The following is a 56,304-nucleotide window of genomic DNA, read 5'->3' as shown; positions in this document are numbered from 1 at the left end:
GGCGTGTCCGTCCGTGGCAGAATAGGCGTTTGTGCCCTGACAGACTCTGCCTCAGGGGAGTCCGCCGCATCCGCGGCCTCGGGCACGCCTCACCTTTTCCCCTTTATCGTGCGATCGACCTGTGGCGGTCGCAGGAAGTGATGATCATGCAGATCCTCGACTCCGTCGACGCGGCTTCGCTGCGCTCCGACATCCCCGTCTTCGGCCCCGGCGACACCGTCAAGGTGCACGTCAACATCACCGAGGGCAACCGCTCGCGTATCCAGGTCTTCCAGGGCGTCGTCATCGGCCGCTCGGGCGACGGCGTGCGCGAGACCTTCTGCGTCCGCAAGGTCAGCTTCCAGGTCGGTGTCGAGCGCACCTTCCCCGTGCACAGCCCCGTGATCGACCACATCGAGGTCGTCACCCGTGGTGACGTGCGCCGCGCGAAGCTCTACTACCTGCGCAACCTGCGTGGCAAGAAGGCCAAGATCAAGGAGAAGCGCGACCGCTGAGTCCGCCTCTTCGAACGCCCCGCGATCCGTCGCGGGGCGTTCGCCGTTTCCGCGGCGGTGTCGGCACCCGGATGCCGCGGCGGTCGCGCATTCATACCGGTTCGTTGCCGTGTGCCGTTCGGCGGGGGCGACGTAATGTGCGAGGCTTGTCGGGCGGTCTTCCGGTGTGCGGTGAGCCCGGCGAAGGATCAACATGAGCGACGAGACCGCATCCCCTCCGGCCCCGGCCACGACCGCGCGTCGACGCCGCGGGGCGCTGACGTTCCTGCGCGACGTCGTGGTGATCCTGCTGATCGCGCTGGTGGTCTCCTTCCTCGTGAAGACGTTCGTCGTGAGGTCGTTCTTCATCCCGTCCGCGTCGATGAACGACACGCTGCTCGTGAACGACCGGATCCTCGTCGACGAGCTGACGCCCCGCTTCGGCGACTACGCCCGCGGCGACGTCGTGGTGTTCCGCGACCCGGGCGGGTGGCTGCCGGCGACGATCAAGGAGCAACGTCCGCCCCTCGTCGAGGCCACGGACTGGGTGCTGTCGCTCGTCGGCCTGTCGGCACCCGACAGCGACGACCACCTGATCAAGCGCGTCATCGGAACCCCCGGCGATCACGTGGTGTGCTGCAACGCCCTCGGGCAGACCGAGGTCAACGGCGTGCCGCTGGTCGAGCCCTACGTCAAGCTCGCGCCGGGCGCGGCGGCCCCGTCGCCGGTTCCCTACGACATCACCGTGCCCGCGGGCTCGCTGTGGGTGCTCGGTGACAACCGCAACAGCTCGAAGGACTCCCGCTTCAACCAGGACCAGCCCGGGAAGGGCTTCGTGCCGATCGACAACGTGGTGGGCCGCGCGTTCCTCATCACCTGGCCGTTCAACCGGTTCGGCGCGATCGACTTCCACCACGACGTGTTCGCGGGGGTGCCGGCGCCGGAGTCCGCGCCGTGATCGAGCCCACTCTCACCCTCGAGCGGCGCCTGCTCAAGGAGCACGCGCTGATCATCGCGTGCGACGAGGTCGGTCGCGGTGCCCTCGCGGGTCCGGTCGCGGTGGGGGCGGCGGTCATCGATCCTTCGCGGTCTCGGAAGCGCGTCCCCGCGGGGCTCCGCGACTCCAAGCTGGTTCCCGAGGCGCGCCGTCCCGATGTGGCCGCCCGCGCGGCCGCGTTCGTTCAGCACAGCGCGGTCGGCTGGGCCAGCTCCGAAGAGATTGACGAGATCGGCATCATCCGTGCCCTCGGTCTCGCGGCGGTGCGGGCGATCGCCGATCTCCGCGCGCACGGTGTCATCCCCGAGGATGCGCTGGTGATCCTCGACGGCAACCACGACTACATCACTCCGGCGGGGGAGAGCGGCCTCCGGGTGAAGCCGATCATCAAGGCCGACCGGGACTGCGCGAGTGCTGCGGCGGCATCCGTCATCGCGAAGGTCGCGCGCGACTCCGTGATGGTCGGCCTGCACGACGAACTGCCGGCGTACGGGTGGGCGCGCAACAAGGGCTACGCGAGCCTGGACCATCGCGAGGCGATCGGCCTGCACGGCATGAGCGTGCACCACCGGCGTTCATGGGCGATCGCCCCGGCGCCGACGTTGTTCTGACACGCGCGGGCGGTGGTCGCCCGGTCGGCGCCGGCGTGCAACGCGCCTAGGATGGGAGGACCATGGATGACGACGTCTTCGAGGACTACGACCGCGAACTCGAACTGGCCCTGTACCGCGAGTACCGCGATGTGGTCGCGCAGTTCCAGTACGTGATCGAGACCGAACGCCGGTTCTATCTCGCCAACGACGTGAATGTCGTCCGCCGCGACACCGAGCACGATTTCTACTTCGAGATCTCGATGACCGACGTGTGGGTGTGGGACATCTACCGCGCCGACCGCTTCGTGAAGTCGGTGCGCGTGCTGACGTTCAAGGACGTCAACGTCGAGGAGCTCTCGCGCCGCGACTTCCAGTTGCCCGAAGAGCTCTCGCTCGACAGCTGACGGTTCCTCCCCAGGAGCCCGATTCGCCGGGCTGTCCCCGGATCCCGGTTCCGGCCCGTCGGGACATGAACCCTGGATGCCACGCTCTCGGGCATGGCAGCGAAAGACGACTTCGGGCGAGCCGGTGAAGAACGGGCCGCCCGCCACCTGACCGCGAACGGTTTCCGCATCCTCGACCGCAATTGGCGGTGCCCGCAGGGCGAGATCGACATCGTCGCCGAGACCGCGGGAACGCTCGTCGTGGTCGAGGTGAAGAGCCGGACGAGTGAAGCGTTCGGACACCCGTTCGAGGCGATCGACAAGCGCAAGGCCGAGCGTCTGTGGCGCCTGGCCATGGCGTGGATCGCCGTGCATCCGGAGGAGGCCCGGCGACGGAGTCTGCGCATCGACGCGATCGCCCTGATCGGCGCCGACCCGCGAACCGCGCGACTCGAGCACCTCGAGGACGCGCTGTGACCGTCGCGCGCACGTGGGCGGTGGCATTGACCGGGGTGCGGGGAGACCTCGTCGAGGTCGAGGCCGACCTGTCGCACCAGACACCTGAGTTCGCCATCATCGGGCTGCCCGACAAGGCGCTCGGCGAGGCGGTCCGGAGAGTGCGGAACGCCTGCACCAACCGGGGTCTGGAACTCCCCAAGCGTCGATTGACGGTCAACCTCTCGCCCGCGAGCCTTCCGAAGCGCGGGTCGGCGTTCGACGTCGCGATCGCGGTGTCCGCTCTGGCGACGACGGGGATGATGGATGCCGCCCGCGTCGCCGACACCGTGCACATCGGCGAGCTCGGTCTGGATGGACGTCTGCGGCCCGTCCCGGGGGTGCTGCCGGCGGTCCTCGCGGCGCACCGTGCCGGGCGATCGCGCGTGGTCGTGCCCGCGGCGAATGCCGCCGAGGCGCAGCTCGTCGAGGGCATCGAGGTGCGCGCCGCGACCTGCCTGGCGGAGGTCGTGCGCTGGCACGGCGGTCTCAGCGAGGCGCCCGATCTGCTTCCGGTGCTCGCGGAGGAGCCTCCCGTCGACCGCGGAGAATCCCTCGACCTGGCCGACATCCTCGGACAACCGGATGCCGTGGACGCCCTGGTCGTCGCCGCGGCCGGCGGCCACCACCTCTTGATGAGCGGGCCTCCCGGCGCCGGGAAGACCATGCTCGCGCGTCGTCTTCCCGGCATCCTGCCCGATCTCGACGACGAGGCGGCGCTGTCGGTCGCGTCCGTGCGTTCCCTCTCGGGGGAGGTCGTGACGCGTCTGAGTCGGACACCGCCGTTCGAGAGCCCGCATCACGGTGCCAGCGCGGCGGCGCTGATCGGAGGGGGCTCGGGGGTCGTGCGGCCCGGCGTCATCGCCCGGGCCAGCGAGGGTGTGCTCTTCCTCGACGAAGGCGGCGAGTTCCCGGCTTCCGTGCTGGACGCTCTGCGTCAGCCGCTCGAGAGCGGGGTGATCCAGCTGCACCGTTCCGGGGTGTCGGCGACGTTCCCCGCGCGGTTTCAACTAGTCGTCGCAACGAACCCGTGCCCGTGCGGGCAGCACGGCGTGCCGGGAGGAGTGTGCGAGTGCGCACCGCAGGCGATCCGTCGGTACACGCGACGGCTCTCCGGGCCGCTGCTGGACCGCATCGACCTCGACCTGCGTCTACAGCGCGTGTCGGACGCGCGCCGGTCGGATGCGGCGCCGGCCGTGACCACGCGAGACGCCCGCGCGATCGTGGGGTCTGCGCGCGAACGCGCCGCGCACCGGTGGGCCGCGACTCCCTGGCGTCGCAACGCCGACGTCCCGGGAACATGGCTGCGGGGTGCGGCCGCGCCCGATGCGGCGGTGCTGCGTCCACTCGACACGGCCCTCCGCCGCGGCTCCCTCACCCTGCGCGGGTACGACCGTCTCCTGCGCGTGGCATGGACCGTCGCCGACATCGCGGGGCACGACCGGCTCCGGGCAGAGGACGTGGGGCGCGCGCTCTTCCTCCGGCAGGGGAGCGTCGCGTGAACGGCGTCGACATGGGACGGGCCGCGGCGGATGCCGCGATGGCCGGGCTGGGCCTGGCGAGTGCCGTCGACAGGGCGGAGGCGTACGCGCGGGCGTGCTGGACGGTCCTGGCCGAACCCGGCGACGGGGTGGCGGGGGACCTCATCGCGAGGTTCGGCGCGGAGGCCGCTCTCCGGATCGCGCACGCCGACGACGACGACGAGTGGAGTGCGGCCCGAGCGCGATGGCGTCCGCGGGCCGACCGCGCTGCCGTTCGCGGTGCATTGGACGCGGGGCGCCGAACGGGCGCCACGTTCCTCGTTCCGTCGGACCCCCGCTGGCCCCGACGGTTCGACGACCTCGGCGTCCATGCGCCGCACGGCCTGTGGGTCAAAGGCGACCCCGGGCGGCTCATCGACGCCTCGACGGTGGCGATCGTCGGTGCGCGCGCGGCGACTCCGTACGGGGAGGTCGTGGCGGCCGATCTGGCCGCCGATCTCGCCGCAACGGGAGTGGCCATCATTTCCGGGGCCGCCTACGGTATCGACGGGGCGGCGCATCGCGCAGCTCTGTCGACTGACGGGACGACGATCGCGTTCCTTGCGGGCGGTGTCGACCGGTCGTATCCGCGGGGACACGAGGGTCTGCTCTCGCGTATCGCTGCAACGGGCTGCGTCGTGAGTGAGACGCCCTGCGGCGCGGCTCCGACCAAATGGCGCTTCCTCTCCCGGAACCGGTTGATCGCCGCGTCGGCCGATGCGGTGGTCGTGGTGGAGGCGGGCCATCGGAGCGGCTCCCTCAACACGGCGGCGCATGCCGCCCAGCTCGGGCGCGCGCTCGGTGCCGTGCCCGGTCCCGTGACCAGCGCGGCCTCGGCCGGCAGCCATCGCGTCCTGCGCGAGTTCGGCGGCGTCTGCGTCACCTCCGCCGAGGATGTGCGGGAGATGCTCGGCGCGGCCGTCCCACCTCGTCAGAACGCCGAAAGCCGCACCGACGAGAGCAGCCGATTGCTCGACGCGCTGTCGCCGCGCACTGGCCGCAGCGTCGAGGAGATCGCCCGGCGCGCGGGATTCTCGGAGTCGGATACTCGAGGCCTGCTCGGACTCGCGGACCTCGACGGGCGCGCCGCGCGGTCGGAGGACGGCCTGTGGCGATCGTCGCGGCCGAGCCGGTGAGAACCGAGCTCGGCGGAGGCCGCCCGCCGCCGGGGCGGGCAGGTCGGTGGCGGCGCGCGCGTCCTGCGCACCGCCCGTCGGCGTCGGGGGCAGTCTTGACGCATGCGGATCTCGGAAGCGGTCGAGGGGTACCTCTCCCACCTCGGCAGCGTGCGGCGGCTCTCACCGGCAACGGTGCGCGCCTACCGCTCCGATCTCGCGGACCTCACGCGCGCCTCGGGCGATCCCGAGATGCGCGACATCGACGTCGAGACGCTCCGCGAGTGGCAGTGGGATGCCACCACCTCGGGCCTCAGCAAGGCCACGGCCGCGCGGAGGACCTCAACGGTGAAAGGGTTCCTGGCGTGGGCGCGCGAGGAAGGCGTCATCGACGCAGATCCCGCCCAACGTCTCGTGGCTCCCAAACGCGGGCGCACACTCCCGACCGTCGCGACCGCGCCCGCGCTGGAGGGACTGCTCTCGCGAATGGAGGCGGCCGCGCAGACGGGCGACCCGGTGGCCCTGCGCGATCACGCGCTCCTGGAGTTGCTGTACGGCACCGGCGCGCGCGTATCGGAGATCTGCGGGCTCGACATTGACGACGTCGATCACGAGCGGCGCACACTGCGCCTGCGGGGCAAGGGAGACAAGGAGCGCGTCGTCCCGTACGGCGCCCCGGCCGCACGGGCCCTCGACGCCTACCTCGTTCGGGGCCGGCCCGCCCTCCGGGCGCGCGCGGAGGATGCCGACGCGGCCGTGTTCGTCGGCGCCAGAGGCAGCCGTCTCGGACCCCGCACCGTTCATGCCCTGGTCTCCCGTGTCGTCGCGCCGGCGGTGGGGGCGGAATCCCTCGGCCCGCACGCGCTCCGTCACTCGGCCGCGACGCATCTGCTCGACGGCGGGGCCGATCTGAGATCGGTGCAGGAGATCCTCGGGCACGCCAGCCTCGGCACCACCCAGATCTACACCCACGTCTCCGCCGAGCGACTCCGCGAGGCCTACCGGCTCGCACACCCCCGTGCCTGACATGTCGCACACGCCGCACGCCGTCGTGGCGCGCGACGGGCGGCGGTCGTAGCGTAGAGCCGTGGCGCATCGTGCTCGACTCGTCTGGGCGACGGGAGGGGTCCTCCTCTCCCTGACGCTGCTCGCCGCCTGCGGTCTCGCGCCCCAACCGGTCGTGACCCGCCTCCCGCCGGCGGCATCCGGAACCTCCGCCGCCCCGAGCGCGAACCCGACTCCAAGCGGCACGCCCGCCGACGAGACGCCCACGACTCCTACCCCCGGGACGACCGCATCCGTCGCACCGGGGGACGCGTCGGTCACCGCGTGCGGCGACGGGGGCACCGCGACGGTGACCGGATCCGAGCGGTCGGTCCGCGTCGACGGCACCTGCACCCGACTCACCGTGTCGGGCTCTGCGATCACCGTCGATGCGAGCGCCGCCACGATCGCCACGCTGACGATGTCGGGGGATCGCCTCCGCGTCACGGCCTCTGCGGTCGATGACGCCACCGTGCAGGGCAACGACACATCGCTCACCGTGAGCGGGACACTCGGCCGCCTCGATCTCAGCGGTGACCGCGCGACGATCTCGACCGGGGGAGCGCTCGGCACCCTCGTCCTCCGAGGGCAGGACAGCGTCGTCACGGCCGGCGGTGGGATCGGCACCAGCACGGTCGAGGGGCGCGGCAACAGCGTCGGCTGATCCCATCCGCCGCGGATCACGGCAGGGACCGACGTTCAGCAGCACGCCAGCAGCACGGCGCGGGGCACCCCGCCCAGCAACCGCAGCGGGTTGACGTACTCGCCGTTCCACCGCACACCGAAGTGCACCGCACCACCCGCGACGTGGCCGCCCGCCGCCACCTCGCCGATCGGGTCGCCGCGCGCGACGGGATCTCCCACGCCGAGCACCGTCGTGACGGGCTCGAACGTCGTCACGAGGCCGTCGCCGTGGTCGATCGTGACGACGGGGCGCCCGGCCACCTCTCCCGCGAACGCCACCCGTCCGGGAGCGGGGGAGCGGACGCGCTCGACGTCGCCGAGGTCCACGCCGCGATGGCCCGCGGCGTACGGGCCCGGGGGCGCCTCGAACGGACGCACCACCCGCACCACCGCGACCGGCCACGCCCAGCCCCGGTCCGCGAGCGGGTCGCGCTCGGCGGCATCCGCCGCGGTGGTGCCCAGGGCGAGCAGCAGGACCGCGATGGATGCCGACATCCGCGACAGCCGACCGGTGAAACGAGTCCTCATGAGTGCAGCGTGCCCGGCGCGACGACGAGCCGGTACGCGGCATCCCCCGTTCGGTGGGCGGGGCACGGATCGGACCTCGTGGGGAGGAGGTGTCCTGTATGCTGGAGGACGCATCTCGTACATCGGGATGACTCCGCGTGCCCACAGCGCACCGCGCTGGCCTTCGGGTCAGCGCACCGCGCGGCATCCACACCCCACGGTCCTCCGCTCCGGCGGAAGGCGGGTGTGCGCCGGGCACCAGGCTCGCCGGTCCCTCGATCGGCGCGAAACAACCGCAACCACGGCGCGAGAGCGCCTCAGAACAGGAGTACGACCATGGCCGTCGTCACCATCCGCCAGCTGCTCGACAGCGGCGTTCACTTCGGACACCAGACCCGTCGGTGGAACCCGAAGGTCAAGCGCTTCATCCTGACCGAGCGCTCCGGCATCCACATCATCGACCTCCAGCAGTCGCTGTCGTACATCGACAAGGCCTACGAGTTCGTCAAGGAGACCGTCGCGCACGGCGGCACCATCCTCTTCGTCGGCACCAAGAAGCAGGCGCAGGAAGTCCTCGCCGAGCAGGCGACCCGCGTGGGCCAGCCCTACGTGAACCAGCGCTGGCTCGGTGGCCTCCTCACCAACTTCTCGACCGTCTCCAAGCGCCTCGCTCGCATGAAGGAGCTCGAGGAGCTCGACTACGAGAACCCGGCCGAGAGCGGCTTCACCAAGAAGGAGCTCCTGCTCAAGAAGCGCGAGCTCGACAAGCTGCACAAGTCGCTCGGTGGTATCCGCAACCTGCAGAAGACCCCTTCGGCGATCTGGGTCGTCGACGCCAAGCGCGAGCACCTCGCCATCGACGAGGCCAAGAAGCTCGGCATCCCCGTGATCGGCATCCTCGACACCAACGCCGACCCCGACGAGTTCCAGTACCCGATCCCCGGCAACGACGACGCGATCCGCTCGGTGAGCCTGCTCACGCGCATCATCGCCGACGCCGCCGCCGAGGGCCTCATCCAGCGCCACCAGCCCGCCGGTGAGGACGAGGCCGCCGAGCCCCTCGCCGAGTGGGAGCGCGAGCTGCTCGAGACCCCCGCCGAGACCGGTGCAGAGGCCGTCGAGGCCGCGACCGAGTCCGCTGACGACGCCGCCGGCGCCGAGGCGCACGACGAGGCCGTCGCCGCCGAGTCCGGCGAGGAGACCGCCGAGGTCGCCGACGCCGAGGCCGCCGACGCCGAGGCCACCGACGCCGAGGCCACCGACAGCAAGTAAGCGCGCCGCCGCGACACCGCGGCGTCACCCGCACAGGCTACGATCCGGCGGGGTCGTACGCGCCCCCAGGGGTGCGCGCGGCCCCGCCGAGCTCACATCAGAACCACCAACGACTTAGGAGACGCCACACCATGGCAAACTTCACGATCGCCGACATCAAGGCCCTGCGCGAGCAGCTCGGCACCGGCATGGTCGACACCAAGAAGGCGCTCGAAGAGGCCGACGGCGACGTCGAGAAGGCCGTCGAGATCCTGCGCCTCAAGGGCGCGAAGGGTAACGCCAAGCGCGCCGACCGCTCCACGAGCGAGGGTCTCGTCACCGCCCGCGAGACCGAGGGTGCCGTGACGCTGCTCGAGCTCGCCTGCGAGACCGACTTCGTCGCGAAGAACGACCGCTTCATCGCGCTGGCCGACAAGGTCGTCGCCGCGGCCGCCGCCGCCGGTGCCGACTCGGTCGAGGCCGCCCTCGCCGCCGACGCCGACGGCCAGACCGTCGAGCAGCTCATCTCGGACGAGGCCGCGATCATCGGCGAGAAGGTCGACCTCCGTCGCGTCCGCACCATCCGCGGCGACAAGTTCGAGGTCTACCTGCACAAGACCAGCAAGGACCTCCCGCCGCAGGTCGGCGTCGTCCTCGCCTACACCGGCGACGACGCGGAGACGGCTCGCTCCATCGCGCAGCACATCTCCTTCGCCAACCCCTCGTTCCTCACCCGTGACGACGTGCCCGAGGCCGACGTCGAGAAGGAGCGCGAGATCGTCACCGAGATCTCCCGCAACGAGGGCAAGCCCGAGGCCGCGCTCCCGAAGATCGTCGAGGGCCGCGTGAACGCGTTCTTCAAGCAGGTCGCCCTGCTCGACCAGGACTACGCGAAGGACAACAAGCTGTCCGTCGCGAAGGTCGCGTCCGACGCCGGTCTCACCCTGACCGACTTCGCCCGCTTCAAGGTCGGCGCGTAAGCACCGATGACAAGGCCCGGGATGCCATGGCATCCCGGGCCTTTTCCCTGCGCGCGTGGCGTATCGGTCGCGTCGGCGGGGGAGATAGTTTGAACCCGACGAGAGGACATGACACGTGATCGATGAAGCGACCCGGCGCCGCCGCGTTCTGCTCAAACTGTCCGGTGAGGCTTTCGGTGGGGGACAGCTCGGGGTCAACCCCGACGTCGTCAGCCAGATCGCCCGGGAGATCGCCGAGGCGGTGGATCGCGTGGAGATCGCGATCGTCGTGGGCGGTGGCAACTTCTTCCGCGGCGCCGAACTCAGCCAGCGCGGCATGGACCGCGGCCGTGCCGACTACATGGGCATGCTCGGCACCGTGATGAACGCCCTCGCCCTGCAGGACTTCCTCGAGCAGGCGGGGGCCGCCACGCGCGTGCAGTCCGCGATCTCGATGACCCAGGTCGCCGAGCCCTACATCCCCCGCCGTGCGCAGCGGCACATGGAGAAGGGTCGCGTCGTGATCTTCGGCGCCGGTGCCGGCCTGCCGTACTTCTCGACCGACACCGTTGCCGCGCAGCGTGCGCTCGAGATCGGTGCGTCCGAGGTGCTCGTGGCCAAGAACGGCGTCGACGGCGTTTACACGGCCGACCCGCGCGTGGACCCGTCCGCGACGAAGCTCGACCACCTCACCTACGGCGACGCGCTGCAGAAGGGTCTGAAGGTCGTGGACTCGACCGCGTTCAGCCTCTGCATGGACAACGGGATGGACATGCGGGTGTTCGGCATGGAGCCCGCCGGCAACGTCACCCGCGCCCTGCTCGGCGAGACCATCGGTACGCTCGTCACTTCGTGACGCGCGGCGCGGGCCCGGGTTCCGGGCCCGCGCGCGACTAGACTGGGACCTCAGTTTCAACGAATGGAGTCACCGTGATCGCCGATGTCCTCGCCGATGCCGGAGCGCGCATGGATCGCGCCGTGGAGGCCGCCAAGGAGGACTTCGCGACCGTCCGCACCGGGCGCGCGAACCCCCAGATGTTCCAGAAGGTCCTGGTCGACTACTACGGCTCTCCGACGCCCCTCGCTCAGCTCGCCTCCCTCAACAACCCCGAGGCCCGCACGCTCGTGGTGAACCCCTACGACAAGTCGGCGCTCAAGGCCATCGAGCAGGCCATCCGCGACATGCCGAACCTCGGCGTCAACCCCACGAACGACGGCAACATCGTCCGCGTGACGATGCCCGAGCTGACGGAGGACCGTCGCAAGGAGTACGTCAAGATCGTGCGCGGCAAGGGCGAGGACGCGAAGGTGCAGGTGCGCAACCTCCGCCGCAAAGCGAAGGACGACCTCGATGCGCTCAAGAGCGACGTCGGAGAAGACGAGCTGGTGCGCGCCGAGAAGGAGCTCGACGGTGTGACCCGTGCGCACGTCGACGCCATCGACGAGGCGCTCAAGCGCAAAGAGGCCGAGCTGCTCGAGGTCTGACCCATGCCCCAGGCCCCCGACGACGATGTGACCGCGCCCGCCGAGTCGCCCTCCGGACGGAGGAGCGACGCTGCGCGGCGCACGCCTCCCACCGGTGAGACCGTGACCGCGATCGAGTCGCAGTTGCGCGCCATGCGGACGGATGCCGAGCAGCACATCGCTCACGCGCGCGCGGAGTTCGACCAGGCCAACGAGCGCATCAAGCAGCGCACGGGCCGCGACCTGATCGTGGCCAGCCTGATCGGCGTCGCGATCGGCGTCGTCGTCATCGCCTCGCTCATCTTCGTCAAGTGGCTGTTCGCCTTCTTCGCGCTCGGCGCGATGGTGCTGGCCGTCCTCGAGTTCTCGCGCGCACTCCAGGTGTCGGGACGCCGGGTCGACGTGGTTCCCCAGCTGACGGCGGGCGTGCTCCTGCTGGCGAGTGGCTTCCTCGCGGGCCTGTGGCTGCACTGGGTGGCCGTGTTCGTCGCGGTCGCCTTCGTCATCGTGTGGCGCCTCACCGCCCAACTGCACGCGAATGACGGCAGAGCGCGCACCGAGGTGCTCGCCGACGTTCTCGTCGCGGCGTTCGTGCAGCTCTACGTCCCGTTCCTGACGAGCATGGCGCTGGTCCTGCTCGCGCAGGACGGCGGTGAATGGTGGGTCCTGGCGTTCCTGGTGCTCGCGGTCGTGGCCGACACGGGCGCGTACGTCTCGGGCCTCACGTTCGGTCGGGGCGGGCGGCATCCGATGGCCCCGCGGATCAGCCCGAAGAAGACGTGGGAGGGCTTCGCCGGCGCGTGCGTCGCCGCACTCGCGGCGGGCGTGCTCCTCGCCGTGTTCATGCTGCAGGTGCCGTGGTGGACCGGACTCATCTTCGGTGCGGTCGTGCTCGCCACCGCCACGGTGGGCGACCTCGGCGAGTCGATGCTCAAGCGCGACCTCGGCATCAAGGACATGAGTTCGTGGCTGCCGGGGCATGGCGGCGTCCTCGACCGCCTGGACTCGATCCTCCCGTCCGCGACGGCAGCGCTGGCGATGTACTACCTCCTCTCGCCCCTGGGAGCGTCATGACAGATACCCGCACCGACCGCTCGACGCCCTTCCCCGACGCCCCCGGACGCAAGAAGGGCTACGAGAAGCGGGCCGTCGACACCTTCCTCGAGAAGGCGCGCGACGCATTCGAGGCCGATGAGCCCGGCGCCCTCCGCTCGACCGAGGTGCGCTCGGCATCCTTCCCGCTCGTGCGGGGCGGCTACGCGATCGGACCAGTGGATGCCGCGCTCGGACGGGTCGAGGACGCCTTCGCCGCCCGCGAGCGCGAGTACGCCCTCTCACGGCTCGGTGCGCGCGCCTGGGTCGCCGAGACCCGCGACACCGCGCAGGTCGTACTCGACCGCCTCTCCCGCCCGCGCGGGGGCCGGTTCGACCGCGTCGGCGTGTTCCGCTACGGCTACAGCGTCCGCGAGGTCGACATCGTGTCCGACCGCATCGCGCGCTATCTCGCCACGGGCGACGCCATCACGGCCGAGCAGGTCCGTTCCGTCGCGTTCCGTGTGCAGCGCGGAGGCTACCGCGAGACGCAGGTCGACGCCGTGCTGGACGCCGTCGTCGAGGTCATGCTCGCGGTGGGCTGACCCTCGCGTAGCCTGCAGCCGAACCGATCGGTAGACTCGAGCGCACTGTGACTTCCGGATCCGATCTCACGCGTGCCTCTTCGCGGCGTGTGGCCCGTCGTGGCCACGCCGTGGCAGACGTCGTGCACCCGGCCCCGTCCGGGCGTCGCGGACCGCACTGGTCGCGTCGCCGCGGCGTCGTGGCGGTCTTCGCCGCGTGCGCGGCGCTCGCGTTCACCGGCGCCTACGTGGGCCCGATGGGCGGCGCGATCCTGCGCGCCCAGGCCGACGAGCCGAAGACCGTCACCCTCTACGCCGAGGGGCTCGACGACGCGCAGCAGGTCTCCACGGGGGGCGAGAAGCAGGCGCCGACGCTCGACCGGTCGAGCTACAACGTGTACGTGAAGCCGAAGCCCACGCCCACTCCGACGCCGACGGCCACGAAGTCGTCGACGGGATCGGACGCTTCGAGCGGGGGGAGCAGCGGCCCCCTCTACTACACGGGTGGAGGTGCGCCCGCGGAATGGATGGCGGCCGCCGGGATCTCCGACGCCGACATGGGCTACGTCGACTACATCGTCAGCCGCGAGAGCGGCTGGAACCCCAACGCCACGAATCGCTCGTCCGGGGCCTGCGGGCTGGTCCAGGCCCTCCCGTGCAGCAAGGTCCCCGGCAACGGGTACGACCCCGTCGACAACCTGCGGTGGGCCACCGGCTACGCCACCGGCCGGTACGGGAGCTGGGCGAGCGCGTACGCGTTCTGGACCAGCAACCACTGGTGGTGACGGGCGCGTGCCCCGCTCCCGGAAGCGTCGGCCCTCGAGCGACCGATCCGACGCGTCACTCGACCGGCTGATCGCCGGCTGGAAGCGCACCGAGGTCAAGCGCGGCGCCGAATGGACGATCCAGCCGCTGTCGGCGGCGCAGGCGCAGAAGCCGTACATCTGCCCGGGATGCGGGCGGACCGTCGAAGTCGGTGTGGCTCACGTCGTCGTGTGGCGCGCGGATGGAGTCCTGGGCGACTCGGCGGATCTCGCCGCTCGCCGCCATTGGCACAACCCCTGTTGGAGGATCGCCTGATGGAGATACGCGGACCCGTGCTGCTTCCCGCCCGCCGGGAGGACATCGAGCTCACCACCGTCGATGACCTGACCCTGGTCGGCGAGCTGGCTCTTCCCGAAGCCCGTGAGCCCGTCGCCACCCTCGTGACGCTGCATCCGCTGCCGACGGCCGGTGGGTTCATGGACTCGCACATCCTGCGCAAGGCGGCGGGCCGCCTCCCGGCCCTCGCCGACCTCGCCGTGCTCCGTTTCAACACCCGCGGCACGACCTCGCCGAGGGGCACGAGCGAGGGCACGTTCGACGGCGGCGCGTCCGAGGTCTTCGACGTCGCGGCGGCGATGGACTTCGTCCGCGAGCGCGGCCTGCCCCGGCCGTGGCTCCTGGGATGGTCGTTCGGGACGGAGCTCGCGCTGAAGTACGGTCGCGACCACGACATCGAGGGCGTCATCCTGCTCTCCCCGCCCCTGCACCGGGCGACGGCCGACGAGGTGGCCGCGTGGGCGGGCGACGAGCGCCGCATGGTGGTCCTCGTGCCCGAGTTCGACGATTACCTCCGGCCCGCCGAGGCGCGCGAGCGGTTCGCCTCGGTTCCGCACGCCGACCTCATCGCCGTCGACGGCGGCAAGCACCTCTGGGTCGGGGAGACGCAGACGCGTCGCGTCCTGACGGAGATCGTCGCCGCGGTGAATCCCGACGCGCTCCCGCTTCCGGTGGAGTGGGACGGTCCGGTCGGCGACTGAGTCTCAGCGCTCGTTCTGCCGCGGGATGATGACCTCGCGGTAGATGATGAGGATGCTCGCCGCCACGGGGATGGCGATCAGCGCACCCAGGAGGTTCAGCAGCGCGCCTCCCGCCAGCGCGGAGATGACGACGACCGAGCCGGGCACCGACACCGCGCGGTTCATGATGCGCGGCGAGATCACGTACGCCTCGATCTGCATGTAGACGAGGTAGTAGATCGCGGCCACGATGGCCGTCGTCGGAGACCCGAGCCCCGGGATCAGGCACGTCAGGACGATGATCGTCGAGCCGGTGAGAGTCCCGACGAGGGGGATCAACGAGAAGAAGAACGCGATCACCGCGAGCACCGCGGGGAAGGGCGCCTGGATGATGCTCAGGAAGATCGCGCTCAGGATGCCGTTGATCACACCCAGGCTGACCTGGCCCATCACGTAGTAGCCGACCGAGTCGGTGATCTTCTCGGAGAGTTCGATGAAGCGCGCGCGCTTGGATGCCGGGACCAGCTGATACACGGCCGACTTCAGCGACGGCGTGGAAGCGGTGAAGTAGATCGTCAGGATGAGGACGATGAAGGCCCCGCCCAGTCCCGCGGCGACGGCGCCGCCGATCGTCAGGAGGCTGTTGCCGATCATCGTGGAGATGGACCCGACGTCGAGCGTCGAGAACCAGTGCTGCACCCCGGCCCACACCTCGTCGATCCGCAACCAGGGGAAGTTGGCCGTCACCCACTCCTGGACTCCGGTGACGATCTCGTTCCACTTGCCGGGCTGCAGCAGACCCTCGATCTGCGTGATCAGCTGCGTGATCTGGCTCACGATGATCGGGACGACCATGAAGATGATGCCGGCGAAGACGCCGAGGACCCCGAGGATCGTGAGCAGCACCGCCGCCCAGCGCGGCAGTCCGCGCCGCTCGAGGAACGACACCACCGGGTCGAGTCCCAGCGAGAGGAAGAGTGCGGTCCCCACGTACAGGAGGATCGTGGAGAGGTTCTGGATGCTCACGATCACCAGGAGCCCGACTCCGACACCGAGGGTCGCGAGGATCGCGACTCGGAAAGGATTGTGGATCTTCATCCGCAGCGACTCCTGCCTCCGGCGGGCGAGCGTGCCCGTCTCGAAAGGATACTGAGCGGGGCGTCGTCCCGGCACCGTCAGGCCTCGCCGCGAACTTTCAGCCGGGCTCGGCTAGTCTGAAACGTCGATTCTTCGGTGGCCGCCCGAGTCGCCGGTGGGGATGGTGTGTAGCGTGAGATTCGTCTGGGCCGTGGTGGCGTTCGTCATCGCCGCCGTCTTGATCGGCGCGGGCATCGCCCAGCGCACCGTCTTCCAAGGTCCGTCGGAGGCGACGGAGTCGATCCAGACCGACGGCTCGACGGCCTACACCTTGATCGACGGTGCCGTCCTCGGCAGCCTCCCGGGCGCGCAGTCGCTCCGGGTCGCGGGCGAGGGGGAGGTCTTCGTCTCGTACGGCCGCACATCCGACATGCAGGCCTGGCTCGCCGACGTCCCCTACACCGCGGTCACCCTCGGGCAGGAGAACGCCGTCCAGACCGCGCTCGTCCCGGCTTCGGTGACTCCGCCGGCATCGGACGCGACGACCACCGCTCGCACGCCCGCGGGATCCGACCTCTGGCTCGACGAGTACCAGCAGACCGGGTCGCTGAGCACGACGCTGCAGCTCCCGTCCGACATGAGCGTTCTCGTCGCGAGCGACGGCACGGCTCCGGCGCCGACCGATGTCTCCGTGACCTGGCCCATCGACAACTCCACTCCCTGGGCGGGACCGTTGATCGCCGGGGGAGCGATCGCCCTGCTGGCGGGCATCGTGCTATATCTCCTGGGGATCCGCCACGTGCGCCGCTCCCGACGGCCTCGGCGCAAGGGCCTGCCGCTGCCGGTCACCGAGCCCATATCGATCGCCGATGCCGATGCGGCGGACAAGGGCGTCATCAACTCGTCGCCGTCGCGCCGCAGCCGCGGCGCCCTCGGCCCGGGGCGCCGTGCGCTGATCGCCGTTCCCGCGCTCGGGCTCTCCGCCGCGCTGTTCGCGGGCTGCTCCGCCGACGCGTGGCCGCAGCTCGCGGCGAGCGAGAGCCCCAGTCCGACGCCCACGGTCATCGTCCCCGAGGGGCAGTTCCCCCCGGCCGTCACCGAGAACCAGGCCGCGAAGATCGTCTCGCGGATCGCCACGACCGTGGCTCAGGCGGACGCCGCCCTCGACGCGACCGCCGCCGAGACCCGGCTGACGGGCCCGGCACTGGCTGAGCGCAAGACCAACTACACGCTGCGCGCGGCGCTGCCCGATCGCCCCGCGCTCCCGGCGATCCCCGCCGAGCCGGTGCAGATCACCCTCCCGCAGACGACGGGCACGTGGCCGCGCACGGTGATGACGGTGGTCGAGTCGGCGGATGCCACCTCGCCGTCGACGTCGATCATGATGATGACGCAGGACGACCCGTGGTCGGAGTACCGGGTGTCCTACATCGGCAACCTCGAGGCATCCACGAACCTCCCGGAGCTCGCTGCTCCATACGTGGGCGCGACGCAGGTGCCGCCGGACTCCTCGTTCCTGGTCATGCAGCCCGACCAGGTCGCGGCCGCGTACGCCGATCTCATCAACAACGGCCAGAACAGCGCGTCGTGGGCCGCGTTCGACACCGCCAACGACCTTCTGCTCCCCGCGATCGAGGAGAACAAGAAGAACCGCACGGACGAGCTCAACCAGACCGGTCAGGGCACGGCGGAGATCAGCTTCTCCGCATCCGCGGGCCCGGCGGCGCCCATCGCCCTCGCCACGCTCGACACGGGCGCGATCGTCGCGGTCAACGTCTACGAGAGCGACACAGCGAAACCGACCAACGCGGATGCCGTGATCAAGCTCGACAACAACCCCGCGGTGAAGGCCCTCACCGGCGTCGACCAGTCGGCGACCGGCTTCACCACGACGTACACCGATCAGATCTTCTTCTACGTGCCCAGCCAGGGGTCCAGCGACCAGATCCGACTCCTGGGCTACCGTTCCAGCCTCCTCGAAGCGAAGGTGTCACCGTGAGCACTCCCACCCCCGGTTCCGTCCTCCGCGGCGCCGTCGACCTGTCGTCGCTGCGCAACCGTCCTCAGTCCCCCGCGGCGCCCGCCGACGGGTCCGCCCCGACCGCGGCCGGCGGGGCGCCGGCGCCGTCGTTGGTGTTCGACGTCACAGACGCGTCGTTCGGTCAGGTCCTCGAACTGTCGCGCAGCGTGCCGGTGGTCGTCGACCTCTGGGCCGAGTGGTGCGGCCCGTGCAAGCAGCTCAGCCCGATCCTCGAGAAGGTCGTGGCCGAGCTCGCCGGCAAGGTCGTGCTCGCGAAGGTCGATGTCGACGCGAATCCACAGCTCGCCCAGGGATTCCGCGCGCAGTCGATCCCGATGGTCGTGGCCCTCGTCGCGGGTCAGCCCGTGCCCCTGTTCACCGGCGCCGTGCCCGAGCAGCAGGTCCGGGAAGTGTTCGCGCAGCTCCTCCAGCTCGCGGCGCAGCACGGCGTGACCGGCACCGTTCCCGTCGACGGCGCCGAAGCCGGGTCCGAGGAGCCGGTGGAGCAGCCGTTGCCTCCGCTGCACGCGGAGGCGTTCGCCGCCATCGAAGAGGGCGACTACCCCCGCGCCATCGCCGCGTACGAACAGGCTCTCGCGGAGAACCCGCGCGACGCCGACGCACGGGCCGGGCTCGGTCAGGTGCGCCTGCTCGACCGCGTGCAGGGCGCCGACCTGCAGGCGGCCCGCGCCGCGGCGGCGGCCGCTCCGACCGACATCGAGGCGCAGTTCACGGTCGCCGACCTCGACATCGCCGGCGGCCACGTGGAGGACGCGTTCGCGCGTCTGCTCGATCTCTTCGGTGCGCTGCCCTCCGACGAGCGCGCCCCCGTGCGGGAGCGTCTCCTGGAGCTGTTCGGCCTCATCGGCGACGAGGACCCCCGCGTGATCCGGGCGCGGTCGCGACTGGCATCCCTGCTGTTCTGACGACGACACGAGAAAGGCCCCGTCCGCGGACGGGGCCTTTCTCGTCGTCGGGACTCAGTCCGCGCGGTGATGAAGCCAGAGGACGCCGAGCGGGGGGAGCGTCAGCACGGCGCTGCCGCGACCGTCGGTCGTGATCGCGCCGAGGTTCCCCTGGCCCGAGCCGCCGAACGCCTCCGCGTCGCTGTTGAGCACCTCGGTCCAGGTGCCGGCCTCGGGGAGGTCGAGCGGGAAGTCGCCGAGGGGGACGCCCGAGAAGTTGCAGACGACGGCCAGGGTGTTGCCGTGGTGGTCGCGCCGCGCGAACGCGAGCGCGTTCGGATTCCATGCGGGCGCCCCGAGGCGCGAGAAGGCCGCACCGTCGTGGTCGCGCGACCACAGCGGCGCCTGCTCGCGGTAGACGCGGTTCAGCTCGGCGACGAACGAGTGGAGCTGGGCGTGCGACGGCTGGTCCAGCATCCACCAGTCGAGACTGCGGGACTCGGACCACTCGGACATCTGCCCGAACTCCTGACCCATGAACAGCAGCTGCTTGCCCGGGTGACCCCACATGTACGCCAGGAACGCGCGCATGTTCGCGAGCTTCTGCCAGTGGTCGCCGGGCATCCGACCGAAGAGACTGCCCTTGCCGTGGACGACCTCGTCGTGGCTGATCGGCAGGATGAAGTTCTCGCTGAACGCGTAGACGAACGAGAACGACAGCTCGCCCTCGTGGTGCGAGCGGTACATCGGGTCGCGGGCGATGTACTGGAGCGAGTCGTTCATCCAGCCCATGTTCCACTTGAACCCGAAGCCGAGGCCCGCGTGCGCCGTGGGCGCCGTGACGCCGGGGAAGCTGGTGGACTCCTCCGCGATCATCGCGATCCCGGGGTAGCGCTTGTAGGCGGTCGCGTTCACCTCCTGCAGGAAGCGGATCGCCTCGAGGTTCTCGCGGCCGCCGAACTGGTTCGGTGCCCACTCGCCGTCGTTGCGGGAGTAGTCGAGGTACAACATGGATGCCACGGCATCCACGCGGAGCCCGTCGACGTGGAACTCCTCGAACCAGTACAGCGCGTTGGCGACGAGGAAGTTGCGCACCTCGTTGCGGCCGTAGTCGAAGATCAGCGTGCCCCAGTCCTTGTGCTCGCCGCGACGGGGGTCGGGGTGCTCGTAGAGGGCTTCGCCGTCGAACTTCGCGAGGGCGAAGTCGTCCTTGGGGAAGTGGCCGGGAACCCAGTCCATGATCACGCCGATGCCCGCCTGGTGCAGACGGTCGATCAGGTAACGCAGGTCGTCGGGGTCGCCGAAGCGGCTCGTCGGGGCGTAGTAGCCCGAGACCTGGTAACCCCACGACCCGCCGAACGGGTGCTCGGAGAGGGGCAGGAACTCGACGTGCGTAAAGCCCTGGGCGCCGACGTAGTCGATGATCTCGTCGGCGGCATCCCGGTACGACAGACCGGGGCGCCACGAGCCGAGGTGCAGCTCGTAGATCGACATCGGCCGGTCGATGGGGGCGGTGCGGGATCGCTCCTCCAGCCACGCGTCGTCGTCCCAGCGGTAATCGGACGAGGTGACGACGGATGCCGTCGCGGGCGGGGTCTCGGCGAGACGGGCCATGGGATCGGCCTTCTGGATCCAGGCACCCGCCCGGGTGAGGATCTCGAACTTGTAGCGGGCGCCGACGCCGACCTCGGGCACGAACAGCTCCCAGACCCCGCTGCCGCCCATCGAGCGCAACGCGCTCCCGGAACCGTCCCACCCGTTGAAGTCGCCGATCACGCGTACGGCGCGGGCGTCCGGCGCCCACACCGTGAACGCCGTACCGGCAGAACCGTCGAGCTCGCGGACGTGCGCGCCCAGGACGCGCCACAGCTCCTCGTGGCGGCCCTCCGAGATGAGATGGAGATCGAGCTCGCCCACCGAGGGAACGTGACGGTACGGGTCGTCGGCGATGTGGTCGGCGCTCCCGTCGTACGCGGCGCGCACGCGGTACGCACCGGGAGCCGTGGCGTGCAGACCCTCCCAGATGCCGGAGCGCGTGTGCGACAGCTCGACGGTCGAGCCGTCCTCGAGCTCGACCACCACCTCGCGGGCGAGCGGACGCCGGGTGCGGATGACCCAGCCGTCGGCGGTCTCGTGGGAGCCGAGGATGCTGTGCGGGTCGTGGTGGGCGCCGTGGGCGACGGCATCCAGGAGTTCTGAGGGAAGAGCGGTCATCGGGACTCCTTCACGTGCAGGATGTGCACGGGTTCGTCGAATGCGTCCAAGCGCACGAAGTTGTGGTCCGTCCAGGTCCAGACGGCGCCCGTCACGAGGTCTTCGACCTCGTAGGGCGTCCCGGGCTCGACGCCCCACAACGTCGTGTCGAGGTGCACCGTCGTCGCGCGCGTGGAGTGGGGGTCGACGTTGGCGACGACGATGATCGTGTCGGACACTCCGGTGGGCGAGAGAGCCGCATCGAGATGCTTCGCGTAGACGAGGATCGCGTCGTCGTCGCTCCACTGGACGTGGAGATTGCGCAGCTGGCCCAGAGCCGGGTGATCACGACGGATGCCGTTGAGTCGACGCAGATACGGGGCGAGCGAGTCGCCCGCCGACTCGGCGCCCGCCCAGTCGCGGAACTTGTACTCGTACTTCTCGTTGTCGATGTTCTCTTCGGAACCGGGACGCGCAACGTTCTCGTACAGCTCGTACCCCGCGTAGACGCCGTAGGTCGGGGCGGCCGTGGCCGCCAGCGCCGCACGGATCTTGTACGCCGGGCGGCCTCCGAACTGCAGGTACTCGGTGAGGATGTCGGGGGTGTTCACGAAGAGGTTCGGACGGAGGAAGTCGGCGGTCTCGTGCGCGAGGCCGTCGAAGAACTCCTCGAGCTCCTCCTTGGTGTTGCGCCAGGTGAAGTAGGTGTAGCTCTGCTGGAAGCCGGCCATCGCGAGTCCCTGCAGCGGGGCCGGTCGGGTGAACGCCTCGGCGAGGAACACCGCGTCGGGCTCCTCGGCGCTGACCGTGGCGATCAACCATTCCCAGAACTGCAGGGGCTTCGTGTGGGGGTTGTCGACGCGGAAGATGCGCACGCCCTGGGCGATCCAGTGCCGCACGATCCGCAGGACCTCGGCACGGATGCCGTCGGGGTCGTTGTCGAAGTTGACGGGGTAGATGTCCTGGTACTTCTTGGGCGGATTCTCGGCGTACGCGATCGAGCCGTCGGGGAGGGTCGTGAACCACTCGGGGTGCTCGGTGACCCACGGGTGGTCGGGTGATGCCTGCAACGCGAGGTCGAGCGCCACCTCGATCCCGTCGCTGCGCGCGGCGTCGACGAAGGCGCGGAAGTCTTCCAGCGTGCCGAGATCCGGGTGAACGGTGTCGTGCCCGCCGGCGGGGCCGCCGATCGCCCAGGGCGAGCCCGGGTCGCCGGGGGAGGTCACAAGGGTGTTGTTGGGTCCCTTGCGGTTCTGCTCGCCGATCGGGTGGATGGGGGGCAGGTAGAGCACATCGAAGCCCATGTCGGCCACACCGGGCAGACGATCCACGGCTGTGCGGAACGTACCGCTGACCACGGAGCCGTCCTCGGCCCGGGTCGCGCCCTCGGAGCGCGGGAAGAACTCGTACCATGCGCCGACGCCGGCGCGTTCGCGCTCGACGAGCAGCTCGGCATCCTTGCCCGCCGACGCGAGCCCCATGACCGGGCGCACCGCGAAGATCTCGGCGATCGCGGGATCGCGCACGACCTGGAGGGCGACGTCGTCGTGCGTCTCGGGGTCGCGGAGGGTCCGCGCGGCGGCGTAGAGCACGTCCTTGTCGCTGCCGGGCCGTTTCTTCTCGCCCCGGGCGCGGTCGAAGAGCTGCGCCCCCATCTCCCGCATGAGCGCGGAGTCGACGCCGGCCGCGATCTTCACCTCGGCGGCGTGCTCCCACGTGGCGAACTCGTCGGCGAACGCCTCGAACCGGAACCGCCAGACGCCCTGCTCGAGCGGGGCGATCAGGGTGGACCAGCGATCGAACCCGTCGTTCAGCGGCGAGAGGCGGTGCAGCGACTCGTCGCCGGAGGGCGAGAAGAGTCGGACGTGCACGCCGATGCGGTCGTGACCCTCGCGGAAGGCGGTCACGGTGAACGGCACCGCCTCACCCACGAAGGCCGAAGGTCGGAACCGACCCCCGGGAACGTGCGGATGGGGGAGCGCCAGCGGGATGCGCGGCGTCACCACGCCCTTCGCGGGCGTCGGTTTGATCGGTCGCACGGGGATCGAGGCGGCGCTGCGCCAGGGGTGAACGGGCGAAAGTGTCGTCGTCGTGGTGGCCACGGTCCGAACCTACCGTGGCCCGGCGACGTTCCCCCAGGGCTTGCCGCGGGCCTTGACAGACCGACCCGATCCTCCGACGCCGAGTCAGCCCCGGGACTCGACGCGGAACAGCCGCATCGACGTGCCGACGAACGGGAGGACTTCACCCGGAGCGATCCTCGGCATGTCGTCCGACGGGGTCTCGTCGGCGCTCGACCACAGCGACACGTACTCCACGTCGTCCGTCAGGACGGGCAGGGTCACCTCGACGGGGCTCTCGTTGCCGTGGACGACGAGCAGGATGCGATTGAGCTCCTCGTTCTCGGGCGTGGAGGTCGCGAGGTACTGCAGGGTGCGGTGCGAGGGGTCGGTCCAGCGGTCGCTCGACATCGTCTCGCCGTGCTCGTCGTACCAGTCCATGAGCGACGCGGAGGGGATCCGTTCGCCGAGGCGGGCGAAGTGCACAGGTCGCAGGGCCGGGTTCTCACGGCGGAGAGCCAGGAGGCGCTGAGTGTGCGCGAAGAGGTCCTGCTGCCAGGGCGCGAGGTTCCACGACAGCCACGTCAGCGGCGAGTCATGGCAGTAGGCGTTGTTGTTGCCGCGCTGCGTGCGCCCCATCTCGTCGCCCGCGGTGATCATCGGAACACCCGCCGACAGCAGGAGAGTGCCGAGGAGGTTGCGCATGGCCTTCCGGCGGGTGGCGAGGATGCGAGGGTCGTCGGTCTTGCCCTCGGCCCCGTGGTTGTAGGAGCGGTTGGTGTCCGCGCCGTCGCGGTTCTGCTCGCCGTTGCCGAGGTTGTGCTTGACGTCGTACGAGACGAGGTCGCGCAGGGTGAATCCGTCGTGCGCCGTGACGAAGTTGACGCTGGCGAGCGGTCCGCGCTCCTGGGAGAACGTGTTGGACGATCCCGCCAGCCGGGTCGCGAAGCCGCCGATGCCGACCGGCGCGGTGCTGGCGCGCCGGGCGTAGTCGACGTCGCTGAGCCAGAAATTGCGCACGCGGTCGCGGTAGCGGTCGTTCCACTCGTGCCAGCCGTCGCCGAAGTTGCCGGTCTGCCACCCGCCCATGCCGACGTCCCACGGCTCGGCGATGAGCTTGGTGCCCGCGAGCACCTCGTCGTCGCGGATCGCCCGCAGCAGCGGATGTTCGGGATCGAAGGAGTGGTTCCCGTCGCGCCCCAGCGTGACGGCCAGGTCGAACCGGAACCCGTCGATCTGCACGTCCTCGGCCCAGTAGCGCAACGAGTCCAGGACGAGGCGCGCCGCGGCATCCGTCGACGTGTTCACGGCGTTGCCGCACCCGGTCACGTCGATATACACGCCCTCGTCGGTCTGGCGGTAGTACGAGCGGTTGTCGAGGCCGCGCAGGCTGGTCCGCGGGCCGCCGATCCCCTCTTCCGACGTGTGGTTGTACACGACGTCGAGGAGGACCTCGAGGCCCGCCTCGTGCAGCAGCCGCACCATGCCCTTGAACTCGCGCAGCACGGCTTCGGGGCCTTCCGCGCGGCTGGCGGCGGTGGCGTACGCGGAGTGCGGGGAGAAGAAGTTGAGCGAGTTGTAGCCCCAGTAGTTCGTCAGGCCCAGCTGGAGCAGACGCGGCTCGGTGGCGAAGGCGTGCACGGGGAGCAGCTCGATGCTCGTGACGCCGAGCGAGAGGAAGTGCTCGATCATCGCCGGGTGGGCCAGGCCCGCGTAGGTGCCGTGCAGGGCGGGCGGAACCAGCGGATGCCGCTTGGTGAGCCCCTTCACGTGTCCCTCGTAGATCACGGTGCGGTCCATCGGGACGCGGGGCTTGGCCACGCCGCCCCAGTCGAACCCGCCCTCGACGACGACGCCGCGCCAGTCGCCGTAGTTCCCCGACACCAGGCCTCGCGCGTACGGGTCGAGGAGGAGCGTCTCGGGGTTGAAGGTGTTGCCGGGACCGTGGGGTCCGCCGGCGCGCACCGCGTAGCGGGCGCCGGGCCGCAGAAGCGGCGTCGTCGCCTCGAACACGCCGTCGCCCGTCGCCGTCATCGGCAGCGTCTCGACGGCCCAGTCGAGGTCGACGTCGTCGAAGACGACGAGGTGCATCGCATCGGCGTTCCCGGACCAGACACGCAGTCTTCCTCCGTCGGGGCCGAGCCGCACGCCGAGGTCGTCGAAGGACGAGGCGAGGAGGGCAGGGCGGGGCGACAGGGCCGCTTCGGGTGGGACCATGCGTCCTAGGGTAGTGAAGGACGCGCACGAGACACCGGGGAGGGTGAATGCCGGTCTATCTCGACCATGCCGCGACCACCCCGCTGCGGCCCGAAGCTCGCGACGCGTGGCTGGCCGCGCACGAGGTGCTGGGCAATCCGTCGTCGATCCACGGCGCCGGTCAGGCCGCCCGGCGCCTCCTCGAAGACGCGCGCGAGCGTCTCGCCGAGGTGCTGGGATGCCAGCCCATCGAGGTCGTGCTGACCTCCGGCGGCACCGAGGCGACGAACCTGGCCCTGAAGGGTCTGTGGTGGTCGCGGGAGCCGTCGACCGACGCGATCGTGCTCCCCGACGGCGAACACCACGCGACGCTGGACACGGTCGCGTGGTTGACGCGTTCCGCCGAGGCGCGGGTGCGCCCGGTGGGGCTCGACGCGCTCGGCCGGATCCCCGTCGCCGCGTTCGCCGCGGAGCTTCCGCACGCGGCCCTGGCCACCGCGCTCGTGGCCAACAACGAGGTCGGAACGGTGCAGGATGCCGCCGGCCTCGCCCGTGCCTCCGCCGAGGCCGGCGTTCCCCTGCATCTGGACGCGGTGTCGGCGCTCGGCCAGGTCGACGTCGACTTCTCGGGCTGGCGCGGCGCCGGAGACGGCCCCGGTGGCCTGGTCGCCCTGTCCGTCTCGGCGCACAAGGTCGGCGGACCCGTGGGCGTCGGCGCGGCGGTCGTCTCTCGGCACGCCCGGCTGACGCCGCTGCAGCACGGGGGCGGTCAGCAGCGCGGACTGCGCGCCGGCACGCAGGATGCCGCCGGGGCGGCCGCCTTCGCCGCCGCCGCGATCGCGGCCGAGACCGAGCGCGAACGGGAGACCGTGCGACTCGAGGGCCTGCGTCGTCGCCTGGTCCACGGCATCCTCGGGGCGATCCCGACCGCGCGACTGCTCGGGGATCCCGATGACCGGCTCCCCGGCAACGCGCACGTGCTCTTCCCGGGTGCGGCGGGGGAGACGCTGCTGTTCCTCCTCGACATGGCGGGGATCTCGGTGTCCACGGGCTCGGCGTGTCAGGCGGGCGTCGCCGAACCCTCGCACGTCGTACTCGCCCTCGGGCTCGACGACCGTGCCGCCCGGTCGGTCCTTCGTCTGACCCTCGGGCGCACGTCGACCGAGGACGACGTGGATGCCGTGCTCGCGGCGCTGCCGTCCGCGTACGAGCGGGCCGTGGCATCCGGCGCCCGTTCAGCGGGCGGTTCGTAGACTGGGACGATGCGAGTTCTGGCGGCGATGAGCGGTGGCGTCGACTCCGCGGTGGCCGCGGCGCGCGCGGTCGAGGCGGGGCACGACGTCGTCGGCGTGCACCTGGCACTGTCGCGCGCGGGCGGGACGCTCCGCGCCGGGAGCCGCGGCTGTTGCACGATCGAGGACGCCATGGACGCCCGTCGCGCGGCGGACAAGCTCGGCATCCCGTTCTACGTGTGGGACTTCTCGGAGCGCTTCCGCGACGACGTGATCGAGGACTTCGTGTCGGAGTACCGCGCCGGCCGCACGCCCAACCCCTGCATGCGGTGCAACGAGAAGATCAAGTTCGCCGCTCTCCTCGAGCGCGCCGTCGAACTCGGCTTCGACGCCGTGTGCACGGGCCACTACGCCACGCTCGTCGACACGCCCGACGGGCGGGAGCTCCACCGGGCCTCGGATGCCGCGAAGGACCAGTCGTACGTCCTCGGCGTCCTGACGGAGGCGCAGCTCGCGCACACGTACTTCCCGCTCGGGTCGACACCGTCCAAGGCGGTCGTCCGCGCCGAGGCGGAGGAGCGCGGACTGTCCGTCGCGCAGAAGCCCGACAGCCACGACATCTGCTTCATCCCCGACGGCGACACGCGAGGGTGGCTCGCCGACCGCGTGGGCGCGGAGAAGGGCGAGATCCTCGACCGCTCCGGTGCGGTCGTCGGCACGCACGAGGGAGCGCACGCCTTCACCGTGGGCCAGCGCCGCGGACTGCAGCTGGGCGTCCCCGCCGCCGACGGCAAGCCGCGCTTCGTCCTCGAAGTGCGTCCCGTGAACAACACGGTCGTGGTGGGACCGAAAGAGGCCCTCGCCTGCGCCGAGATCTCGGGCGATCGCTTCTCCTGGGCGGGACGCGCCCCCTCCGCGGCGACCTTCGCGTGCCACGTGCAGATCCGCGCCCACGCCGATCCCGTGCCCGCCACCGCCGTGCTCGACGGAGGAGCGCTCACCGTGCGCCCCGAGGAGCCCTTCGACGGCGTGGCACCGGGGCAGACCGCCGTGCTCTACGACGGCACCCGCGTGATCGGTCAGTTCACGATCGCCCGGACGGTGTCGGCGGTTCCCGTCGGAGCCTAGGCCCGGGCGCGCGGCGACCCCGGCCCCGGGAGGGGATTCCGGGGCGGGCGGACCGGGATTGTGGCATCCGTCCGCCGCTCGCCGAATCTCCTCCCGTCGCGCGCGGACCCCGGGCAAGCCCCGGGCGGTGTCGGTGGCCCTGCCTAAGCTGGACGGGTGACCGAGCACGACCAGCTTCCCGACCTCACCCTCGACGAAGCGCGCACCGAAGCGGCCGATCTGACCGAGCGGATCGTCCATGCGCGCGACGCGTATTACGGGCGGGATGCCGAGCTCGTCGACGACGCGACCTACGACGGGTGGATGCATCGTCTCGAGGCCATCGAGCGCCTGTACCCCGAGCTGCAGGGGCAGGACAGCCCGACCCTGTCCGTGGGTGCGGCAGAGGCCACCGACCTCGTGACGATCGAGCACGCCGAGCGGATGCTGAGCCTCGACAACGTCTTCTCGCCGGAGGAGCTGCGCGACTGGGCCGTCAAGACCGAGGCCTCCGCCGGGCGGCCGGTGAACTGGCTGACGGAACTCAAGATCGACGGACTGGCGATCAGCCTGCGCTACGAGAACGGGGTGCTCACCTCGGCCGCGACCCGTGGCGACGGGCGCGTGGGCGAGATCGTGACCGAGAACGCGCTGCGGGTCGCCGGGATCCCGCGCGAACTCACCGGAGACGGCCACCCCGCGCTGGTCGAGGTGCGGGGCGAGGTCTTCATCCCCGTCGCGGCCTTCGAGAACCTCAACCGGCTGCAGGGCGAGTACCGTGAGCGCGCCGTGGCCGAGGCCCGGGAGCGCGCCGCCGCGCGCCGCGGCGGGGCGAAGGCGTTCGACCTCGAGAAGGCCGAGCAGGCGGCGGCGCGGCGGTTCCCGGCGTTCGCCAACCCGCGCAACGCCGCCAGCGGAGGGCTGCGCCAGCAGATCGAGAAGAAGTCGGGGCTCGAGCTCGAGGCGGGACTCGCCCGCATCGCCTCGCTCGCGCTCTACGTCCATGGCATCGGCGCGTGGCCGGATCCGCCGGTCGCCGCGCAGAGCGAGATCTACGATCTCCTGGCGTCGTGGGGGCTTCCGACGTCGCCCTACAGCCGCGTCGAATCGACCGTCGAGGGCGTGCTCGCCTTCGTCGCGCATCACGGCGAGCACCGCCACGACGTCGAGCACGAGATCGACGGCGTCGTCGTGAAGGTCGACGAGCTCGCTCTGCACGACGAGCTCGGTGCCACGAGCCGCGCCCCGCGCTGGGCGATCGCGTACAAGTACCCGCCCGAGCAGGTGAACACCAAGCTCCTCGACATCGTGGTGTCGGTCGGGCGCACCGGCCGCGCCACGCCCTTCGCCGTCATGGAACCCGCGCGCGTCGCGGGCAGCGTCGTGCGCCAGGCGACCCTGCACAACCAGGACGTCGTCAAGGTCAAGGGCGTCCTGATCGGCGACACCGTGGTGCTGCGCAAGGCCGGCGACGTGATCCCCGAGGTCCTCGGCCCCGTGGTCGAGTTGCGCGACGGCAGCGAGCGCACGTTCGTCATGCCGGCCGACTGCCCGGAATGCGGCACGCCGCTGCGCCCCGCCAAAGAGGGCGACATCGATCTCCGCTGCCCCAACGCGCGGTCGTGCCCCGCGCAGGTCCGTGGGCGCGTGGAGCACATCGGTTCGCGGGGCGCGCTCGACATCGAGGCGCTGGGTGAGGTGACGGCGGCGGCGTTGACGCAGCCCGATGTCCCCGCCGAGCCGCCGCTCGACACCGAGGCGGGTCTGTTCGACCTGACGCTCGAGCAGCTCGTCCCGATCGAGGTCGTCGTGCGCGACGCCGAGACGGGGGAGCGCAAGATCGACGAGAAGACCGGCGACGAGGTGCGGCGCGCGCCGTTCCAGAAGCTCGGACCTGCCACGTATCCGCCCGGTTCCGAAGACCTGGATCCCGCGGAGCGTCGGCGCCGCGGCATCCGGAAGGACTATCGCGAGGTCCTGCCCTCGGAGCAGGCCGTGAAGCTCGTCGCCGAACTCGAGAAGGCGAAGTCGAAAGACCTCTGGCGCCTTCTCGTCTCCCTGAACATCCGGCACGTCGGCCCGGTGGCGGCGCGCGCCCTGGCGCAGTGGTTCGGGTCGTTGGATGCCATCCGCGCGGCCTCGCGCGACGAACTCGCCGCGGTCGAGGGGGTGGGCGGCATCATCGCCGACGCCGTCATCGACTGGTTCGAGGTCGACTGGCACCGCGACATCGTCGATCGGTGGGCAGCCGCGGGTGTCCGCTTCTCCATCCCCGGGCATCCCGGCCCGGGGGCCGCGGCCGCCGCCGGCGGCGTCCTGACCGGTCTCACCGTGGTCGCGACGGGATCGCTCGAGGGATACTCCCGCGAGGGGGCGCAGGAGGCGATCATCGCCGCGGGAGGCAAGGCGGCCTCGAGCGTGTCGAAGAAGACCGACTTCGTCGCCGCGGGGCCGGGCGCGGGGTCGAAGTTGGCGAAGGCGGAAGAACTCGGCATCCGGATTCTGGATGCCGCGCAGTTCCGCGTGCTCGTCGAGCAGGGACCGGACGCGCTCCCTCCGGCTCCGGACGCCGCGACCGAGGGCTGAGTCGAGGCGCCCGGCATCCGCTCCGGTCGGTGAATCCCGGGGAGAGGCCGGCGGGTTCGCTCACTCCGCGAGCAGACGCTCCTTCACCTGGCGCCGGAGGACCTTGCCGATGAGCGACTTCGGCAGTTCGTCGACGACCACGATCCGGCGCGGCACCTTGTAGGGGGTCAGGATGCCGCGGGCGAAGTCGCGCAGCGCGTCGGGGTCGATCTCGGCCCCGGCGAACGGGACGACGGCGGCGACGACGTCTTCGCCCGAATGGTCGCTCGGGAGCCCCACCACGGCGACGTCGGCGATCGAGGGGTGCTGTCGCAGGACGTTCTCGACCTCGGTCGGCGCGACGTTGAAGCCGCCCGTGATGATGAGCTCCTTGATGCGGTCGACGATCCGGACGAATCCGCCTTCGTCGATCGTGACGATGTCGCCCGTGCGGAACCACCCGTCGACGAAGACCTCTTCGGTCGCCTCGGGCTTGCCGTAATAGCCCGAGAACACCTGCGGCCCGCGGACCACGAGCTCTCCGCGGCCACCCGGCTCGACGTCGGTGTGCGGGTCGTCGGGGTCGACGACGCGGCACTCGGTGCCCGGCAGCGGGAGCCCGACGGTTCCCGGCACGCGGTTCTCGGCCACGGGGTTGGCCATGAGCACGGGGGAGCACTCGCTCAAGCCGTACCCCTCGACGAGGTACCCGCCGGTGGCCTTCTCGAACGGGACCACCAGCTCATGCGGGAGGGCCATCGCGCCCGAGATCGCGATGTCGGTGCCGGCCAGCGACACGCCTTTCGCCTCGGCGGCGGCGAGCAGGCGCTCGGCGATCGGCGGCACGAGGGGCAGGAAGGTCGCGGGATGCCGCTTGGTGACGGCGAGGACGAGGTCGGGGTCGAACTTGGGGAACAGCACGAGTCGCGCGCCCATCGACATCGCGAACGTCAGGCAGAGCGTCAGACCGTACGCGTGGAACATCGGCAGGACCGCGTAGACGACGCAGCCCTCGCCGCGCACGATCGACGGCACCCACGCGCGGGCCTGCGCGGCGTTGGCGAGGAGGTTCGCGTGGGTGAGCATCGCGCCCTTGGGCGTGCCGGTCGTGCCGCTGGTGTACTGGATGATCGCGAGGTCGTCCGTGGCCGGGCGGGGGTGTGACGCGGGGAGCGGATCGTGGCGGAGGAGCTGGGCCCAGGGCTCGGCATCCGTCGTCTTCTCGGTCAGGGCCGCGCGCGCTTCCCGCGCCTTCGCGACGGGGAGGCGCAGGGCCACGCGCATGCGGAGCGGCATCGCCCGGGTGACGTCGACGGACACGAGGGTGTCCACCCGAAGGTCGGCGGGGAAGTCCTGCACGGTCTTCACGACCTTGCTCCACACGATGGCGTGCTTCGCGCCGTGATCCTCGAACTGCTTGCGGAGCTCCCGCGCGGTGTAGAGCGGGTTGTGCTCCACGACGACCGCGCCCAGGCGCAGCACCGCGTAGAACGCGACGATGTGCTGCGGACAGTTCGGCAGGACGATCGCGACGGGGTCGCCGGCACGCACGCCGTGCGCGGCGAGGGCCGCGGCGACGCGGCTCACCTCGGCCGACAGCTCGGCGTACGACGTCGTCCGACCGAAGAACTCCAACGCCGGGGCGTCGGGATAGTCGCGCGTGGAGGCGTCGAGGATGTCGACGAGCGAACCCGTCTGAGGTTCGAGGTCCTCCGGCACTCCGGCGGCATAGCTGGCGGTCCAGGGGCGAGGCGGGTCATAGCTCGTCACCGTCCCAGCGTAGGCCGGGGCCGGTCTCGGCGCGCGGTGCCCGCGAACTAGACTTGGCGGGTGTCTGAAATCACCCCTGATCTCGTGCGCCATCTCGGTGTGCTCGCTCGGATCGAGTTGAGCGACGAAGAGATCCAGAGCCTGACCGGCCAGCTGGATGCCATCGTCGACAACATCGCGAAGGTGTCCGAGGTGGCAACCCCCGACGTCTTCGCCACGAGCCACCCGATCCCGCTGCAGAACGTGTTCCGCCCCGACGTCGTGCAGCAGCAGCTGACCCGCGACCAGGTGCTGCAGAACGCACCCGACCAGGCCGACGGCCGGTTCCGCGTGACGGCGATCCTGGGGGAGGAGCAGTGAGCGACCTCACGCGCCTGAGCGCCGCCGACCTCGCCGCGGCCCTCGCGTCGAAGGAGGTGTCGAGCGTCGAGGCGACGCGCGCGCACCTCGACCGCATCGCCGCCGTCGACGGCGACGTGCACGCCTTCCTCCACGTCAGCGACCATGCTCTCGACGTCGCGGCGGACATCGACCGCCGCCGCGCCGCGGGCGAGGAGCTGCACGAGCTCGCGGGCGTGCCGCTCGCGGTGAAGGACGTGCTCGTCACGACCGACATGCCGTCCACGAGCGGATCCAAGATCCTCGAGGGCTACCTGTCGCCCTACGACGCCACCGTCGTCGCTCGCTCGCGCGCCGCCGGACTCGTGCCGCTCGGCAAGACGAACATGGACGAGTTCGCCATGGGCTCGTCGACCGAGTTCTCCGCGTACGGTCCGACGCACAACCCGTGGGACCTCGACCGGATCCCCGGCGGTTCGGGCGGCGGTTCGGCCGCCGCCGTGGCCGCATTCGAGGCCCCCCTCGCGCTCGGATCCGACACGGGCGGCTCGATCCGCCAGCCCGCGCACGTGACCGGCACCGTCGGCGTCAAGCCCACGTACGGCGGTGTCAGCCGCTACGGCGCGATCGCCCTGGCATCCAGCCTCGATCAGGTCGGTCCCGTGACGCGCACCGTGCTCGACGCGGGACTCCTGCACGACGTCATCGCCGGCCACGACCCGCACGACTCCACGTCGCTCACCGACGCGTGGCCCTCGTTCGCTGCGGCGGCCCGCGAGGGCGCCACCGGTGGGGTGCTGAAGGGCCTCAAGGTCGGCGTCATCCGCGAGCTCGACGACCGCGGCTTCCAGAAGGGCGTGTCCGACTCGTTCCGTGCCGCTCTCGCCACCCTGGAGGCTCAGGGCGCCGAGATCGTCGAGATCAGCGCCCCGCACTTCGAATACGGCGTGGCGGCGTACTACCTGATCCTCCCGGCCGAGGCATCCAGCAACCTGGCCAAGTTCGACTCGGTCCGCTTCGGTCTGCGGGTCACACCGCAGGGCACCCCGACGGTCGAGAACGTCATGGCCGCCACGCGCGACGCCGGGTTCGGTCCCGAGGTCAAGCGCCGCATCATCCTCGGCACGTACGCCCTGTCGGCCGGGTACTACGACGCCTACTACGGCAGTGCGCAGAAGGTGCGGACCCTCATCCAGCAGGACTTCGACGCCGCGTTCGCCGAGGTCGACGTGATCGCGACCCCGTCGGCGCCGACCACGGCGTTCCGCCTGGGCGAGCAGCTCGACGATCCGCTGCAGATGTACCTCAACGACGTGACGACCATCCCGGCGAACCTCGCCGGCGTCCCGGGCATCTCGATCCCGAGCGGCCTGGCCGAGGAGGACGGTCTGCCGGTCGGCATCCAGTTCCTCGCCCCGGCCCGTGAGGACGCACGTCTGTACCGCGTCGGCGCGGCGCTCGAAGCGCTGCTGGTCGACCAGTGGGGCGGTCCGCTTCTCGACCGTGCCCCCTCCCTCACGAACGGAGCGACCCGCTGATGGCCAAGGACGCGCTGATGGACTTCGACGAGGCGCTCGAACTGTTCGAGCCGGTTCTCGGGTTCGAGGTCCACGTCGAGCTCAACACGGCGACGAAGATGTTCTCCGCCGCGCCCAACCCCGCCAACGAGGCGAACCACGGCGCCGAGCCGAACACGCTCGTCGCGCCGGTCGACATGGGCCTGCCGGGCGCGCTCCCGGTCGTGAACGCCGAGGCGATCCGATCGTCGATCAGCCTGGGCCTCGCCCTCGGCTGCTCGATCGCGCCGTCGAGCCGGTTCGCGCGGAAGAACTACTTCTACCCCGACCTCGGCAAGAACTATCAGATCTCGCAGTACGACGAGCCCATCGCCTTCGAGGGATCGGTCGAGGTCGAGCTGGAGGACGGCACGATCGTCACCGTGCCGATCGAGCGCGCGCACATGGAGGAGGACGCCGGAAAGCTCACCCACATGGGTGGGGCGACCGGGCGCATCCAGGGCGCCGAGTACTCGCTCGTCGACTACAACCGCGCCGGCGTTCCGCTGGTCGAGATCGTGACGAAGCCCATCTTCGGCGCCGAGCATTCGGCTCCGGCGCTCGCGAAGGCGTACGTCGCGACGATCCGTGACATCGTCCGCGGTCTCGGCATCTCCGAGGCGCGCCTCGAACGCGGCAACCTGCGCTGCGACGCGAACGTGTCGCTGCGCCCCCGCGGCCAGGAGAAGCTCGGCACCCGCACCGAGACGAAGAACGTCAACTCGATGCGGTCGGTCGAGCGCGCGGTGCGGTACGAGATCCAGCGCCAGGCGGCGATCCTGGCCGCCGGCGGCACGATCACGCAGGAGACGCGCCACTGGCACGAGGACACCGGGCGCACGTCGCCGGGGCGTCCGAAGTCGGATGCCGACGACTACCGTTACTTCCCCGAGCCCGACCTGCTCCCCGTCGTGCCGGCGCCGGAGCTGATCGAGGAGCTGCGCGCCGCGCTGCCCGAGCCGCCGGCCGCACGCCGTCGTCGGCTCAAGGCCGATTGGGGCTTCGCGGACATCGACTTCCAGGGCGTCGTGAACGCGGGGCTGCTCAACGAGGTCGAGGCCACCGTCGCCGCCGGTGCGTCGCCCGCCGCCGCACGCAAGTGGTGGATGAGCGAGATCAGCCGCATCGCCAACGCCGAGGAGCGCGAGCCCGCTGAGCTCGTGAGCCCCGAGAACGTCGCCGCGCTGCAGCAGCTCGTCGACGCGGGCACGCTGACCGACAAGCTCGCGCGTCAGGTGCTCGAGGGCGTCATCGCGGGCGAGGGCACCCCGCAGGAAGTCGTCGACGCCCGCGGTCTCGCCGTCGTGTCCGACGACGGCGCGCTCATCGCCGCGATCGACGAGGCCCTGGCCGCCCAGCCCGACGTGCTGGCGAAGATCCGCGACGGCAAGGTCCAGGCCGCCGGCGCGGTCATCGGCGCCGTGATGAAGGCGATGAAGGGTCAGGCCGACGCCGCGCGCGTGCGCGAGCTCGTGCTGGAGCGCGCCGCCGCACAGTAAGCACCCCGGATGCCACGGCTCCGACGCTCCTCGCGGGCGCGGGCCGTGGCATCCGTCGTTCCCGGGGTGGGGCGGCAGCGTAAGCTCAGCGATTCGCCTTGGGTCAGTTGGCTTCGGGGGATTTGGGCTGAGGTTGCGCAGTTCGCTGAGGTTGCGCGGATGGGTCGAGGCGGCGGGGGCGGGAGCGCGTCCGGCGTAACCTCAGCGATTGGCCTCGGATCCGCTGGCCTCGGCGGATTCCTGCTGAGGTTGCGCAGATCGCCGAGGCCGCGCGCGCCGCCCCCCGCCCCGGCCGCGATGTCGGAGGCCCGGGGGAGAATGGATGCCATGGGACGCGGAGACGGCACGGGACGCATCGTGTCGCCGCCCGGTGCCGACGACACCGGGACCGGCATCCTGCACGTCGACATGGACGCCTTCTTCGCCTCGGTCGCGGTGCTCGACGACCCGTCGCTCGCGGGCAAGCCGCTCATCATCGGCGGCTCCGAAGGGCGCGGGGTCGTGTCCAGCGCGTCGTACGAGGCGCGACGCTACGGTGTGAAGTCCGCGATGCCGGTGGCGATCGCCCTGCGCCTGTGCCCGAACGCGATCGTCGTGAATCCGCCGTACTCGCGGTACACCGAGATGTCGCGCCAGGTCATGGCGATCTTCGATGAGATCACCCCGCTCGTGGAGCCCCTGTCGATCGACGAGGCGTTCCTCGACGTGCGCGGGGCTCGACGGCTGTGGGGGAGTCCGGGGAGGATCGCGCGCGATCTGCGGGTCCGGGTCAAGGAACGCACCGGTCTGACGTGCAGCGTGGGGGTCGCGGCGACCAAGCACGTGGCGAAGATGGCCTCGACGATCTCCAAGCCCGACGGCCTGTTGATCGTCGCCGAAGCGGACACCGAGGCGTTCCTGCGGCCGCGTTCGGTCCGTGCGCTCTGGGGAGTGGGGCCGAAGGCGGCGGAGGCTCTCGAATCGCGGGGCATCCGTCTCATCTCCGACGTGCTCGACACTCCGCGCCCGGCGCTCGAGAAGGTGCTCGGGCCGGCCATGGGTGAACGCATCTGGCACCTCGCCCGCGGGATCGACGCCCGAGAGGTGCACACCGGGCGCACGGAGAAGAGCGTGGGGCACGAAGAGACGTTCCACACCGACATCTCCGACACGCAGACGCTCCACGTCGAGCTGCGCCGGCTGGCCGACCGTGTGGGCGCGCGTCTGCGGAACCAGGAATTCGAGGCATCCACCATCTCCATCAAGGTGCGGTTCAGCGACTTCACGACGCTGAGCCGCTCGCGGACCCTCCCCGAACCCACGTCGGTCGGACAGCGGATCGGGGATGCCGCGATCGAGCTGTTCGACGGGATCGACCGCCGTCAGGCGGTGCGGCTCGTCGGCGTCCGCGGCGAGAAACTGCGGCCGACCGCGACGGCCGCGACGCTGTGGGACGACGACGCGGAGTGGCGCCGTGTGGAAGGGGCGCTCGACGGCGCGACCGCGCGGTTCGGGCGCGGCGCCGTCACTCGCGGGTCGCTCCTCGGCCCGTCGCGCGGCGGCGGCGCGCTGCCCACGAATCCGCGTCCCTCGTACGACCACTGACACGGCGCCGCCCGGTGCGCAACGCCCCTGGGCGCGTCGATCACGGGCGGGTACGGTGGGGTCCATGCCCAACATCGCATTGGAACTCGGCAAGCGGGCCACCAGCTTCGGCGTCACCTCCGCCTACGGCGAGCAGCAGGACGTGGACGGCGTGCGCATCGTCCCGGTCGCCCTGACGTGGGCCGGATTCGGCGGCGGCTCGGACGAACAGGGCAACGGCGGCGGAGGTGGCGGCGGGTACACCCTCCCGCTCGGCGCGTACATCCGTCGCGGTGACGACCTCCGCTTCGACCCGAACCTCGTGTCCCTGCTCGCCGTCGGTATCCCCTTCGTGTGGGTCGCCGGTCGCGCGCTCAGCCGTGTCATCCGCGCCCTCAAGAAGTAGCGCCGATCCCCTCGACGACGCCCTGACCGCCGCGGTCGGGGCGGTGTCGTCGCGGGTGTCGGCGGTGGGGGCGTCCAACCCCGTGGTGCTCATCGACGGCCGCAGCGGAGCGGGCAAGAGTTCGCTCGCCCGCCGCCTGGTCAGTGCCTGGCCGGGGCGCAGCCGGGTGCAGCTCGTCGCTCTCGATGACCTCTACCCCGGCTGGGGAGGACTCGCCGAGGGAGCGGAGTACGCTCGCGAGACGATCCTCCTGCCCCACGCGAAGGGCACGATCGGCGTGTGGCAACGCTGGGATTGGGAGGCGGGGGAGCGGGCGGAGGCCCACGCCGTCGACCCGTCGCTGCCGCTCGTCGTCGAGGGATCGGGGGTGCTCACCCCCGCGGCCGCAACGCTCGCCGACGTCCGCGTGTGGGTCGACGCGCCCGACGGCGCACGGAAAGACCGCGCCCTGCGGCGCGACGGTGACACGTACCGCCCGCACTGGGACCGCTGGGCGGCCCAAGAAGACGCGCATCTCGCCGAGCACGAGCCGCAGGCGCTGGCATCCCTCGTCGTGTTCGTACCCTGAGTCAGGCCGTGGGCGGATCGCTCAAGTTCCGATCGAGGGCGGTGACGAGTCCGTCGAGACGGTAGGTGACCCATTCGTAGATGCCGAATCGCGCGTCGCCCGTCCGGGGCTCGTCCTCGTCCTGGATGCCGAGACGCGTGGCGAGCACGAGGCGGACCGCCGCGAGGGTCCGCATCCAGGCCCGGGCTTCGGTCTCGCCGAGCGCCACGGTGATAGTCGTGTCGGGGTCGCTCCCCGGATCGAGTTCGCCGCCGTCCATGCCGAGGGTGTGCAGGACCGTTCCGGCATCCTCGACGCGCCGGTCGAGCATGTCGGCCCCGGTCAGACGGCGGAACTCGCGGCTCGCGGCCTCATCGTCGGGATAGGCGTCGGGCAGCAGGCGCGTGACGGCCGGGTCTTCCTCGCGCTCGGCGCCCGCGACGAGATCGCGGAACTGTCCGACGATTCCGGCGAGGTGCAGCGCCTCGAGGCCGCTGATCTCCATCACGACGATGCGGTCGTTCATTCGACGTCCTTCCGCACGGTGGCCCAGAGGCCGAACTCGTGCATGGCTTGCGCGTGCAACTCCATGAGTTCGCGGGGTCCGCGCGCGACGACGGCGTGCCCGTCGTGATGCACGGAGAGCATGAGCCGATGGGCGGTGTCGGCGTCGAAGCCGAAGTACGTGCGGAAGACGTGGACGACGTAGCTCATCAGGTTGACGGGGTCGTTCCAGACGACCGTCTGCCACGAGGTCGGGGGAGCGGCCTCGATCTCGGTGACCTCGTCGAGGTCGGGAACCGCGGTACCGGCCATCACGCCCATCCGAGTTCGTGGAGACGCGCGTCGTCGATGCCGTAGAAGTGGGCGATCTCGTGGACGAGGGTGGTGTGGATCTCGTCGCGGAGCTCGTCCTCGTCCGCACAGGCGGCGAGGTGCGGCTCGCGGTAGACGATGATCCGGTCGGGGAGTTCGCCCACGCCGTAGCGTTCACGTTCGGTGAGAGCCCATCCGTCGTAGAGGCCGAGGAGATCGAGCGATCCATCCTCGGGGCGGTCCTCGACGACGAACACGACGTTGTCGAGCCCGTCGACCATGTCGTCCGGGAGGCGGTCCAGCTCGTCCACGACCAGGGCCTCGAACGCGGCACCGTCGAGGTCGAGCCACGCGTGCTCGTCCACCTCGTCGTGCATGGTTCTCCCGTTCCTGCGGACGTCGGCGGGGATGCCTCGCGCTCCGTCCGCCCAATTCTATGAGTCCTCGCAGGGCACCGGCCGGAACGACGAAGGCCCGCCGGGGAGGCGGGCCTTCGGGGTGGGGTGGCTAACGGGACTTGAACCCGCGACCCCCGCGACCACAACGCGGTGCTCTACCAACTGAGCTATAGCCACCATGTGTCCACCGCAGCGGACAACTGAACGATTATGTCATACGTCCCGCGCGAACGACGAAACGACCGACGATGCGGCGCCCTTGGCCTCGTCGCTCGTGGGGCCCGGCTCCGGCACGAACACGGCCTTGCGGTAGTACGCCAGCTCGCGGATGGACTCGAGGATGTCGGCGAGGGCGCGATGCCCGCCGTTCTTCGCGGGAGCGTTGAAGTAGGCGCGCGGATACCAGCGGCGCGAGAGCTCTTTGATGCTCGACACGTCCACGTTCCGGTAGTGCAGCCACCGGTCGACCCGCGGCATGTACTTCGCGAGGAACATCCGGTCCGTGCCGATCGTGTTGCCCGCCAGGGGCGCCTTGCCCTCGAGCGGGGCGAAGCGCTGGATGTACTCGAGCGCCTGGAACTCGGCATCCGCCAGGCTCACGCCGTTCGGGATCTCGTCGAGCAGACCCGAGGACCGGTGCATCTCGGTGACGAAGTCGCCCATGTTCGCCAGGGCCGAGGCGTCGGGCTTGATGACGACCTGGAAGCCGGGGTCGAGGACGTTCAGCTCGAAATCGGTGACCACGACCGCGATCTCGACGAGCTCGTCGACCGCAAGGTCGAGTCCCGTCATCTCGCAGTCGATCCAGACGAGCCGGTCGTTCTCAGAGGCGCTTACCATCCCGTCATCCTACTGACGGGGTGAGACGGGGGAGTCGGTCCCCCAGGCACGATTCGAACGTGCGACCGGCGGATTAGAAGGCCGCTGCTCTATCCACTGAGCTACTGGGGGTCGCCACCAGGATATCGGTGACCCGCTCGCGCCGTGGTCGACCCCCTGGCGGGGCCGGACGGGCGGGCGTACGCTCCGGCCAGATCGAACGAAAGGAGCACCATGTCCGAAACGACGACGCGCCGACTGTGGGTCGCGTACGGCCCCGGCGGAGTGGTCGGAACCATCCAGAAGGATGCCGAGGGCTACGCCGTGCACATGACCGGCAGGGACGAACGCCTCGGGGTCTACCCCACGATGGAGATCGCCAAGAACGCGGTGCATTCGCACCTGAAGCCCGGGAGCGATCGGCCCCAGTTCCGGGAGCACTGAGCCCCGCAGCGTGTCGTGGAGGCGAGGAAGCCTCCGCGACCCCGCCGGGCGTCACACCCGGGCCGGGCGGTGAAGACGCCGTCGCGGCTCGGGTGCGGCCAACAGGCGCAGTGCGACGTGCACCAACGGTCCGATCCCGAGGGCGAACACGACCGTGCCGATGCCGACCGTGCCGCCGAGGAGCCAGCCCGCCACCAGCACGGTGCCCTCGACGGCGAGCCGCGAGGCCCAGATCGGCCAACCGAACCGGGCGTGGATTCCGGTCATCAGCCCGTCGCGCGGGCCGGGTCCGAAGCGCGCGCCGATGTACAGTCCGGAGGCCGCCGCGACGGTGACGACTCCGCCCACGAGCATCAGCGCCTGCCAGATCAGGGTGTCGGGATGCGGCAGGAACGTCAGGGACACCTGGATGCTCGTCCCGACCAGGAGGATGTTGGCCACCGTGCCGACGCCGGGTCTCTGCCGGAGGGGGATCCACAGGAGCAGCACGCCGAGTCCCACGATGTTGGTGATCCAGCCGACACCGATCCCCGTCACGCGCGAGAGCCCCTCGGCGAACACCGTCCACGGGTCGACGCCGAGACCGGCCGCGATGGTGAGGGCGCAGCCGAAGCCGTAGAGGCAGAGGCCGATCAGCAGGCGAAGGATCCGGGTGGTCACGAAAGGAGCCAATCACAGGATTGGGTCTATGCAAGCGTGCCAATCTGGTTACTCTGGCCTCATGGACTCCCGCATCTCCGCCCGCGCCCTCGCCGAGGCGCTCGGTGGCTGGCGCGGCCGCGGCCCCGCCTACGAGGCGCTGGCTGACGGCATCCGCCTCCTGTGCCTCGACAACCGCATCGCCCCGCGCACCGCGCTTCCCGCCGAGCGCGAGCTGGCCGCGGCCCTGGGATTGAGTCGCACCACCGTGGCCGCCACGTACCGCAGCCTGCGAGACACCGGCCACATCGAGAGCCTGCGCGGGAGCGGGAGCGTGACCCTGCCACTCCGGCGCAACGACCCCGGCGCGGACGACCGGCGGGACGGCGTCATCGACCTTCAGCAGGCGAGCCCCGCAGCCTGGCCCGGTCTGCCGGCGGTCATCCAGGACGTGGCTCAGGATGCCGCCGCACTGGTCGCGCGTACGGGGTACGACGTCGTCGGGGAGCCGGGACTGCGCGAAGCCATCGCCCAGCACTATCGCGACCGCGGACTCGCGACCGAGCCCGACCAGATCCTCGTGACCACGGGGGCGCAGAGCGCACTGCACCTGATCGCTTCGGTCCTCCTGTCGCGCGCCGACCGCGTCCTCATCGAGACGCCGACCTACCCCCACGGCGCGGACGCCTTCCGTGCCGTGGGCGCCCGACTCGTCGGCGTCCCCGTCTCCCCGGACGACGGGTGGGATCTCGATCGAGCGGCGCAGACGTTCGCCCGGGTGCTGCCGGCTCTGGCCTATCTCATGCCCGAGTTCCAGAACCCGACCGGTCGCACCATGAGCCGGGAGGAGGTGACCGCGTTCGTCGACGGTGCGCAGCGCGCCGGGACGTACCTCGTGCTGGACGAGACGACCTCGGGCCTGGACATCGACCGTCCGACCGCGCCGGTCGCCTTCCCCGACCTGGGCCGGATCGTGAGGGTCGGTTCCCTGGGGAAGACGGTGTGGGGCGGCCTGCGCGTCGGATGGGTCCGGGCCGAAGCCGACATCGTGCGGCGGTTGGCGAGCGGCCGACCGGTGCACGATCTGGGCACCCCGGAGTTCGAGCAGGCCGTGGCGGCGCGTCTGCTGCACCGGCTCGATGAGATCAGCACGCAGCGCGCGGATCTGCTGCGCGCCGGTCGGGATGCACTCACGCGCGCACTGGTCGAGCGCTTCCCCGAGTGGGAAATCCCGCACGCGCACGGAGGGGTGTCGCTGTGGGTCGGCCTCGGAGAACCGGTCAGCACCCCGCTCGTGATGAGCGCGCGGGCCCGTGGGCTGCTCCTGTCCGCCGGCTCACGCTTCGCGGTCGAGGGAGGACACGACCGGCGGCTGCGCATCCCGTTCACGGCCGCACCGCACACGCTCGAGCGCGCCGTCGACATCCTCCGGCACGCCTGGGAGGACGTGCGCGGGACAGCGGCGGGAGCGGCGCTCGACGACCTCGCGACCGTGGTCTGAGCCGCGAGGGCGTATCGGGTCTGTTTTCTGCAGCCCCGATCGTCGTGGTCCGTGCGTCCGGCTCCGACCTCGCGGGGTCGCCGGGGCGCGCCCGCGTGGAGCTCTACCGCGCGTAGCGGAGGCACTCCAGTGCGTCGTTGGACGACCAGAACTCGCCCAATCGGCGGAACCGACCCGTCGTCGCATGGAAACGCTCGGCCGCGTATCGCCACCCGTCATCGGCGGCGATCGCGCGCACGTGACCCACGACGACGCCGCGCGGGTCGGCGATGCGCCACAGGCCTGCGGCGACGTGGGTCGCCGCTCCCCACCCGGCCGGGCGCGGGGCCGGGGCGAGGTCGTTCCACAGTGCGGTGGTCATGCCCTCACGCTACGAGGGGCCTCCGACATCGCCGGGGTGCTCCTTCTCCCCACTGATCGGTTCGTCGGACTTCTCCACGGAACGGCGTCCGCGGCCTGCGACTCTCTGGCCCGACCGGTCATTCTGTCCCTGGCTCCGGCGTCCGTCGGGCACACGGATGCCGGAGCCCGAACCCAGAGAGGACACATCATGAGCGACCACATCACCCTCGTCGGCAACATCATCGGCGACCCCGAGGAGCGAGCCACCCGCGGCGGCGAGCCGATCGCGGCGTTCCGTCTCGCCGTGAGCGAGCGCCGGTTCGACCGGGAACGCGGCCAATGGATCGACGGGCACACCAACTACTACGCCGTTTCGGTCTTCGGCGAACTGGGCAGGAACGCGCTGGCTTCGCTCCGCAAGGGCGAACGCGTCATCGTCGCGGGCCGGCTCCGCCTCCGCGAGTGGGAGACCGATGCCAAACGCGGAGTCAGCGCCGACGTCACCGCGGACGCCGTCGGCCACGATCTTCGATGGGGCGCGTCGACGTTCCGTCGGAGCGTCCGGCGCGACGACACCGCCACGGCCGGATCGGGTGAGGCGTCCAGTGCGTCCTCCGAGGGCGGCGACGACGCGTGGGCCGTGCCGGGAGAATCCCCGTCCGTTCCCGCCGGGGCACCCGATCCCGACGGCGTCGAAGGGGGGAAGTCGACTCCCGCCCTCGTCGAGGTCGGCGACGCGACCCCGTTCTGACGGCCGGGGCGCGCGCGGTCGGTCCGTAGACTCGGGCGAGTGATTCGCCTGACACCCCGACCGGCCACCGTTCTGGCGGCGGCGGCCGTTCTCGCGCTGGCGGGCTGTACCCCGACACCGTCCGACGGTCCTTCCGAGGCGGTCGCGACCCCCGCGGCGACGGCGACGGCAGCGACGACTCCCTCGGCGTCCGCTGCGGTCCCGACCCTCGTCCCCACGGGGTCGGCGGCGGAGAACCTCCCCCTCTTCGCGGATGTCGTGCGCGCGGTGTGGGCCGGACCCGACCAGGTGTCCGGGCGGGCCTACGTCGACGCCCTCGTCGCCGCCGGTTTTGACAAGGCGGCGATGCAGGTCACACCCGACACCACGACGATCGGCAACCCCGCCGAGAGCATCGAGTTCTCGGTGCGGTGGGGTGAGGACTGCCTCGTCGGTCAGGTGGGCCCGTCCATCGGCGACCCCGTGGCCACCGTGCTGCCGGGGCTGTCCACCGGCGCGTGCCTGATCGGGCAGACGCGCGCGATCGACTGGTGACACCACGGGGCCGGGTGGAAACGGGGGTGCCGGTCCGCGGGCGGTGACCCCGTCGCGAGCGGCTCGGCCGTCGCCGCGGCTCCGGTCACCCGTGGCCCGCGTCGGACGGCGCCCGCACAGGCGGCCTTGATAGGCTGATCGGGACTTCCGCGCACCCGGGTGCTCCGCCGAGATCGAGTCGGCGAACCGGGCGGGCGCGGCCCTCATCCCCGATCGAAGGTGGTACGTCCTCGATGGCCGAATACATCTATTCCATGGTCCGCGCCCGCAAGGCCGTGGGCGACAAGCTGATCCTCGACGACGTCACGATGTCGTTCCTCCCCGGTGCCAAGATCGGCATGGTGGGACCGAACGGTGCCGGCAAGTCCACGATCCTCAAGATCATGGCGGGGCTCGACACCCCCTCCAACGGCGAGGCGCGCCTGAGCCCCGGGTTCACCGTCGGCATCCTCATGCAGGAGCCCGAGCTCGACGAGAACAAGACCGTGCTGGAGAACATCCAGGACGGTGTCGCGATCAAGCCGAAGCTCGACCGCTTCAACGAGATCTCCGCCCTGATGGCCGACCCGGACGCCGACTTCGACGCGCTGCTGGCCGAGATGGGCACCCTGCAGGAAGAGATCGACGCCGCGGACGGGTGGGACCTCGACTCTCAGCTCGAGCAGGCCATGGACGCGCTGCGCACCCCGCCGGCCGACGCGAGCGTCGTGCCGCTCTCGGGTGGTGAGCGTCGACGCGTCGCGCTGGCGAAGCTTCTGCTGCAGAAGCCCGACCTGCTGCTGCTCGACGAGCCCACCAACCACCTCGACGCCGAAAGCGTGCTGTGGCTCGAGCAGCACTTGAAGGCGTACAAGGGTGCCGTCATCGCGATCACCCACGACCGGTACTTCCTCGACAACGTCGCGGAATGGATCGCCGAGGTCGACCGCGGGCACCTGTACCCCTACGAGGGCAACTACTCCACCTACCTCGAGAAGAAGGGGCAGCGCCTCGAGGTCCAGGGCAAGAAGGATGCCAAGCTCGCCAAGCGCCTGAAGGAAGAGCTCGAGTGGGTCCGCTCGAACGCCAAGGGCCGCCAGGTCAAGTCGAAGGCGCGCCTCGCCCGTTACGAGGAGATGGCCGCCGAGGCGGAGCGCACGCGGAAGCTCGACTTCGACGAGATCCAGATCCCCGCGGGCCCGCGTCTGGGCAGCATCGTGATCGACGCCAAGAAGCTCGAGAAGCGCTTCGGTGACCGGTCGCTCATCAGCAACCTGAGCTTCAACCTGCCGCCCAACGGCATCGTCGGTGTCATCGGACCGAACGGTGTCGGAAAGACGACGCTGTTCAAGACGATCGTGGGTCTCGAGCCGCTCGACGGCGGGACGCTCAAGATGGGCGAGACCGTCAAGATCAGCTACGTCGATCAGTCGCGCGCGAACATCGACCCCGAGAAGACGCTATGGGAGGTCGTGTCGGACGGCCTGGACATCATCACGGTCGGCAAGACCGAGATCCCGTCCCGCGCTTACGTGTCGAAGTTCGGCTTCAAGGGGCCCGACCAGCAGAAGAAGGCCGGCGTCCTGTCCGGCGGTGAGCGCAACCGCCTGAACCTCGCGCTCACGCTGAAAGAGGGCGGCAACCTGCTGCTCCTCGACGAGCCGACGAACGACCTCGACGTCGAGACGCTGAGTTCGCTCGAGAACGCCCTCCTGGAGTTCCCCGGTTGCGCCGTGGTCATCACCCACGACCGGTGGTTCCTCGACCGCATCGCGACGCACATCCTCGCCTACGAAGGCACCGAGGAGCACCCCGACCAGTGGCACTGGTTCGAGGGCAACTTCGAGGCCTACGAGGCGAACAAGATCGAGCGCCTCGGTGCCGACGCGGCCAACCCGTCGCGTTCGACCTACCGCAAGCTCACGCGTGACTGAGTCGACGGCGCCCGCGGGTCCGGCAGCGGCCGGGCCCGCGCGGCTGCACGTCCCCATCCACCTGCGCTGGGGCGATCTCGACGCGCTCGGGCACGTCAACAACACCTCGATGCTCAAGCTCCTCGAGGAGGCGCGTCTGCGCGCCTTCTGGCGCGGTGACGAAGAGGGCGAGGCCCTCCCGACCGCGGTCTTCGACATGAGCGTCCTGGAAAGCGGCGGCGAGCGGGCGACCCTGATCGCCCGGCAGGAGATCGAGTACCTCCGCCCGGTTCCCTACAGCCAGCGTCCACTCGACGTGCGCCTGTGGATCGGCGCGATGGGCGGCTCGAGCGCCGACATCTGCTTCGAGGTCTTCAGTCCCACAGGCGAGGACGAGCCCGTGCTCTACGCGCGGGCGACCGCTGTCGTCGTGCTCGTCGACACCGCGAGCGGACGCCCCATCCGCTGGAGCGAGACCGAGCGCGCCGCGTGGGGCCCCTACGTCGGTGACCCGATCGAGTACCGACGCCGCGGCCGCTGACGCCGCGAGCCCGCGTGAGTCGCCAAGTTCTGTCGCCTGGATGCGGCCGGAAGCGACGATTCTTGGCGACTCACGCGCCGTTCTCGCCCGGTACCCGCACCATGACCTCCTGGGCCACACTCGCCAGGAGCGTGCCCTCGCGGGTGTAGATGCGACCGGTCGACAGGCCGCGCCCCCCGCGCGCGTTCGGCGACTCCTGCACGTAGAGGAGCCACTCGTCGACCCGCCCGGCGCGATGCCACCACATGGCGTGGTCGAGGCTCGCCACCCGCAGCCCGCGGGTACCCCAGGGCACGCCGTGACCACGCAGGATCGGCTCCTGAATGGTGAGGTCGCTGAGATAGGCGAGCGCGGCGCGGTGCACGGCCGGGTCGTCCGGCAGCGCGCGCCGCGTGCGCATCCACACCGCCTGACGAGGAACGTGCGGCCCTTCCACGACGGTATACACCGGAGACGGGACGTGCACGACCTCGACGGGGCTGTCCGCGATCGCGCGCCGGCTCAGCGGGTGCAGAGACGCGTCGTCGAGCGGCGGCAGGTCTTCCGGCTGAGGAATGCCCTCCGGCATCGGCTCCGCGTGTTCGAGACCGGGGTCGTCGTCCTGGAACGACGCGATCATCGAGAAGATCGGGACGCCGGCCTGGAAGGCCTGAGTCCGGCGCGTCGAGAACGACCGTCCATCATGGATGCGATCGACCGAGAACGTGACGCCGTCGGACGGGTCGCCCGGCCGGAGGAAATACCCGTGCATCGAGTGCACCGTGCGCTTGGGCGGAAGGGTTCGCGACGCCGCCTCGATGGACTGCGCGAGCACCTGCCCGCCGAAGACACGCCCGAACGGCATGGGCTGCGAGACGCCGGTGAAGATGTCTTCGGTGGTCCGTGCGCCCGCGTCGCGGAGGTCGAGCACCGCGAGCAGAGAGGCGACGGGGTCGATGGCGTCGGTCACGCTCACTCCCGTTCCGCCGCAGAGGTCTGCGTCGCTTGATAGTTTAGGGCGGGTGTCCGCGCGCCTGTTGTTCCCCGACCCGCAGGCGGCCGCCGACCTGCTGACCTTCGCCTCCCGCGCCGTCCGGCTCGGTGACGGGACGGTGCGGCTCCGCGCCGACGGCGGGGTCCTCGTGACCACGGCCGCCCCGCTCGCCCCCCGGGGCCTTCTGGATGCCACGCCCACCGTGCTGGGCCTTCGCGTATCGGTCATCGACCCGGAGTTGCAGTGCGATCTCGTGGTCGAGGCATCCGCTCTCCTGGCCGCACCCGACGACGCCTCCGCGGTCGTCCTGCCCGAGACCGCGAGCGCCCCGGCCTGGGCGGGGGTGTCCCCACCGCGTGGCGGCTGGACCGAAGTGGATGCTCTCGACAGCGCGGTCCTCGCCGCCCGGGCCCAGTACGGTATCGCGGCCGTGGCCGACGCCCTCCCGTCCGATCCGGGCGAGGACGTCGTCCGCACGGTGCGCGCCCAGGTGTGGGGGCAGCCGGACGAGGCTCTCGGCGGCCTCGCGCTCGGCACGGCGTTCACCGCCTACGCCCTCGGCTTCATCGCGGGTGCAGAGCAGGCCGCCGTGCGCACGAGCGGGGTCTGGACGCGTCTCACCCTGGCCCGCGGTCACGTGCTCGTGCGCGGGCCGGTGCGCTCCGGCCTGACGCCGGTGCGTGCCACCGGCGGGTGACTCAGCCGGCCCATAGGCGGGCGGCCTAGGCTGAGTCGTGCAGGGGGAGTACTCCCGTCGCGATGCCTCCGTCATCACGAGACCACGATTGGTCTCCGGGCGCATCGGTCCGACTCGGGCGGAGGAGACCTTGACGCCGCAGCTTCGCGTTGCCCGTTCAAAGGTCTGCCATGGTCTCGTTCTCCCGCCTGGTCTCCCTCGCCTCTCGAGCTGTCGAGAAAGCCGCATCCTCGCCGTCTCGCCCGTCGGGCGCGGGAGGCGGCCGCACCGACTGGCGTGATGTGGTGCGCTCCGCCGCGGACGCGGTCACGGGCGACGGCCGCTCCGGGACCGCATCTGGAACACCTGCGGTTCGTCCTCCGTCCTCGACAGCGAGCGGAGCTGTCCCCACCTCGCCCGCCGCCGATTCAGCCTCCGTCTCGGAGAGCGACCGCGCGGCGATCGCTCGCTACGACTATCTGCTGCGCACGGCCGATCCCGACCGCGTCGAGGAGATCCACCGCGATGCCTTCGCGCGCCTGAGCCCGACCCAACGCGCGCACGTGCGGGAGCGGATGGATGCGGAGCTGGCGCCCCCCGAGCGCCCGCGGTCGGACAGCGCCCACGATCTGGCACGCACCGCTGCCCGCGCGGAGGCTGCGCACCCTGGTCGCATGTCGACGATCCTGGCGCGCGCGGGCCGTGGCGGCCTCATCGGAGCGGGCGTCGTCGGTGCGGGAGGGCTCCTCGCCGCGGTTGCCGGAGGCGCCGTCGTCAGTGCCGTCGCCGCGCCGCTGCTCGCGCATGCCGGGCAGATGGGCGTCGATTTCGCCGGCCTCGCCGAGGGGGTCGACCTCGAGTCGTTGGCATCCGGAGTCGATCTCGCCTCCCTCGCCGGCGGAACCGATCTCGGCGAGTGGGCCGGTGGGGCTCAGGATGCCGTGTCGGGAGCGGGCGAGCAGATCGGCGGCTGGGGCGAGCGGTTGTCGAACCTCGACATCCCGGGTTTCGGCGACTTCCTCGGTCGCTGACGCGCGTTCGGTCACGGTGGGTCGCGCCAGCTCGCCCGCGACCGGTGGATGTGCGGCCCGGTGGATCGCCGTGCCCGGGATCAGCCGGCGGGACGGATCGGCAGACCGGTGTCGGCGCGCCCGTCGCGGGTCGGTCCGATTCCCCGGGACTCGAACGTGTTCACCATGGCGTGGGCCGCGCGCTCCAGGTAGTCCCAGAGGGGCGCCTCCAGCGCCGGCGGCAGGGCGATCTCGTCGACGGCCGCGCGCATGTGACGGAGCCACCGGTCCCGTGCGTCGGGGTCGACGTGGAACGGCATGTGCCGCATCCGCAGGCGCGGGTGACCGCGTCGCTCGCCATAGGTCGTGGGGCCGCCCCAGTACTGGGCGAGGAAGAGCGTGAGCCGTTCCGCCGCGGGCCCAAGGTCTTCCTCGGGGTACATCGGCTTCAGCACTTCGTCTTCGGCCACCCCGCGGTAGAAGGCGTCGACGAGTCGACGGAAGGTGCCCATCCCGCCGACCTGCTCGTAGAGGCTGATCGGCTCGCTCACGCGGATGCTCCATCGTCGTCGGCCCGCACGGCGGGGGGAGTGGGCTTGATCACGTCGCCGTCGTCGACCCGCGGCGCGGCCTCTTCGGTCTTCGGCTTTGTCGGACGCGCCTTCTCCGCCGCGATCTCGGCAGCCACGGCATCCGCGTCCAACACCGTGTCCGACACGGCGAGCTTCTTACGCCGCGGACGCCAGACCGGACGTTCGGGTGCGGTGGCGACGGGGGTGGGCTTGGTCTTCGGGGGGTGCGCCCCGCGCACGCTCTGTGCCCCCTCGGCGCCGGTGAGGACGATCGAGTTCAGCTGCGGGAGGGTGACGCCGAGCGCGTCGATCGCGCGCTTGAGACGCACGCGCAGCTCCCGCGCGACGTCGTCCTTCGCGCCCGATCGGGTCTTCATCACGAGACGGATCACCAGGGCGTCGCCGCTGATCGACTCCAGGCCCCAGATCTCGGGCTGCTCGATGATGCGAGACCGCCACTTCGTCTCTTTCGCGAGGGTCTTCGCCGCGGTGAGCATCGCCTTCTCGACCTCGTCGATGTCGGCGTCCGTGGGCACCGCCAGGTCGATGATGACCCGGGCCCACCCTTGCGACATGTTGCCGATGCGGGTGATCTCGCCGTTGCGGACGTACCAGAGCGTGCCGTTGACGTCGCGGACGTGCGTGATGCGCACGCTCACGAACTCGACGATCCCGGTCGCGAGGCCGAGGTCCACGACGTCGCCGATCCCGATCTGGTCCTCGGCGACGATGAAAATCCCGTTCAGCACGTCCTTGACGATGTTCTGGGCGCCGAAGCCCAGACCCGCGCCGATCGCCGCGGTGAGCAGGGTGAGGGATGCCAGCGCATCGGGCGCGACGATCCCGGCGATCCACACCAGGGCGGCGATCACGAGCACGACGTTGACGATGTTCTGGAGGATCGTGCCCAGGGTCCGCGTGCGCTGAACGAGGCGGACGGCGGCGAGCGGCGAACGGTCGAGCGCCTGCGTGTCGTCCACCCGGGCGTTCTTCTTCGCACCGTTGACGATGCGATCGACGACGCGCCGGATGATGAGACGCAGCACCCAGGCCGCGATCGTGACGCCGACGATGATCCCGAAGATCTGCAGGAGTACCCCGCCGAAGCCGAGCAGTTGCTCTCCGATCCACGCCCAGGAGGAGGGGAGGACGAGATCGGCCGGACTGCTCGGGGCGCTCGGGCTCGTCGTGGGGTCAGGTGTGCTGGCGAGTACGGACATCGTCTTCATGCTAACGACGGATGCCTCGGTGCCACCTGGGCATCGAGGCATCCGTCGTTCGTCCGATCCGTCAGGCGTCCCGTCGCCGCAGCACGAGGATGCCCGAGCCCACGAGCGCCACGACCCAGGCGAGGAGCGTCAGGGCGGGCTGCAGGATGTCGCCGGTGGGGATGGCGGTCAGGTCGCTGCCCGCGGCGACCGGCAGGTAGCGTCCGAGATCGACGACCCACTGCCAGGACGTCCCGCCGAGCGCGAAGAGGTTGACCGCGATCGGGGCGACGAAGAGGACGCCGACGGTCGCGGCGATCGCACCGGCGCCGTTGCGGATCAGGAGTCCGAAGCCCGTGCCGATGAGGGCGTAGGCGATCATCGCGAGCACGCCGAGCATCAGGGGGAGGACGGCCTGCGTCGGATCCGACCACGTGACCGCGGTCGACGAGATCGGAACGGTGACCGCGAGGCTGAGCAGGGAGCTGACCGCCGTCGCCGCACCGACCAGGAGGGCGATGGCGAGGCTCTTGGCGAGCGCCACCTGGGCGCGGCGCGGATTGGCCGTCAGAGTCGAGCGGATCATCCCGGTGGCGTACTCGCCGGTGATCGCGATCGCCCCGAGCACGCCGGCCACGAGCATCGTGAACTGCGCCGACAGGAGAACCCCGAGGATGGGATACCCGCCGTCGGACGCCGAGACGTACAGCGCGGCGATGGCGAGGGACAGCGCAGCGGCGATCCCCAGCGACCACCAGGTCGAACGGAGAGTCGTGAGCTTCAGCAGTTCGCTGCGGAGCGTGCGGAGGAAGGTCGGGCCGGCCGTGGCATCCGTGTACGTGGTGCGCCGGGGCGCGGTGAGGGTGGTCATGCGAGTTCCTTCGTCTTGTACTCGATCGCGTCGCCGGTGAGGGCGAGGTAGGCGTCCTCGAGGGATCCGCTGCGCGGGGTCAATTCGTGGAGGGGGATGCCGTGACGCGCGGCGAGATCGCCGATCCGGACCGCCGAGGCGCCGGCGAAGCTCGCCAGGCCCGTCTCCACGCGCGTCGCCGTGACGCCCTCGGGTGCGAGCACCTCCACCAGACGCGACAGCTCCGGCGAGCGGACCAGGACGACTTCAGTGGTCCACGACCGCACGAGCTCGGGCAGCGGAGCGTCCGCCAGCACCTCGCCGCGCCCGAGGACGATGACGTGATCGGCGGTCAACGCCATCTCGCTCATGAGGTGGCTCGACAGCAGCACCGTGCGTCCCTCGGCGGCGATGTGCCGGACGAACTCACGGACCCAGCGAACGCCCTCGGGGTCGAGTCCGTTCACCGGCTCGTCCAGGATGAGGGTGTGCGGGTCGCCGAGGAGCGACGCGGCGATGCCGAGTCGCTGGCCCATGCCGAGCGAGAACCCGCCCGCGCGTTTGTCGGCGACGGAGGCGATGCCGGTGATCTCGATCACCTCGTCGACGCGGCTGCGGCTGATGCCGTGCGTGGCCGCCATGACGCGGAGATGGTTCCGGGCGCTCCGCCCCGTGTGCACGGCCTTGGCATCCAGCAGGACGCCGACCTCGGTCAGCGGGGCGCGCAGGCGGTCGTACGGCGTTCCGTTGACGGTGACGCTGCCGGCGGTCGGGCGATCGAGTCCCACGATCATGCGCATCGTGGTGGACTTCCCAGCGCCGTTGGGGCCGAGGAACCCGGTGACGCGCCCGGGCGGGACGGTGAAGGAGACGTCGGACACGGCGGTGCGGGTGCCGTATCGCTTGGTGAGGTGGTCTGCGACGATCATGCTTCCACGCTAGGAAGGCGGCGTTTCCCGCACGTCCCCCCGCGGACGGATTCCCGTACATCGGAGGAGGTACGCCCCCTCCCACCGGAGCGGGAGAGGGCGTACGTCGACGGCGGTGACGTTACTGCGCGTCGCGCTCCTGCACGGCAAGTGCGCGCTCGACACCCGCGAGGTTCTCGCTCACGAGGCGGCGGAGAGCGGGCGCGGCGTCCTTGTGCGCGGAGAGCCACGCGCGGGTGGCATCCCGCAGCTGCGTGTTCGCGAGAGCTGCCGGGTAGAGCCCGACGATCAGGTACTGCGCGATCTGGTAGCTGCGGCTCTCCCAGATGGGCAGCAGCATGTCGAAGTACGGCCCGACGAAGTCGGCCAGCACGCCGACGGTGGCAGGGTGCGTGAACCCGAGCGCCGCGGAGCGGACGATCGTGTTGGGCGCGTCGGAGCGGTCGATGAGGGAGCTCCACGCCTCCTGCTTCGCTTCGTGGCTGGGCAGCGCCGCCTTGGCCTGGGCTGCGAACTCCCCGCCCTTGGCGGTGTTGTCGGCCTCGCGCGCAGCGTCGATGTCGGCCGCCGTGACCGCTCCGCCGGCGGCGAGAGCCACCAGCAGCTGCCACGACAGGTCGGTGTCGATCTCGAGTCCGTCGAGCACCGTCTCGCCGTCGCGCAGCGCACGGACCGTCTGGACGTGCGCGGGCGTGGCCGCGGCCGAGGCGAACGCCGTGACGAACTGCAGCTGGCTGTCGCTGCCGGCCTCGGCGGACTGCGCCAGGGCCCACAGACCGTCCGCGACGCGTTCGCGAGCGGCCGCGCGGGTCGCCGGAGCGACGTAGCTGTTGGCCGCGAGCTGCAGCTGAGCGAGAGTCGTGCGGACCGTGGTCGACTCGGTCTCGGAACCGATGTTCCGCAGCACCAGGTCGATGTAGTCGGTCGCCGACGCTTCGGCATCCCGGGTCTGGTCCCACGCGGCACCCCAGACGAGCGAACGCGCGAGCGGGTCGGCGATGTCCTTGAGGTGCGCGATGGCCGTGGCGAGCGAGCGCTCGTCGAGGCGGATCTTCGCGTACGCGAGGTCGTCGTCGTTCAGCAGCACCAGGTCGGGACGACGGATGCCGCGCAGCTGCGGCACCTCGGTGCGGTCGCCGTCGACGTCGAGCTCGATGCGGTGCACGCGCTCGAGGCGGCCGGACTTGTCGAGCGAGTAGAAGCCGACGCCGAGGCGGTGCGGACGGATCGTCGGGTAGTCCGACGGCGCGGTCTGCACGATCGCGAAGCGCGTGAGCGAGCCGTGGTCGTCCTGCTCGATGAGCGGGGAAAGCGTGTTCACGCCCGCGGTCTCGAGCCACTTCTTCGCCCAGTCGCCCAGGTCGCGGCCGCTCGTGGTCTCGAGCTCGGCGAGCAGGTCGCCGACCTCGGTGTTCGACCACTGATGCTTCTGGAAGTAGGCGGCGACGCCCGCGAAGAACTGCTCGATGCCCACCCAGGCGGCGAGCTGCTTGAGCACCGACCCGCCCTTGGCGTACGTGATGCCGTCGAAGTTGACCTGCACGTCCTCGAGGTCGTTGATCTCGGCGACGACGGGGTGGGTGGAGGGGAGCTGGTCCTGGCGGTACGCCCAGGTCTTCTCCATCGCGTTGAAGGTCGTCCAGGCGGCCTCCCACTCGGTGGCCTCGGCGGTGGCGATCGTCGACGCCCACTCCGCGAACGACTCGTTGAGCCAGAGGTCGTTCCACCACTTCATGGTCACGAGGTCGCCGAACCACATGTGCGCCAGCTCGTGGAGGATCGTCACGACGCGACGTTCCTTGACGGCATCCGTGACCTTGCTGCGGAAGACGTAGGTCTCGGTGAACGTGACCGCACCGGCGTTCTCCATCGCGCCCGCGTTGAACTCCGGCACGAAGAGCTGGTCGTACTTGGCGAAGGGGTAGGGGAAGCCGAACTTCTCCTCGAAGTACGCGAAGCCCTGACGCGTCTTGTCGAAGACGTAGTCGGCATCCAGGTACTGCCACAGGCTCTTGCGGGCGTAGACACCGAGAGGGATGACGCGGCCGTCGGCGCTCGTCAGCTCGGAGAACGTCGACTCGTACGGGCCGGCGATGAGGGCCGTGATGTACGACGAGATGCGGGGCGTCGTCGGGAAGGCCCACTCGGCGACGCCGTCGCCCACCTCGCGCGGTTCGGGCGTGGGGGAGTTGGAGACGACCTTCCACGCGGCCGGGGCCGTCACGGTGAAGGTGAACTCGGCCTTGAGGTCGGGCTGCTCGAACACCGTGAAGACGCGGCGCGAGTCCGGCACCTCGAACTGCGTGTAGAGGTAGACCTCACCGTCGACGGGGTCGACGAAGCGGTGCAGACCCTCGCCGGTGTTGGTGTACTCGCAGTCGGCGTCGACGACGAGCTCGTTCTCGGCGGCCAGTCCGTCGAGCGCGATGCGCGAGTCGGTGAAGACCTCGGCGGGGTCGAGGACCCGGCCGTTGAGGGTCACCGAGTTCACGGTGCGCGCGATGAGGTCGATGAAGGTCGACGCGCCCTCGGTCGCGGCGAACCGGACGGTGGTCACCGAGCCGAACACCTCGTCGCCGCGCAGCAGATCGAGGCGCACGTCGTATCCGTGCGTGTCGACGATCGCGCGGCGCTCCTGCGCTTCGATGCGGGTGAGGTTCTCTCCTGGCACTGGCGTTCTCCCGAGGATGTGGGTGGATCGTCGCGGATGGCACTGCTGCGGATGACACTGCTGGCGCCGACGACAACCGTATAAGCCTAGTGTCGAGATACCCCACGGCCGGGCTGATCGCTCAGGTGGGAGGATGTCGGGGTGAGCACGACCGACATGGACACCACCCCCGAGACCGTCCTCTACGCGTCTCCCGCCGCGGCATCCGGACCCCAGTGGGTCGAGACCCCCGTGGCCTACGACGCGATCCTCCTCGCCGGATTCGGCGGACCGGAGGGCCAGGACGACGTCATCCCCTTCCTTCGCAACGTCACGCGCGGACGCGGTATCCCGGATGAGCGACTGGAAGAGGTCGCCCACCACTATCGCCACTTCGGCGGCGTGAGCCCGATCAACGAGCACAATCGCCAGTTGAAGGCGGCGCTCGAGGCCGAGATCGCGCGCCGCGGGCTGAATCTCCCCGTCTACTGGGGCAACCGCAACTGGTCGCCGTACCTGGAGGAGGCCGTCGCCGAGGCCGCCGAAGCCGGTGACACGAGGCTGCTCGCGATCGCGACGAGCGCGTACAGCTCGTTCTCGAGCTGCCGTCAGTACCGCGAGGACTACGCGCGCGTGCTCGAGGCGACCGGCCTCGGCGAGACGGTCACGATCGACAAGGTGCGGCAGTTCTTCGACCACCCCGGCTTCGTCTCGACCTTCGTCGAGGGAGTGAGGGATGCCGTGTCGGCGTACGTCGCGGACGGCATCGCACCCGAGAAGATCCGTGTGCTCTTCTCCACCCACTCGATCCCCACCGCCGACGCCGAGCGCTCGGGCCCCCG

At 70.7% G+C, this 56,304-nt stretch carries 56 protein-coding genes and 2 tRNA genes (1 of these 58 cut by a window edge); 38 read left to right on the top strand and 20 right to left on the bottom strand.

Annotation, left to right across the window (positions count from 1 at the left end):
* Positions 1 to 146: 146 nt before the first annotated feature.
* The 9 genes from rplS to P8R59_RS15635 all read left to right on the top strand — a co-directional run bounded on the left by rplS (position 147) and on the right by P8R59_RS15635 (position 7,284).
* Positions 147 to 494 (top strand): 50S ribosomal protein L19, encoded by a 348-nt coding sequence (gene rplS / locus P8R59_RS15675; RefSeq protein ID WP_076491715.1) that lies wholly within the window; start codon positions 147 to 149, stop codon positions 492 to 494.
* Between the two features lie 193 nt (positions 495 to 687).
* Entirely contained in the window at positions 688 to 1,431 is a 744-nt protein-coding gene (lepB, locus tag P8R59_RS15670) for a signal peptidase I (RefSeq protein ID WP_278101816.1), read from the top strand.
* The gene (locus P8R59_RS15665; RefSeq protein ID WP_077051625.1) at positions 1,428 to 2,081 is read left to right on the top strand and encodes a ribonuclease HII; all 654 of its coding nucleotides are present in this window, start codon (positions 1,428 to 1,430) and stop codon (positions 2,079 to 2,081) included. Before lepB ends, P8R59_RS15665 begins: the two co-directional genes overlap by 4 nt.
* 62 nt (positions 2,082 to 2,143) lie before the next feature.
* Positions 2,144 to 2,467, top strand: a complete 324-nt coding sequence (locus P8R59_RS15660) for a DUF2469 family protein (protein ID WP_278101815.1) — start codon at positions 2,144 to 2,146, stop codon at positions 2,465 to 2,467.
* Positions 2,468 to 2,560: 93 nt separating this feature from the next.
* Positions 2,561 to 2,923, top strand: a complete 363-nt coding sequence (locus tag P8R59_RS15655; RefSeq protein ID WP_278101814.1) for a YraN family protein — start codon at positions 2,561 to 2,563, stop codon at positions 2,921 to 2,923.
* Positions 2,920 to 4,443, top strand: a complete 1,524-nt coding sequence (locus P8R59_RS15650) for a YifB family Mg chelatase-like AAA ATPase (RefSeq protein WP_278101813.1) — start codon at positions 2,920 to 2,922, stop codon at positions 4,441 to 4,443. Before P8R59_RS15655 ends, P8R59_RS15650 begins: the two co-directional genes overlap by 4 nt.
* Positions 4,440 to 5,597, top strand: a complete 1,158-nt coding sequence (gene dprA, locus P8R59_RS15645) for a DNA-processing protein DprA (protein WP_341210378.1) — start codon at positions 4,440 to 4,442, stop codon at positions 5,595 to 5,597. The genes P8R59_RS15650 and dprA overlap by 4 nt, the downstream gene beginning before the upstream one ends.
* A gap of 102 nt (positions 5,598 to 5,699) precedes the next feature.
* Positions 5,700 to 6,602: a tyrosine recombinase XerC gene (locus P8R59_RS15640; protein ID WP_278101812.1), complete on the top strand. Its 903-nt coding sequence runs from the start codon at positions 5,700 to 5,702 to the stop codon at positions 6,600 to 6,602.
* Positions 6,603 to 6,663: 61 nt separating this feature from the next.
* On the top strand, positions 6,664 to 7,284 hold the full coding sequence (locus P8R59_RS15635; RefSeq protein ID WP_278101811.1) for a DUF3060 domain-containing protein: 621 nt from the start codon (positions 6,664 to 6,666) through the stop codon (positions 7,282 to 7,284).
* Positions 7,285 to 7,319: 35 nt separating this feature from the next.
* Here P8R59_RS15635 and P8R59_RS15630 read toward each other — a convergent pair whose 3' ends face one another.
* Entirely contained in the window at positions 7,320 to 7,832 is a 513-nt protein-coding gene (locus P8R59_RS15630; protein ID WP_278101810.1) for a M23 family metallopeptidase, read from the bottom strand.
* Positions 7,833 to 8,147: 315 nt separating this feature from the next.
* Between P8R59_RS15630 and rpsB the strand changes: the two genes are divergently transcribed.
* The 9 genes from rpsB (at position 8,148) to P8R59_RS15585 (ending at position 14,903) form a co-directional block, all read left to right on the top strand.
* Positions 8,148 to 9,083 carry a 30S ribosomal protein S2 gene (gene rpsB / locus P8R59_RS15625; RefSeq protein ID WP_278101809.1) on the top strand — a complete coding sequence of 312 codons (936 nt, stop codon included), beginning with the start codon at positions 8,148 to 8,150 and terminating at the stop codon, positions 9,081 to 9,083.
* A gap of 131 nt (positions 9,084 to 9,214) precedes the next feature.
* Positions 9,215 to 10,042, top strand: coding sequence for a translation elongation factor Ts (tsf, locus tag P8R59_RS15620; RefSeq protein WP_278101808.1), 828 nt, complete (start codon positions 9,215 to 9,217; stop codon positions 10,040 to 10,042).
* Between the two features lie 115 nt (positions 10,043 to 10,157).
* A complete protein-coding gene (gene pyrH / locus P8R59_RS15615) occupies positions 10,158 to 10,877 on the top strand; it encodes a UMP kinase (protein WP_077051617.1) in 720 nt (239 codons plus the stop codon).
* Between the two features lie 74 nt (positions 10,878 to 10,951).
* Complete coding sequence (gene frr, locus P8R59_RS15610) at positions 10,952 to 11,506, top strand: ribosome recycling factor (protein ID WP_076490281.1); 555 nt, start codon at positions 10,952 to 10,954, stop codon at positions 11,504 to 11,506.
* A 3-nt stretch (positions 11,507 to 11,509) separates the two neighbouring features.
* Positions 11,510 to 12,559 carry a phosphatidate cytidylyltransferase gene (locus P8R59_RS15605; RefSeq protein WP_278101807.1) on the top strand — a complete coding sequence of 350 codons (1,050 nt, stop codon included), beginning with the start codon at positions 11,510 to 11,512 and terminating at the stop codon, positions 12,557 to 12,559.
* Positions 12,556 to 13,122, top strand: a complete 567-nt coding sequence (locus P8R59_RS15600; RefSeq protein WP_077051615.1) for a DivIVA domain-containing protein — start codon at positions 12,556 to 12,558, stop codon at positions 13,120 to 13,122. The genes P8R59_RS15605 and P8R59_RS15600 overlap by 4 nt, the downstream gene beginning before the upstream one ends.
* 47 nt (positions 13,123 to 13,169) lie before the next feature.
* Positions 13,170 to 13,886, top strand: a complete 717-nt coding sequence (locus P8R59_RS15595; RefSeq protein ID WP_278101806.1) for a transglycosylase SLT domain-containing protein — start codon at positions 13,170 to 13,172, stop codon at positions 13,884 to 13,886.
* Positions 13,887 to 13,893: 7 nt separating this feature from the next.
* Complete coding sequence (locus P8R59_RS15590; protein WP_278101805.1) at positions 13,894 to 14,181, top strand: hypothetical protein; 288 nt, start codon at positions 13,894 to 13,896, stop codon at positions 14,179 to 14,181.
* Positions 14,181 to 14,903: an alpha/beta hydrolase gene (locus tag P8R59_RS15585; RefSeq protein ID WP_278101804.1), complete on the top strand. Its 723-nt coding sequence runs from the start codon at positions 14,181 to 14,183 to the stop codon at positions 14,901 to 14,903. The genes P8R59_RS15590 and P8R59_RS15585 overlap by 1 nt, the downstream gene beginning before the upstream one ends.
* 3 nt (positions 14,904 to 14,906) lie before the next feature.
* Here the strand turns inward: P8R59_RS15585 and P8R59_RS15580 are convergent, their stop codons facing one another.
* A complete protein-coding gene (locus P8R59_RS15580) occupies positions 14,907 to 15,980 on the bottom strand; it encodes an AI-2E family transporter (protein WP_077051611.1) in 1,074 nt (357 codons plus the stop codon).
* Positions 15,981 to 16,152: 172 nt separating this feature from the next.
* On the opposite strand from P8R59_RS15580, the gene P8R59_RS15575 reads away from it, so the two are divergent.
* Positions 16,153 to 17,958, top strand: coding sequence for a glycosyl transferase (locus P8R59_RS15575; RefSeq protein WP_278101803.1), 1,806 nt, complete (start codon positions 16,153 to 16,155; stop codon positions 17,956 to 17,958).
* On the top strand, positions 17,955 to 18,905 hold the full coding sequence (locus P8R59_RS15570; RefSeq protein ID WP_278101802.1) for a tetratricopeptide repeat protein: 951 nt from the start codon (positions 17,955 to 17,957) through the stop codon (positions 18,903 to 18,905). The genes P8R59_RS15575 and P8R59_RS15570 overlap by 4 nt, the downstream gene beginning before the upstream one ends.
* A gap of 54 nt (positions 18,906 to 18,959) precedes the next feature.
* On the opposite strand, the gene glgB is transcribed toward P8R59_RS15570, so the two are convergent.
* From glgB to glgX, 3 genes are all read right to left on the bottom strand, one after another.
* A complete protein-coding gene (gene glgB, locus P8R59_RS15565; protein WP_278101801.1) occupies positions 18,960 to 21,098 on the bottom strand; it encodes a 1,4-alpha-glucan branching protein GlgB in 2,139 nt (712 codons plus the stop codon).
* Positions 21,095 to 23,179, bottom strand: a complete 2,085-nt coding sequence (locus tag P8R59_RS15560; RefSeq protein ID WP_431606862.1) for a maltotransferase domain-containing protein — start codon at positions 23,177 to 23,179, stop codon at positions 21,095 to 21,097. The genes glgB and P8R59_RS15560 overlap by 4 nt, the downstream gene beginning before the upstream one ends.
* A gap of 84 nt (positions 23,180 to 23,263) precedes the next feature.
* Positions 23,264 to 25,354: a glycogen debranching protein GlgX gene (gene glgX / locus P8R59_RS15555; protein WP_278101800.1), complete on the bottom strand. Its 2,091-nt coding sequence runs from the start codon at positions 25,352 to 25,354 to the stop codon at positions 23,264 to 23,266.
* Positions 25,355 to 25,401: 47 nt separating this feature from the next.
* Here glgX and P8R59_RS15550 point away from each other — a divergent pair, with 47 nt between their 5' ends.
* The 3 genes from P8R59_RS15550 (at position 25,402) to ligA (ending at position 30,258) form a co-directional block, all read left to right on the top strand.
* Positions 25,402 to 26,586: a cysteine desulfurase family protein gene (locus P8R59_RS15550; protein WP_278101799.1), complete on the top strand. Its 1,185-nt coding sequence runs from the start codon at positions 25,402 to 25,404 to the stop codon at positions 26,584 to 26,586.
* Between the two features lie 9 nt (positions 26,587 to 26,595).
* Positions 26,596 to 27,693: a tRNA 2-thiouridine(34) synthase MnmA gene (gene mnmA / locus P8R59_RS15545; RefSeq protein ID WP_278101798.1), complete on the top strand. Its 1,098-nt coding sequence runs from the start codon at positions 26,596 to 26,598 to the stop codon at positions 27,691 to 27,693.
* A 156-nt stretch (positions 27,694 to 27,849) separates the two neighbouring features.
* The gene (gene ligA, locus P8R59_RS15540) at positions 27,850 to 30,258 is read left to right on the top strand and encodes an NAD-dependent DNA ligase LigA (RefSeq protein WP_278101797.1); all 2,409 of its coding nucleotides are present in this window, start codon (positions 27,850 to 27,852) and stop codon (positions 30,256 to 30,258) included.
* Between the two features lie 60 nt (positions 30,259 to 30,318).
* On the opposite strand, the gene P8R59_RS15535 is transcribed toward ligA, so the two are convergent.
* Positions 30,319 to 32,007 (bottom strand): long-chain-fatty-acid--CoA ligase, encoded by a 1,689-nt coding sequence (locus P8R59_RS15535; protein ID WP_278101796.1) that lies wholly within the window; start codon positions 32,005 to 32,007, stop codon positions 30,319 to 30,321.
* A 60-nt stretch (positions 32,008 to 32,067) separates the two neighbouring features.
* Here P8R59_RS15535 and gatC point away from each other — a divergent pair, with 60 nt between their 5' ends.
* From gatC to P8R59_RS15505, 6 genes are all read left to right on the top strand, one after another.
* Positions 32,068 to 32,367 carry an Asp-tRNA(Asn)/Glu-tRNA(Gln) amidotransferase subunit GatC gene (gene gatC / locus P8R59_RS15530; protein ID WP_077051602.1) on the top strand — a complete coding sequence of 100 codons (300 nt, stop codon included), beginning with the start codon at positions 32,068 to 32,070 and terminating at the stop codon, positions 32,365 to 32,367.
* Positions 32,364 to 33,884 (top strand): Asp-tRNA(Asn)/Glu-tRNA(Gln) amidotransferase subunit GatA, encoded by a 1,521-nt coding sequence (gene gatA, locus P8R59_RS15525; RefSeq protein WP_278101795.1) that lies wholly within the window; start codon positions 32,364 to 32,366, stop codon positions 33,882 to 33,884. The genes gatC and gatA overlap by 4 nt, the downstream gene beginning before the upstream one ends.
* A complete protein-coding gene (gatB, locus tag P8R59_RS15520; protein ID WP_278101794.1) occupies positions 33,884 to 35,401 on the top strand; it encodes an Asp-tRNA(Asn)/Glu-tRNA(Gln) amidotransferase subunit GatB in 1,518 nt (505 codons plus the stop codon). Before gatA ends, gatB begins: the two co-directional genes overlap by 1 nt.
* A gap of 327 nt (positions 35,402 to 35,728) precedes the next feature.
* On the top strand, positions 35,729 to 36,985 hold the full coding sequence (locus P8R59_RS15515; RefSeq protein WP_278101793.1) for a DNA polymerase IV: 1,257 nt from the start codon (positions 35,729 to 35,731) through the stop codon (positions 36,983 to 36,985).
* Positions 36,986 to 37,049: 64 nt separating this feature from the next.
* Complete coding sequence (locus P8R59_RS15510; RefSeq protein WP_278101792.1) at positions 37,050 to 37,370, top strand: hypothetical protein; 321 nt, start codon at positions 37,050 to 37,052, stop codon at positions 37,368 to 37,370.
* Complete coding sequence (locus P8R59_RS15505; protein WP_278101791.1) at positions 37,345 to 37,938, top strand: hypothetical protein; 594 nt, start codon at positions 37,345 to 37,347, stop codon at positions 37,936 to 37,938. The genes P8R59_RS15510 and P8R59_RS15505 overlap by 26 nt, the downstream gene beginning before the upstream one ends.
* A gap of 1 nt (position 37,939) precedes the next feature.
* Here P8R59_RS15505 and P8R59_RS15500 read toward each other — a convergent pair whose 3' ends face one another.
* From P8R59_RS15500 to P8R59_RS15475, 6 genes are all read right to left on the bottom strand, one after another.
* Positions 37,940 to 38,443, bottom strand: coding sequence for a DUF2017 family protein (locus tag P8R59_RS15500; RefSeq protein ID WP_278101790.1), 504 nt, complete (start codon positions 38,441 to 38,443; stop codon positions 37,940 to 37,942).
* The gene (clpS, locus tag P8R59_RS15495; protein WP_278101789.1) at positions 38,440 to 38,742 is read right to left on the bottom strand and encodes an ATP-dependent Clp protease adapter ClpS; all 303 of its coding nucleotides are present in this window, start codon (positions 38,740 to 38,742) and stop codon (positions 38,440 to 38,442) included. The genes P8R59_RS15500 and clpS overlap by 4 nt, the downstream gene beginning before the upstream one ends.
* Positions 38,733 to 39,110 (bottom strand): metallopeptidase family protein, encoded by a 378-nt coding sequence (locus tag P8R59_RS15490; protein WP_278101788.1) that lies wholly within the window; start codon positions 39,108 to 39,110, stop codon positions 38,733 to 38,735. Before P8R59_RS15490 ends, clpS begins: the two co-directional genes overlap by 10 nt.
* A gap of 122 nt (positions 39,111 to 39,232) precedes the next feature.
* A tRNA-His gene (locus tag P8R59_RS15485) sits at positions 39,233 to 39,308 on the bottom strand.
* A gap of 36 nt (positions 39,309 to 39,344) precedes the next feature.
* Entirely contained in the window at positions 39,345 to 39,971 is a 627-nt protein-coding gene (orn, locus tag P8R59_RS15480; RefSeq protein WP_278101787.1) for an oligoribonuclease, read from the bottom strand.
* A gap of 38 nt (positions 39,972 to 40,009) precedes the next feature.
* Positions 40,010 to 40,082, bottom strand: a tRNA-Arg gene (locus tag P8R59_RS15475).
* Between the two features lie 102 nt (positions 40,083 to 40,184).
* Between P8R59_RS15475 and P8R59_RS15470 the strand changes: the two genes are divergently transcribed.
* Positions 40,185 to 40,394 carry a methyltransferase gene (locus tag P8R59_RS15470; RefSeq protein ID WP_278101786.1) on the top strand — a complete coding sequence of 70 codons (210 nt, stop codon included), beginning with the start codon at positions 40,185 to 40,187 and terminating at the stop codon, positions 40,392 to 40,394.
* 51 nt (positions 40,395 to 40,445) lie between these two features.
* Here the strand turns inward: P8R59_RS15470 and P8R59_RS15465 are convergent, their stop codons facing one another.
* A complete protein-coding gene (locus P8R59_RS15465) occupies positions 40,446 to 41,054 on the bottom strand; it encodes a YczE/YyaS/YitT family protein (protein WP_278101785.1) in 609 nt (202 codons plus the stop codon).
* Positions 41,055 to 41,115: 61 nt separating this feature from the next.
* Between P8R59_RS15465 and P8R59_RS15460 the strand changes: the two genes are divergently transcribed.
* Entirely contained in the window at positions 41,116 to 42,534 is a 1,419-nt protein-coding gene (locus P8R59_RS15460; protein ID WP_278101784.1) for a PLP-dependent aminotransferase family protein, read from the top strand.
* Positions 42,535 to 42,637: 103 nt separating this feature from the next.
* Here P8R59_RS15460 and P8R59_RS15455 read toward each other — a convergent pair whose 3' ends face one another.
* A complete protein-coding gene (locus tag P8R59_RS15455) occupies positions 42,638 to 42,895 on the bottom strand; it encodes a hypothetical protein (protein WP_278101783.1) in 258 nt (85 codons plus the stop codon).
* Between the two features lie 189 nt (positions 42,896 to 43,084).
* On the opposite strand from P8R59_RS15455, the gene P8R59_RS15450 reads away from it, so the two are divergent.
* The 4 genes from P8R59_RS15450 (at position 43,085) to P8R59_RS15435 (ending at position 46,594) form a co-directional block, all read left to right on the top strand.
* Positions 43,085 to 43,627, top strand: coding sequence for a single-stranded DNA-binding protein (locus P8R59_RS15450; RefSeq protein ID WP_278101782.1), 543 nt, complete (start codon positions 43,085 to 43,087; stop codon positions 43,625 to 43,627).
* A gap of 39 nt (positions 43,628 to 43,666) precedes the next feature.
* Entirely contained in the window at positions 43,667 to 44,161 is a 495-nt protein-coding gene (locus P8R59_RS15445) for a DUF6993 domain-containing protein (RefSeq protein WP_278101781.1), read from the top strand.
* 233 nt (positions 44,162 to 44,394) lie between these two features.
* Positions 44,395 to 46,074 carry an energy-dependent translational throttle protein EttA gene (gene ettA / locus P8R59_RS15440; RefSeq protein ID WP_278101780.1) on the top strand — a complete coding sequence of 560 codons (1,680 nt, stop codon included), beginning with the start codon at positions 44,395 to 44,397 and terminating at the stop codon, positions 46,072 to 46,074.
* Positions 46,067 to 46,594, top strand: a complete 528-nt coding sequence (locus tag P8R59_RS15435) for an acyl-CoA thioesterase (RefSeq protein WP_278101779.1) — start codon at positions 46,067 to 46,069, stop codon at positions 46,592 to 46,594. Before ettA ends, P8R59_RS15435 begins: the two co-directional genes overlap by 8 nt.
* A gap of 70 nt (positions 46,595 to 46,664) precedes the next feature.
* Here P8R59_RS15435 and P8R59_RS15430 read toward each other — a convergent pair whose 3' ends face one another.
* Positions 46,665 to 47,543: an acyl-CoA thioesterase gene (locus P8R59_RS15430; protein WP_278101778.1), complete on the bottom strand. Its 879-nt coding sequence runs from the start codon at positions 47,541 to 47,543 to the stop codon at positions 46,665 to 46,667.
* 52 nt (positions 47,544 to 47,595) lie between these two features.
* Here P8R59_RS15430 and P8R59_RS15425 point away from each other — a divergent pair, with 52 nt between their 5' ends.
* Positions 47,596 to 48,264: a hypothetical protein gene (locus P8R59_RS15425; protein ID WP_278101777.1), complete on the top strand. Its 669-nt coding sequence runs from the start codon at positions 47,596 to 47,598 to the stop codon at positions 48,262 to 48,264.
* Between the two features lie 653 nt (positions 48,265 to 48,917).
* Positions 48,918 to 49,274 (top strand): hypothetical protein, encoded by a 357-nt coding sequence (locus P8R59_RS15420; RefSeq protein WP_278101776.1) that lies wholly within the window; start codon positions 48,918 to 48,920, stop codon positions 49,272 to 49,274.
* Between the two features lie 80 nt (positions 49,275 to 49,354).
* Here the strand turns inward: P8R59_RS15420 and P8R59_RS15415 are convergent, their stop codons facing one another.
* From P8R59_RS15415 to pepN, 5 genes are all read right to left on the bottom strand, one after another.
* The gene (locus P8R59_RS15415) at positions 49,355 to 49,804 is read right to left on the bottom strand and encodes a globin (RefSeq protein WP_278101775.1); all 450 of its coding nucleotides are present in this window, start codon (positions 49,802 to 49,804) and stop codon (positions 49,355 to 49,357) included.
* Complete coding sequence (locus P8R59_RS15410) at positions 49,801 to 51,045, bottom strand: mechanosensitive ion channel family protein (RefSeq protein ID WP_278101774.1); 1,245 nt, start codon at positions 51,043 to 51,045, stop codon at positions 49,801 to 49,803. The genes P8R59_RS15415 and P8R59_RS15410 overlap by 4 nt, the downstream gene beginning before the upstream one ends.
* Before the next feature lie 70 nt (positions 51,046 to 51,115).
* The gene (locus tag P8R59_RS15405; protein WP_278101773.1) at positions 51,116 to 51,904 is read right to left on the bottom strand and encodes an ABC transporter permease subunit; all 789 of its coding nucleotides are present in this window, start codon (positions 51,902 to 51,904) and stop codon (positions 51,116 to 51,118) included.
* Positions 51,901 to 52,812, bottom strand: coding sequence for an ABC transporter ATP-binding protein (locus tag P8R59_RS15400; RefSeq protein WP_278101772.1), 912 nt, complete (start codon positions 52,810 to 52,812; stop codon positions 51,901 to 51,903). The genes P8R59_RS15405 and P8R59_RS15400 overlap by 4 nt, the downstream gene beginning before the upstream one ends.
* Before the next feature lie 121 nt (positions 52,813 to 52,933).
* A complete protein-coding gene (pepN, locus tag P8R59_RS15395; RefSeq protein ID WP_278101771.1) occupies positions 52,934 to 55,483 on the bottom strand; it encodes an aminopeptidase N in 2,550 nt (849 codons plus the stop codon).
* A gap of 156 nt (positions 55,484 to 55,639) precedes the next feature.
* Here pepN and P8R59_RS15390 point away from each other — a divergent pair, with 156 nt between their 5' ends.
* On the top strand, positions 55,640 to 56,304 hold the 5' portion of the coding sequence (locus P8R59_RS15390) for a ferrochelatase (RefSeq protein WP_278103842.1). It continues 508 nt past the right edge of the window; 665 of the gene's 1,173 nt are visible here — the first part of the coding sequence; its start codon is at positions 55,640 to 55,642; its stop codon lies beyond the right edge, outside the window.

Origin of the sequence: Microbacterium proteolyticum (assembly GCF_029639405.1) — a bacterium.
In the GTDB taxonomy this organism is placed as follows: domain Bacteria; phylum Actinomycetota; class Actinomycetes; order Actinomycetales; family Microbacteriaceae; genus Microbacterium.
Note: the sequence above shows the minus strand (reverse complement) of the source record. Positions and strands in the feature narration are given on the sequence as shown.

Coding starts and splice junctions, on each gene's coding strand:
- rplS (WP_076491715.1), top strand. CDS start 147: ATGCAGATCCTCGACTCCGTCGACGCGGCTTCGCTGCGCTCCGACATC.
- lepB (WP_278101816.1), top strand. CDS start 688: ATGAGCGACGAGACCGCATCCCCTCCGGCCCCGGCCACGACCGCGCGT.
- P8R59_RS15660 (WP_278101815.1), top strand. CDS start 2,144: ATGGATGACGACGTCTTCGAGGACTACGACCGCGAACTCGAACTGGCC.
- P8R59_RS15655 (WP_278101814.1), top strand. CDS start 2,561: ATGGCAGCGAAAGACGACTTCGGGCGAGCCGGTGAAGAACGGGCCGCC.
- P8R59_RS15640 (WP_278101812.1), top strand. CDS start 5,700: ATGCGGATCTCGGAAGCGGTCGAGGGGTACCTCTCCCACCTCGGCAGC.
- P8R59_RS15630 (WP_278101810.1), bottom strand. CDS start 7,832: ATGAGGACTCGTTTCACCGGTCGGCTGTCGCGGATGTCGGCATCCATC.
- rpsB (WP_278101809.1), top strand. CDS start 8,148: ATGGCCGTCGTCACCATCCGCCAGCTGCTCGACAGCGGCGTTCACTTC.
- tsf (WP_278101808.1), top strand. CDS start 9,215: ATGGCAAACTTCACGATCGCCGACATCAAGGCCCTGCGCGAGCAGCTC.
- P8R59_RS15605 (WP_278101807.1), top strand. CDS start 11,510: ATGCCCCAGGCCCCCGACGACGATGTGACCGCGCCCGCCGAGTCGCCC.
- P8R59_RS15600 (WP_077051615.1), top strand. CDS start 12,556: ATGACAGATACCCGCACCGACCGCTCGACGCCCTTCCCCGACGCCCCC.
- P8R59_RS15585 (WP_278101804.1), top strand. CDS start 14,181: ATGGAGATACGCGGACCCGTGCTGCTTCCCGCCCGCCGGGAGGACATC.
- P8R59_RS15580 (WP_077051611.1), bottom strand. CDS start 15,980: ATGAAGATCCACAATCCTTTCCGAGTCGCGATCCTCGCGACCCTCGGT.
- glgB (WP_278101801.1), bottom strand. CDS start 21,098: ATGACCGCTCTTCCCTCAGAACTCCTGGATGCCGTCGCCCACGGCGCC.
- glgX (WP_278101800.1), bottom strand. CDS start 25,354: ATGGTCCCACCCGAAGCGGCCCTGTCGCCCCGCCCTGCCCTCCTCGCC.
- P8R59_RS15550 (WP_278101799.1), top strand. CDS start 25,402: ATGCCGGTCTATCTCGACCATGCCGCGACCACCCCGCTGCGGCCCGAA.
- mnmA (WP_278101798.1), top strand. CDS start 26,596: ATGCGAGTTCTGGCGGCGATGAGCGGTGGCGTCGACTCCGCGGTGGCC.
- gatB (WP_278101794.1), top strand. CDS start 33,884: ATGGCCAAGGACGCGCTGATGGACTTCGACGAGGCGCTCGAACTGTTC.
- P8R59_RS15515 (WP_278101793.1), top strand. CDS start 35,729: ATGGGACGCGGAGACGGCACGGGACGCATCGTGTCGCCGCCCGGTGCC.
- P8R59_RS15510 (WP_278101792.1), top strand. CDS start 37,050: ATGCCCAACATCGCATTGGAACTCGGCAAGCGGGCCACCAGCTTCGGC.
- P8R59_RS15500 (WP_278101790.1), bottom strand. CDS start 38,443: ATGAACGACCGCATCGTCGTGATGGAGATCAGCGGCCTCGAGGCGCTG.
- clpS (WP_278101789.1), bottom strand. CDS start 38,742: ATGGGCGTGATGGCCGGTACCGCGGTTCCCGACCTCGACGAGGTCACC.
- P8R59_RS15490 (WP_278101788.1), bottom strand. CDS start 39,110: ATGCACGACGAGGTGGACGAGCACGCGTGGCTCGACCTCGACGGTGCC.
- orn (WP_278101787.1), bottom strand. CDS start 39,971: ATGGTAAGCGCCTCTGAGAACGACCGGCTCGTCTGGATCGACTGCGAG.
- P8R59_RS15470 (WP_278101786.1), top strand. CDS start 40,185: ATGTCCGAAACGACGACGCGCCGACTGTGGGTCGCGTACGGCCCCGGC.
- P8R59_RS15460 (WP_278101784.1), top strand. CDS start 41,116: ATGGACTCCCGCATCTCCGCCCGCGCCCTCGCCGAGGCGCTCGGTGGC.
- P8R59_RS15455 (WP_278101783.1), bottom strand. CDS start 42,895: ATGACCACCGCACTGTGGAACGACCTCGCCCCGGCCCCGCGCCCGGCC.
- P8R59_RS15450 (WP_278101782.1), top strand. CDS start 43,085: ATGAGCGACCACATCACCCTCGTCGGCAACATCATCGGCGACCCCGAG.
- ettA (WP_278101780.1), top strand. CDS start 44,395: ATGGCCGAATACATCTATTCCATGGTCCGCGCCCGCAAGGCCGTGGGC.
- P8R59_RS15420 (WP_278101776.1), top strand. CDS start 48,918: ATGTCGACGATCCTGGCGCGCGCGGGCCGTGGCGGCCTCATCGGAGCG.
- P8R59_RS15410 (WP_278101774.1), bottom strand. CDS start 51,045: ATGTCCGTACTCGCCAGCACACCTGACCCCACGACGAGCCCGAGCGCC.
- P8R59_RS15405 (WP_278101773.1), bottom strand. CDS start 51,904: ATGACCACCCTCACCGCGCCCCGGCGCACCACGTACACGGATGCCACG.
- P8R59_RS15400 (WP_278101772.1), bottom strand. CDS start 52,812: ATGATCGTCGCAGACCACCTCACCAAGCGATACGGCACCCGCACCGCC.